This is a genomic window from Pseudomonas coronafaciens pv. oryzae str. 1_6 (assembly GCF_000156995.2).
In the GTDB taxonomy this organism is placed as follows: Bacteria; Pseudomonadota; Gammaproteobacteria; order Pseudomonadales; family Pseudomonadaceae; genus Aquipseudomonas; species Aquipseudomonas tremae.
Genome location: NZ_CP046035.1, coordinates 4,318,879 through 4,376,549, shown reverse-complemented (window position 1 = coordinate 4,376,549; position 57,671 = coordinate 4,318,879). Strand labels below are relative to the sequence as shown.

Genomic DNA, 57,671 nt, shown 5'->3' with positions numbered 1-57,671 from the left:
TATCCATGGTGATTTCGAATAGCTCGTAGCCGCGCACGGTCAGATGCTTGCCAAGAATGTCAAAGACGGGAACCGGAATATCGCGGTGATCCAGTGCACCGTACTGAAAGAAGATCCCGGCATTGGCCATGGACTTGATAAGCTTGGTTGCCTCGGGGCCGCCAACGGGGTCGAAAACGATACGCGCACCTTTGCCATCAGTGATCGCTGCCACCTCGGCAATCAGATCCTCTTCCTGGGTGGCGATGACATATTTTGCACCCGCATCCAGCAATGCCTGACGCTTGGCACTTGTGCGGGTAAGGGCCACCGGGATCGCTCCCTGCATATTGGCGATCTGGATCGCTGCCAGCCCGACACTGCTCGACGCAGCCGGGATGAGCACGGTTTCACCAGTCTGCAGATTTCCATACTCAATCAAGGCGCCGTACGCAGTAACAAACATCATCCAGCTGGCCGCTGCCTCTACGAAGCTGAGATTGGACGGATGCTTGACGACAGCATGCGCAGGCGCATTGACCACCTCACCATACATGCCGTAATCAGCGAAAGAGAACGCCGGCACGACACTGACTATGTCACCAGGCACAACGTCGCGGACCTCACTGCCAACCGCGCGGACAATCCCGGCCGCCTCATAGCCTAGCTTCGCCGGGAACTGGGGCTCAATCACGTATTGCCCAGTGCGGTACATGATTTCAGCACGGTTAAGGCCGATGGCTTTGACGTCGATCTGGACCTCACTGCTTTTCGGCGCCGGTACAGCGACTTCATCGAGAGTCAGAACATCAGCGTCACCAGTACGGTGAAAGTGGACAACCTTGGACATGGCACACCTCATTAATGGCTACTTCTGAAAAGTTATGCCCATGTTACTGACCTTCTTGCCTGCGAGAGAGCGCTGATCGGCTCACAGATTGGTACTCGAAAAGAACCAATCCCTGGCTGATAGGGAAATGAAAAGGCCACAGGGATACCGTGGCCTTTTCATTAAGCGGGGCGTTATTTAGCGCTCAGAGTTAACTGGGTTTCGGTACTCAACCGGCACCCAGCTTTAGCCCTTTTCTTCTTTGCGCAAATGTCCGATACCAGGAAAGGGCAGGTGAGCCGCTGCCACCTGCAGCGGCGGCACGGTGAGCTTGTCCGCTGGCCGACGCGGGTAACGATTGGGCGATAAAGCCTTCCAGCGTGCGGCGCAGGATGGCGGACCGCGCATGGCGTTTGTCGGGCTCACACAGCGCTGTGAGAAAGGCGGTGAGCGGTGTGCGGTAGTATTCGCTACTCGCGCTTTGAGTGCGTTCGACAGCGCCGCTGCGTCATCGAAGCCGTTCAATGCGTCGCACATGCCCAAGACTTTGCTGGCGTCGGCTGGAATAGCGGGTATACGCACTTCCATGCCCGCTTTCAGCTCCTTGTTTGCTTTGGCCATGTGCTGGGCCAGCATATGCCGCAGTGGGCTTGGAAAAAATGGAAGGGAGATAGGATGAACAGCCAGAAACAAGAAAGCCCGCACGAGGCGGGCTTCTTGTTTGGTCTGCAGACTTCGAAAAGTCATCAGACCGGTACTTGGTGGCTACACAGGGACTTGAACCCCGGACCCCAGCATTATGAATGCTATGCTCTAACCAACTGAGCTATGTAGCCAAGTGGCGCGCATTATTCTCGGAGAACGCATATGTGTCAAGCGTTGTTGTGAAAAATAATGGCGTGCGATCAACCGGTTAGGTGGCAGCCCTTGCGCATGGTGTGTTTTTCCGGGCTTTAACGGAACAAGGTATCCAGCAACTCCAGGTCATCGAATTCCTCTGCCCTTTCGAGCAGCTCTGCCATGTCCCGCTGAGCCCTGAGCCACGCCTTGAGGTTTTTCGGGTCGGCCAGTTCCTGCAGTTCATCCTGTGACTCATCGAGATGCTCACGAATAGCCTTGAGCTGCTTCGCACATTTGCCGTTGACGGTCTTCGGCCTGATGTCCTCGTAGGGGTCCATCAGGAATCGCTCGCGAATCATCATCTTGCGATCGTGGATTTCGTCCTCCAGCTCCCTCAGTTGCTCACTCAGGATCCGGTTGAAGTGCTTGAGGCGTTTTTCGGAGATGCTGTCGATGTGCGTCTGGTCGATCTGCTCGATCTCCATTTGCATCTGCAGCAACGCCAGCAGGTTTTCATTTTCATAGGCCTCATTGACCCGCTGCATCAGCGCAGTCTTGCGCTCGCGCTCTTCACTGTCCTGCTCCCGGTCCGGATGCAGCGCGCTGGCCAGCTTGCGGTAGATTTCGCGCAATGACTGGGTGCCTTCTGCTGCTTCCTGTTCGCGGCGTATTTCGTTGGCTGTGGGCTTTTTCGGCTTTTGGGCGCCTTGCTCCTGTTCGGCGTGCTCTTTCATCTTCTCGGCAACGTGCCGAGTGACATCCTCTACCGAGCTCAGGTCGACATCGTCGCCCAGTTCCACCCCCAACTCTGCTTCCAGTGAAGCTTTGAAACGTTGGTTTTCAAGACGCTCGTTCTCATCGAAATCGATGCCGGTGTATTTGAAATACAGACGCTTCAATTCGTCGTCGTGGTCCCCGCCCAGAAGCGACACTGTCATGACACAGATAATTTCCAGCAGGGTGGCGCGGTCTTTCTTGCTCAGACGGACTTGATCGAAGGCGTTGTCGAGCAGGCGCAGCTTGTTTATCTCATTCTCGGATTGTTCGTTGATCATCGGCAGCAATTCGTTGACCCACAGTTGGTCACACGTAGTTGAAACCGAGAGCCATTGCTCCAGAAGCTTGCGTCGGGTTTCGAGCTTCTCCATCAGCGTGTTGAATTTTTTCTGGCCCGCGCTGAGTTGAGGCCTGGAAGGTGGCGCAACGATGCGCGGGGACGTAGGCGGCGTGATCATGAGACCTCCTTTATAAAGGCGAGATCGCGGATGGCTAATCAGCAAATGTCTGCAAGTCTACTTTTTTAGGGATTCTTCGGCGGTGAATAATTTGCTGCTGTAAAAACGGTTTTCCGCTCTTTGGGCGGTCCGGTTCTTGCTTGGGTGTGTTTGAGGCGTCAATTACAACGCTATTTGCTGAGCAAGCGAATGAGCGGCATGTATTTCGCCTCAATCTGAGGCGACATGTATCGCCAATGAAACAAGAACATGGCATTTTGCTGTCATTGTATTTCGAAAATAAAAAGGCATCGCCTCTGTTCGTTCAGGTACGGCCGGTGTTCACGGGGAGTTGCAGGACATGAACAGTCTTTTGTCACCGGGCATGCGCCTGATGGGGCGATTTGGTTTTGCTCGCAAGTTTCAGGTCTTGTTTCTGCTGTTTATATTGCCGCTGGCGGGCAGCGCCTGGTTCATCACCAAGGACTACCGCAACAAGCTCGACGTGATTTCAGGCGAGCAGTCCGGTGTACGGCAATTGTTGGCACTTGATGACCTGAACGTCGAACTGTCTGCTCAGCGTGATCACGCGGCGCGCTGGAAAGCTGCCGATATTCTTCGTGAACCGACACCTGCCGCCAAAGAAGCGATGATCAGTGTCGATGCCGGCATTGCGCGCATCACCAAGGCGCTGGAGGGTGTGAGTGCGGCGCTGGCTCGTGAAAACGCGCCGGCCGATACGATGGCCCGTTACAAAGAATTGCAGGCCGCAGTCACTGGGCTGGATACCGCCTCGTTACGTACCGTGGGCTGGTGGCCGGATGGCTATGATCGGTTCTCGACCGTACTGAATCTGGTCCAGGCTCTGCGTGAACAGATCGCAATGGACAGCGGCTTGATCCTCGATCCGTGGCTTGAAACTTACATGCTCATGCAGCTCTCCACGCAGCAAGTGCCTGACTTGATCGAGCGCATCGGTCGCTTGTCCAGCGTTGGCCAGACCTCGGTCGCTGCAGGCCAGTTCAGCCTGCAAAGCCGTTTGCAGATGCGTGATCTGCGTGGCCGAATCGATGACTCGAAAGAACAGATGAACAAGGCAGCCGGCCTGTTGCTCTCCAAGCTGCCTGAGCAACTGAAGCCTTGGGCGGACAAATATGCTGGCGTCAAACAAGTGCTGGAAAGCGAACTGAAAGTGATCGATGACGGTGTCTTTGGCGGGAGCATAAAGCTCAAGCCGCAGGAGTTCGAGAAGAGCATCGACAACTTGACCGCCAGCACGTCCGATCTGCGCAAACACTCGCTCGAAGCCCTCAATAGCCGGCTCGATTATTACCACGAATCTTCCAATATGGAGTTCATCCCGCTGGCGGTGGTCTTCGGGATTCTCGTGGCCATGGCGGTGTATCTGTTCGCATGTCTGCAATCCTCCATCCGTAACAGCGCCAGCGGCATCACCACGCTGGCTGAGTCCCTGCGTGACGGCAACCTGTGCGTGGAAGTGCCGGTGCAGGGGCGTGACGAACTCGCATCCATCAGTAGGGCGCTGAACGTTGCAGTCGTGCAATTGCGTACCAGCCTGCTGGGTGTCAATCAGGAGACCGTGCGCGTCGGCGACGCTGTGTTGATCCTGACCGCCCAGTCCAGCGGAACGCTAAACGAGGTCGAAGACCAGCAACAGCAGATCAGCCAGATTGCAGCGGCCGCGACCGAACTGGCAGCCACCTCCCAAGGCGTGGCCAGAAGCTGCGAGCAGGCCTCGGAGAGCGCGCGACATACTCGCCGTATTGCCGAGCAAAGCAGCGAGGACAGCCAGCGCACCACTGACAGCATCCAGCAGCTCAACCAGCGTCTGACCGAAACCGCCGCCGCACTGGGGCGGGTCAGTGAGCAGGGCCAGCAGATCCAGTCAGTCGTGGACGCCATTCGTGGCATCGCCGAGCAGACCAACCTGCTGGCACTCAACGCAGCCATCGAGGCCGCGCGGGCAGGCGAGCAAGGCCGCGGGTTTGCCGTGGTCGCCGACGAAGTGCGCAGCCTTTCACAGCGTACTCAGGCGTCCACCGCACAGATTGCCGGAACGGTCGACAGCTTGCGCTCGACCGTGACCCAGGCCGTGAACTTGATGGAGGCTGCCTGCGGCCAGGCGGTCAACGATGCGCAATCGGTAACAGGGCTTGGCGTTCGTCTGGGAGAAATCGCCACGGCAGTGCAGAGCGTCGCTGATACGTTGGCGCAGATATCGACAGCCGTAGAAGAACAGGCCTCGACTGCCGATGAAGTCAGCAGCAATATCCAGCAGGTCGATCAGGCTGCCGGACGCTTGCTGGAGGGTGCACGAGCGGTCAATCATGCAGCGGATACGCTGAGCCAGGGCAGCCGGGCGTTGAATGATAATACGGCGCGGTTCCGGCTGAGTTGAGCAGGCAGTTTGACGCCCCAATCAAAAAAACGGCGGAGTCGAACCCCGCCGATTTGCTCGTGTTTGGGGTTGTGATACATGAAAAGTTGGATCAAAGGCCGCGTAATCAATCATTTGATGACTGACGGAATACGATACAAAGCGTAAAATGCGCGGTTTTTGCAGGCGAAAGGTTTCTTGAAAACGCAGCTTCCCGAAGAACAAAGGTCGGACAGTCTCAGCCCGCTGCAAGGTCGAGGCTCGTCCGAGGCTGGCGATCGCTTTTCGGGTCATCCACGCGTCGCCATTTTGATGTGTACCTACAACGGCGCTGCATACCTTCGCGAGCAACTCGAATCGTTCGCTTCTCAGACGCTGCGCGACTGGACTCTGTATGTGTCCGACGATGCATCGACCGATGACACGCTTCGGGTCTTGTCCGAATACCAGACTCGCTGGGGAAGCGAGCGATTGGTGGTGTTCAACGGGCCCTGCAAAGGCTTCGCAGAAAACTTTATCTCTCTGGTTAAACGCCCTGAAATAGACGCCGATTATTTCGCGTTCAGCGATCAGGATGACGTCTGGTTCAGCGACAAGCTGAAGAGAAGTGTCGATTGTCTTGAACTGATAAAACGCGGCACGCCAGCGCTTTACTGCTCTAGAACCCGACTGGTCGATGCAGGCCTGAAAGTAATAGGCGTTTCTCCGCAGTTCAAAAAAACCCCGTCCTTTAAGAACGCCCTGGTTCAGAGCCTGGCGGGCGCCAACACAATGCTGATCAACCAGCCTGCGCGTGATTTACTGGTCCAGTTACCCGAACACGCTCCGCTGATTGCCCATGACTGGCTCACCTACCTTCTGGTAACAGGGTGCGGCGGTCAGGTTTTCTATGATCCCGAGCCCTGCCTCTATTACCGTCAGCACTGCGGAAACCTGATCGGTGCCAACGCCAGTACTCGCGACAGACTGATACGTTTTCGCAAAATGCTTTCAGGACGATTCATCGAGTGGAACGATGCGAACGTGGCGACTCTGAAGGGGATGGAAGCCATGCTCACTGAAGAAAACCGAAACGTGCTGGCGCATTTCGACAATGGCCGTCGGCAGTCTTTTTTCAAGCGAGTGACCACACTCCGCAAGTCCGGGGTGTACCGGCAGACAGTCCAGGGCAACTTGAGCTTGATGTTGGCTGTGTGCCTGGGGCGTGTTTAGACTGCTATATACGTTTGCTGATCACAAAGGTGAGAAGCTATTTCTGTCGGTTTAAAAAGTCGTCTTGATTTATACGGCGACCACACTATTTGTAGCGTCAACCTTTCGAGAGAGTATCTGCGAGCTGGGCTCAATGTTAAGGGCCTGCAATACCTTCACTTGAGACAAGGTCTATGAGGCGCCAGCTTAAACATGTTCCGTCATAATAAAGCCTGGAGCCCATGAGCTGGCAGGGTGCCGTATGCTTATGGGCTCTAGGTTGTACTCAGTTTGCTGATAAATTAGCAAGTTGAGGAATGAGCGAGGTGTCGTAATGCGCCGCGTTGAGAAGGGTTTTAATATGTTGAAGAGTGTCAATGTTTGAGTTTTTTACCACCTCAAATTTTAGAAATGGGAAACCTTCGTTTAAGAGTTTTTCCCAATTAAATACAGTGGCATTATTTTCACTCGCTTTCTGGAAGATACAGTCTGTCTTTAGTCCAGAGGCCCGGAGTATGCTGGTAAAGGTTATCTCGTAATCGCGAATGACTTTGCTTTTGTCGTTATGGTTAACAACGCTCAACCAGAATTTCTTAAAGCTATCTGACTGAATTGCTTTCTCGCGAAAAACTAAAAAGAAGCTCTGCAGGTGACTGGCATGTTCAATATTCTCAACGAGGCCAATGACATCTGCGTCGCTAGACCGTACCTTGTTCATGAGCGCTGGTCCGCTAACGCCAACAGGACCAATGATGCTGTCATTCGTCAAGATCAGCTCTTCGCAGTCCTCTAACCAGCTGTGTGTTTTGATGATGTGTGCCCATGCCGCGAAATCGAATCCTGTGTTTTGTCGTACAACAATGTTCGAGCAGGTTTCGCGAAGGCCTTCAGGTATTGTTACATCGTTAACATCAGAGGCTACTATAAGAAATACAGACAGATCCCCACGAGCAAGCTCTGCCGCGTAATTGCCTACATGGGGTTTTATTTTTCCATCGGGGCTGTGAGTGATTAGCAGCACGACTCGTTTAAATGGGCCTGATTTTTTCAGAGTGATGACAAAGGCCGACTCCACTTCCTCATGCGCTTGGACAGGTTCTGCTCGCAGTAAAGGAATGCCGGCTTGCATGCCGGTCTGTAGGTAGTGTTTTAATGGGTTTTCAGAACACCCTGTGGTTTTTATATAGGCGGCTGAATCGAACCTTGGAGAAGGATTAAAGCCTTCTTTGCCATGTTTGATGAAGTGCGCCAAGGGTTCTTCAAGCCCTATGTGTTGTTTGTATTTCGCTGAGTAATATTCAGGTTCGAAGAAGGGGTTCGGCTCATAGCCTAGTCGGCTGCCTATTTCCGAATAGTGAAACAAGCAATTCTTGGGGTGTAATTTCGAATCTGGGTGACAATCCATGTACCAGTTAGATCGGAAGAAAAGACTTGCCCACCTGCCCTCAGCACAACCGCCTGTTAGAAAATGCTCCGCTGGATCCAGGCCTGCACTAGCTACGTCAGGATTCTCACTCATGTAGAATTCAGAATCAAAAATACCGAGGCTGCGCAGCTGCTGCTTATCGATAGATATATCCTGATATCTCCGACCTTCTGCACGGCCAAAATCCAGATAATGCTGCGCAGGGTGCATATCTGCGGAAGCGACATCAGGGTTCAGGCGTAGGTATTCGACAGCAGAAAAATCAAAAGGCAGGCGGCTCATAATAGTAAATTGGCTCTGAAATTCAAGGCTAGATGCTACACATGCCGTTCCGGCCTGCGCAAGGTATGAACGTTGCCGGCTGCATTGCGAACATCGTTTATAAAGAACTCAATTGTGAACGCTAAAGCACGGGTATACAACCTACCTTCTGTCGGTGCTCGTGTTTTTATCTTTTTAAATCATAAAGTTGCGTTGCTCATGTGATCCGGCACGCAGCGTAATCGTGGCGCTGTCACACTTGGCTGGTGGAATGGGATGCCGTGTTGCGCGTGAGTTTTTCACGAAGATGCGAAGCGATGAACCCTGCCGATGGGATCTCGCTGGCTTTAACTGCTGGCGCTTGACTGTTGTGGCTTATGGCGATGCCGCGCGACTGAACGGCCATGGCCAATCTGTGCGGTTGAATGAGGCCCACACGCGCTTACTGGTACATCCGTCCGGTGGTGAGATTGATCAGATCCCCAGAATAGGCGTTATGTATCAACAGGTAAGGTGTGATTTTCGTGCGCACGTGGTAATCGAAGGTCAGAACAAGACCCTCCAGAATGATTTGAGCGTTGAGCGTTGAGCGTTGAGTGTTCAGGCTCAGAAAATGAGCGTGTGGAAGAGGAAAATTACAGCATTCTTTTCGTCTTCGCATAAACGCAATATGTGGTAGTTACGCTTGGTTTTGGGAGTCAGTGGGGAAAACCAACTGTGGTTAAAGGAGTGCGCTGGAGGTTTGCAGCGTTCAGCCCGGTTCGAAGGTAGCACGCGGGTCCGCAGACCCAGGTGTCGCCCATGTTTAATGATGTTTATCTGGTGTCAGAAGCTGAACCGTCACTGTCAACTCGTGTAATATACGGAGCGTCGAAAGGAGTGCGAGTGACCGTCTTGCCTTAGGAGCAACGTGGTGTATTCGGAAGAAATCAAAAGAAATTACGAGGTCATCGAGTCATGCTTAAGCGTCTCCGCCAAGAGAACTCGCTTCAGAGAAAGCAATCTTCTGCTGTCATAGAACGGCTGCAGCGAGAGCTGGCCCTAGAGCAACAACAACTGGCCAGAAAAGAGGCGGTATTCGCGGCTGCTTTGATTGAGCGGGATACGCACATCCATAATCTGAACCTCACCATTATGGAGCTACAAGGCTCGACCAGCTGGAAGATAACCTCACCGCTTAGAAAACTAGTGGCTGCTATTCGACGCGCGAGCAGCGGAGAGCAAGCACCGGTGGCATTTCCTGCTCATGACGCGCTTTCGCATACGGTAGAGCCAGAGACGCCGGCAGTCGCCCACGCTGAAAACGCACCGGAGCAACTTGACACCTACGCTCGATGGGTCGAAGAGTTCGACACGATTGACGATATTGATCGTCTTTGCATGTATGAGGAAATAGGCGCCTGGAAAACCAAGCCGCTACTTTCCATCATCATGCCTGTTTACAACCCGCCTATCGAGATGCTGAGAGATGCCATCGAAAGCATAAAAACCCAGGTCTACTTCAACTGGGAGTTATGCATAGCCGATGATGCGTCGACCGATCATCGTGTGCGCTTATTCCTGGAGCAGAGTGCTAAATCCGACCACCGGATAAAAGTGGTTTATCGCGAGCAAAACGGTCACATCTCCAAGGCAAGCAACTCGGCGCTCGACATCGCATCAGGCGAGTTCATTGTCCTGATGGATAACGACGACACACTCCCTGAACATGCCCTGTTCTGGATGGCCAAAACGATCAATAATCATCCTGATGCGGCGGTTATCTATTCGGACGAAGACAAGATAGACGAGCAGGGCGTCAGGTCGGCTCCTTACTTCAAAACCGACTGGAACCCATACCTCTTCCGCTCACATAACATGATCTGCCATCTGGGTGCGTACCGCAAAGACCTCGTTGAGCGCATTGGGCGTTTCCGGGTCGGCATGGAAGGCGCTCAGGATTATGATCTCGCGCTTCGCTGCGTTGAACAAGTCGAGGCCGCTCAGATCATTCATATTCCACGTGTACTTTATCATTGGCGTATACATGCAGGCAGCACTGCAATGTCCACCGATGAAAAACCCTATGCACAAAATGCAGGGCAAAAGGCACTGGAAGAACACCTGAAAAGGTCTGGCATCGCCGGGCGCGTCGAGTTACTTGATTTTGGCATGTACCGCGTCCATTACGACCTGCCCGCTGTAAAGCCCTTGGTGAGTTTGATCATACCGACGCGTAATGCTTACGCCTTGGTGAAGCAATGCATTGAGAGCATTCGCCACAAGACGCTGTATCCCAACTACGAAATCATTCTGGTCGATAATGGTTCTGATGATCCGCAGTCGCTGCAGTATTTCGAAATGCTGTCACGTCTGACGGGCGTTACTGTTATTCGAGACGATGGCGAATTTAACTATTCCGCGCTCAACAATAACGCGGTAGAGCATGCCAAAGGTGAACTCATAGGGTTGGTCAACAACGATATCGAAGTCATCAATCCCGAGTGGCTGGATGAAATGGTATCCCTGGCGTTACAGCCTAACTCCGGAGCAATTGGTGCAAGATTGTGGTACCCCGACGAGCGGCTCCAGCATGGCGGCGTAATCATGGGCCCACTGACACTCGCTGGGCATGCTCACAAAATGCTCCCACGTGGTCATCACGGCTATTTTGGCAGGGCGTCGTTAATTCAGGGTATGTCTGCTGTTACCGCCGCATGTCTGATCGTCAAGAAGTCGATTTTCCAGGAAGTGGGTGGGCTTAACGCCAAAGACTTGAAGATTGCGTTCAATGATGTGGATCTGTGCCTGAAAATCATGCAAGCCGGCTACCAGAACATCTGGACCCCTAACGCAGATCTTTACCACCACGAATCCGCAACGCGTGGTTTCGAAGACACCCCAGAGAAAATAAAGAGATTCATCAGCGAAGTTGAGTACATGCAGAACAAGTGGCGGGCGATTATCAAACATGACCCTTACTACAATCCTAACCTGACGCTGGCAGCGGAAGACTTTTCGGTTGCATTTCCTCCGCGAGTCAACGATTTTGCAGGGGTGTAGTTTTTAATCGAATGCTGATATCAATGTAACTGTCGGCTTGGTCGACAGTTACATTGCAGGGCGTAAGCCAGAGTGCTAGGTTGAATGCTTGACGGTTACTGAGGGGGGGCTTTTGCAGTAAATGCAACTTTTGAAAGGAAGAACGTTACCGGCAGGGTCAGTGCTATAGCTGCTAACGGCGCCAGTCTTTCATCAAACGCGAGTTTTTCAACCCAGCACCACAGTATGACTAGGCTCAAACCGTATTGTATGGCATAGATCAGAGGTAGCAGGACAACAGAGCGAATTCCCTGATGGCTTTTGAATACAAAGAATCTATTCAGAACGTAGGCCAGCAGGATGCCTGTCACATACGATATTGTGTAGCTGATTTTATACGACAGGAACATCAACAAAATCAGATAGAGACCGTAAGTCAAGGCGGTATTGAAACCGCCTGACATCAGGAACCGTGCAAAGTCTTGTTTCAAGAATTTTGAAACTGCCTGATTCATCATCGAGCAGTTATTCTGCGTTTGCGATCAGGGATTTAAACTCTTCGTAGTTACGAATGTAGTCCCCTGCGTCATAGTAATGCGATGCAAATACCAACAGCACGGCATCCTGAGAATAGCGATACTGTATGCCCCAAGTCATTGGTGGCAGGTGTATGCCTTGGTTCGGCTTGTCGAGGATAAACTCTTCACGGTTAACGCCGTCGTCCGCTACGACATGCACAGAGCCTTTTACAGCAACCAGGAATTGGTGGCAGATACGGTGTGCGTGTTCGCCTCGAGTCTCGGCAGTTGGAACGTCATACACAAGAAAATAACGCTCGGACTTGAAAGGCACCGAGCGCTCGAATTCGCCCGCCGATAAACTGCCGCGAATGTCAGCGACTTCATTCATGGTGTGCAGCGTGACGTTTTTCACTGATGTAGCGGTTACGCCAGGTGCTGCTTTTTCTGGACGTGCTTCGCTGCTGGCATTAACAGGCTTGGCGTCCACATAACCAATGATCTTGGCCGGGTTGCCCACTACTATCGCGTTAGGCGGTACAGAACGGGTGACAACTGCACCTGCACCGACCATGGCGTTGATACCAATGGTGATACCCGGGAGGATCGTACAGTTTGCGCCAAGCGAGGCGCCTTTTCTGATGATAGTGCGAGAAAAACTCTGTGGGTAGACTTTGCTGCGCGGGAACAAGTCATTGGTAAACGTCGCATTAGGGCCGATGAACACATCGTCCTCAATGGTGATGCCATCCCATACCTGCACGCCGCACTTCAAGGTCACCCGATCGCCAATAACAACATCATTTTCGATGAATACATTGTCACAGACGTTGCATTCAGTCCCAAGGCGGGCACCCGGTAGAATATGAGCGAACGCCCATACCCGTGAATCTTTGCCGATATTTTCGGATTCACACAGGGCGTGGCTGTGAACGAAGAAATCCTTACCGCTGCTCATTAGTTTCTCCAAATCCCTCGATCCGCATTGGGATGGCCAAGGGTCTATTCTTTGTGTTTTCGTAAGTACGCCACGCGTAAGAACCCACGATCCCGAGTCCCAGCAGATTCAAGCAGCCAAGAAACGTGATCGCTAACATGATCATTGCGTAGCCGGGTACTTCGATTCTACCCTCAAGCTTGGCAATCAGTGTGAACACACCAAACAGCGCAGCAAAGGTCGAGCCGAATGCACCGACGCGGGTCAAGATCCGTATGGGCATGTCCGTAAAGGAAAACACGCTGTCCATCAGGTAATTGACTTTTTTACGCAGGGTCCATGCAGAGGTCCCGTGAACCCTTTCCTGCCGGGTGTAAGTGACTACTTCACGGCGATAACCCATCCAGAATATCTGCGCGATGAGCGAGCTGTGACGCTCTTCAAGGGTCAGCAACGTATCTCGAAAAGCCCTGTTGCAGGCAAACATGTCGACGCCGCCTGGTGGAATTTCAGGTATGACGTAGCGGCGATAGAAACCCCAGAAAATCTTTGAGGCGGTTCGTGTTGCCCATGGGTCCTGACGACCCTCACGCACGCCGACCACAACATCAATATCACCGCGCATCAGCACTGTGTTCATTTCCAGAACCAGTTCTGGCGGTTCCTGAAGATCAGCTGCCATTACCGCGAAACGATCGCCCGTACCGTGCTGCAGGCCCGTGCGGATAGCCATGAAGGAACCGAAGTTTCTGGATAGCAAGATCAGCTTGGACTTGAATGATTGCGACGGCAGTTGTTCCCTGAGTATTTCGTAACAGCGATCGGGACTGCCGTCCACAACGAACACGACTTCAAGCTCGTGTCCGAGTTGCTTATCCAGCGCCGTTACGGCAACGAGCAAATCCGGAAGATTGCTCTCGTTGCGATAAACGGGAATGACCAACGTCAGCAAAATCATATCTCCTTGGAAAAGTGCGCGGTCACTGCTTTGATGACGCGATCAACTTCTTCGTCAGTCAGGCCAGGGAAGCAGGGCAGAGAGATAACGGTATCGCATGTACGCTCAGTAACGTCCAGAGCGACAGATGTCGCGGCTGCATACGCTGGCTGCTTGTGGTCTGCAATCGGGTAGTGAATATCAGTGCTAACTGACTTCTCTTTGAGCGCAGCAGCCAGAGCTGCCCGATCTTTTGCGCGAATCACATACAGGTGGGCAACGTAATCTTCCGACACCGAGGATGGCAGCTCGATGTCCAGTCCGGCAAAGGCTTCATTGTAGCGCTTGGCGATCGAACGACGCTGCTCGTTCCAGGTGTCCAGGTGAGGCAACTTGATGCGCAGAATGGCAGCTTGCATCTCGTCGAGCCGGCTGTTGCGACCGCCTGGGATGGCAATACGGTATTTCTGGTCCCAGCCGTACTGGCGAAGCTGGCGGATGCGTGCCGCCAAAGCGTCATCATCGGTAACCACTGCACCGCCGTCACCGAGGGCACCCAGGTTTTTAGTAGGGTAGAAGCTGAAGCAGGCGATGGTGCCAAAGCTGCCCGCTTGTTTACCATTGCGTCGTGCGCCATGAGATTGCGCGCAGTCTTCAAGAACCGGAATACCAGCGGCTGAAGCTATCTGAACAATCTCTTCGACGTTCGCGAGCTGACCGTACAAGTGCGTAACGATGATGGCAGCGGGTTTTTCCTTGGCGATCACTGCCTCAAGAGACTTTTTGCAAAGGGTCAACGTCGCTGGGTCAACATCTGCATATACAGGCGTTGCCCCAACAGCGTGAATGGCTGTACTGCCGTAGAAGCCTGCGTTCGCCACTGCGACAACTCGATTACCGACGACAACGCCAAGCCCCTTGAGCGCGAGCTCCAGTGCATCCGAACCATTGGCCACGCTGATGCAATGCTGCACGCCTACGTAGGCAGCAAACTCTTCCTCGAACAGCTTGACCTCGTTACCCAAAACGTACCAGTGGCTGTCCAGCACGGCCTTTAACGGCGTGGCGAAGTCAAGTCCAGCGTTAGCTTTGATGGCCGAGAAAAGCGGAATATTTTCCATTGGGATTTCCATGATCAGTGAGACGAACGGCTGATGAACTCGCATACATCAGGCATTGCGAAAATTTGAAATGAAGAACTGACAGTGTATAGCTTCAGATTGCACTTGTCGGCGGGAGATACCGACAGGAAGGTGCCTTCATAGCCTGTGCGGAGTGCTGATTTATCCCCGATGGCCGCTGCAACGTCCTGCCTTTTTCCATCGATGTTCAAAGCCCCTACAATTTTACCTTCTTCGACAGCAATCACGTAAAGAGGTACTCCATCACCGGGTTCAATATAACTCCAGCCTCTTATGTACAAACCGTCTGAGGTTTGCCGCATCACGTCAATGTTGCCCCTTGGAAGATCCTGTGACACAGGGGCCTTTAGAGAGAACTCACCGCTCTCTATTGAGAGTCGCTTAGACAACTGAGCTGCGGTAGGGAATGCGCCAGCTGCGTTGATTGGACCGCTTGTCTCTTGCACCGCTTCAGACAAAGGTCTTCCGATGGCCGACTTTTGAAGATTAGGCTGACTTAAAGTGTTTGCGCTCCAAGCAACCATATTGGTCCAAGCCATCCATATAGTGACCATGAATAACCACTTCATGTGGAAATGACGAGATTTCGCGATACGTGCTAGCGACGCGGATGTCTGATGATTCGCATGTGTGGTAGTTGCAATTGAAATAATGAGAGCGAGGAATGGTATGGTGACAAAGAGGTATCGACCTTGCGGCTGAGGTAAACTATTCTGAGAGGCAACTAGGCTAAGAATTATAATTGATGGAAATAAACCAAGAATCATGATTAAAGGAAGTAGGTTTTCTAATATTAATTTTTTCTTGTCTGGCAGTGCGCAGGCTCGTGCCGTCTGGACTATAGCAGTCAGTGTAATTAATATAAGAAGTAATGCTGCTCCCATATAATAAGAGTCGGGGATGTATACATTCATCCAGCCTGTAACCGAAAAATAACTTTTCGTGGCTAAGCTCAGCCATGGCAGGACTGTAGTCATGTCGATTAAATGCCCAGGGCATTTAATATAGCAAGTGCCAAACCCCTGCGCCGGATTAGACTTGTGCATTGCTACAAAGTCCAGTTGTCCGGTAATTCCGGTAATTTCACCGTATTTAAGATAAGTAATTATAAGCATGGGGGCTGAGATAAGCAGGCCCACTACGAGCGCCAACGGGAAGAGTTGGGTAACTTTTCTTTCTCCTGCATATCGATAAGCAATCAGCATGCTGCCAGCAAAGACAAGTGCAGGAAGAAAATAAAGTTTTGCAAGAAACATCAAGCCAAGTGCAGCACCGAAACAGATTGCGGTGTACTTCGTGGGCGATTTTATATAGCCTAGGAGGCTACTTAAAAGCAGTGCGATACTAGCAAGTCCGTACGCATCGCTGTTGAAGTAGGAGAATACAAAAGATACTTGGGGGATAAGGGATATAATAAGCGCGCTAAAAGCAGCGCTCTTTTCTGTCATGCCTGCTCTGCAAGCTATTCTATAAAGTGCACAAATAAAAACAGCGCCGAGTATCCAGTTAAAGCTTCGGGCTGATAGGTATGCCAAATCATCCGGTAGTAACCAACTTAGACCGTATGAACTGATCATGGCACCTATTACATGGGGAAAGGGTAACCCATGATACCAAAACTCTCCGGGGTGCCATGTATAGCCGGAAAGGCTGCCGGTAAATGGCTGTAGTGGCTCCGCAGCATTAGGCAGTTCATGAAATGTTTTGAGGTATTCTAGCAAAAAAAAGTGTGTTGATTCATCAGGTCCTCCATGGAACGAGATGCCTACCGACCATAAGATTAGGACGATAATGTACACGGCAGCTAACAACAATTGGTAGCGGGGCTTTGAGGTTTTCGTAATGCTGTTATGAATAGTATTCTCAGGCACGCAAAGCTCCTAGGCTTTCAGTTTTCCTTGTTTGAGGATTTACTTTGCAAATAACGTTACTCAACTGCTAATCCTCGGAGGCCAGGCCATACTAAAATCCTCGTGGCTCAATGTCAGGTTCGGACTGTAGGCATAGTCAGCTTGAATATCAGGCCAGCGTGACTTGATGTATTCGATTTCCTTGGCGAAGCGCTCTTGCTTTTGCGGGGTATCTTCCAGGCCACGGGTCGCAGATTCATGGTGGTAGAGTTCCGCAAATGGCGTCCATACGTTCACGTAGCCTGCCTCTCTGACTTTGAGGCAGAAGTCCACATCGTTGAAGGCGATTTTCAAGTGCTCCTCCTCCAATCCTCCGACCTGGTCGAACGTGGATTTTTTGATAATCAAACAGGCGGCAGTTACTGCGGAAAACTCCTGGATCAACTCTGCTCTGCAAAAATAACCAGGTGCGCCTTTGGGCAGGTATTTATGGGAGTGCCCCGCAACGCCGCCCAAGCCAGTGATGACACCACCATGCTGCAGCCGATCATCCGGATACCACAGGCGTGCTCCTACGGCTCCGACGTTGGGCTGTAGGGCTATCGAGACCATTTCACTCAACCATTCAGGGGTGATGACCTCGATATCGTTATTGATAAGCCCGATCAGTTCGCCGTTCGCTATACGCACTGCCGCGTTATTGAGCGCTGAGTAATTGAATGGGCCTTCATCACGCATGACGCGAATGTTCTCTTCCTGATCGAGCTGAGCAAAATACTCGAGCGATTCCGGTTCGTCGGAGCCGTTGTCTATCAGGATGATTTCATAATGAGTATACGTCGTCAGTTGCTTGATGCTGTCGATGCACTGTTTGACAAGGGCATGGGCATTCCGGGTGGGAATTATCAGGCTCACCAGTGGCGGCGACGCTGGCAATGCGTAATGAACACGATACATACTCGAAGAAGACAGCTCGGCGATTCCGACGCCGCCTTTGCGCTCCAGGTGTTCATCCAGTGCCTTGACCCCAGCCAGCGCCGCGTAAGGTTTTTCATCACCTGCCATCGCAGTGCTGCCGGCGTGTATGCGCCAATGGTAGAGCACACGAGGGATATGAATAATCTGGTTCCGTTCAAGCTTTTCTACGCACCGCAGTGCCAGGTCATAGTCCTGAGCGCCCTCAAAACCCGTTCGGAATTGTCCGACTTCGTTGACAAGGTCTCTGCGATAGGCGCCGAGGTGGCAAACCATATTCTGCGAGCGGAACAGGAACTCGTTCCAGTCTGACTTGAAGTAGGGCGAACTGCGCTTGCCGTCCGTACTGATCTTGTCTTCATCGGAGTAGATAAGGCCGGCATCAGGGTTTTCACGAATCGTTTTAGCAATCCAGTAGAGCGCATGTCGGGGCAGCAAATCATCGTTATCCATCAGTGCGACAAATTCGCCCGTGGCGATTTCAAGCGCCGAGTTGCTGGCCGCTGAAATATGCCCATTGTCCTCACGAAAAACGACTTTGATCCTGTCATCCAGAGCGCTCAACGATTTCAGGTATTCAATAACCTCCGGATAAGTCGATGCGTCGTCCGCAAGGCAAAGCTCCCACTGTGGGTAGAGTTGGGCACGAACGCTCTCTACCGCTTCGCGCAGTAAATCCAGAGGAGGGTTGTAGACTGGCATGATGATGGAAATGACCGGACCCTCACCCCAATGAGCTATGTCATCGTTGATGCGGTTTATTTTTACATCGTCGAGAGTGTCGTATTGCTGCACCCATAAAGCATAGTCATTCCTGTTTCCGGGCATTGCCTGCACTGTGCTGGTTTTGGCCCACCGCGCTTGAGCAATGACGCCAGCAATACCTCTCGCTCGCCAAACTCGATATGCTTTCTTTGCTGTGCCTGACACACCACCGCCGCGTCGAATAATCATAGGCAGCGAAGTGAGGATGCTCTTTGCTCTAAAGAAAGACCTCGTCACTTTCCTGAGCGGCGCTGTTACCTTCCAGCTGTAAGAGGACTGCATCGAGATGATATTCAGGTTCAGATTATGAATATGAGTATCTCTGCCTTCCAGCTCAAGGCGATGATTTTCCAGCAGCATCAGGTTTTTGCTTTCAAGGCCATCCAGTACTCGACGCTGATGTTGCTTCAGATTCAGCGTTTCGGTCTCGATACTCGTCAATGCGAGGTGATGACTTTCTTTCAAGGCCAGATTTTTAGTTTCAAGATCCGCCAACGTGGTGTGGTGGTTCTCTTGTAAAGACAGGTGCTCGGCTTCGAACTCCTTCAGCCTGAGATGATGGCTCTCTTGCAAGGCAAGATTTTCGGTTTTAAGCCCCATCAGTGCTGCACGGTGGGTTTCCAGAGCCGCCAGATGCTCGCTTTCGGCTTCCATCAACTTGAGCCGATTGCTTTCCAGAATGGCGAGGTTTTGAGCTTCAAGCTCCTCCCGCTCTTGCCGGTGGATTTCTTGCATGGCCAGTTTTTGGGCTTCAAGGTCTGCCAGCACCTGACGATGGCTTTCCTGAAGCGTTGCATTCGCAGCTTCCAGCTCACTCAACGCCAGGCGGTGGCTTTCCTGAAGCGCTGCATTGGCAGCTTCCAGCTCATTCAACGCCAGGCGATGGCTTTCCTGAACGGACAGGTTTTCAATTTCTATATTGGCCAAGGCGAGGCGGTGGTTCTCTTGCTCCGCCAGATTTGCCGCTTCGACAGCCTCAAGTGCAGAGTGCTCTTTAAGGCTCAGGTCCGAGGTGGTTTCAAGTGCCTGTTTGAGCTCTTCTTCTTGTTGAAGCAGTCGTTCAGCGACCTGACCTTCAGTGAGCAGGGTGAACGAGATCTGGACTTTGAATGACTTACCCGTAATCAGCGAATTCAGATCGGCAGGCAACATCACGTGCGGATCATCGTTGAGTGCCATGAACAACGTGCCGTTGGCATCGCTGGAGAATGCTGTGACGCCTGCGGAAGCCAGTTGAGCATCCGTATTGTCGTACCACGCCCATAACTTCGCGTTCGAACTGTAAACCTTGATGGCGCTGATCGAAAATGACTGCCTCAAGTTGGTGGGGTCGAAACGTAAAGAGGCGCATCGGGCTGAAGCGGGAACTTCAAAAATAACCGTCTGAAAACCGTCGTGAACACGCTGGGTTTTTGTCCGGTCTTCAGCGAATCCTCCTTCAGCATCGCCCAGATAAAGCGTTGCCAGCTTAGGCGCCTCGTTTAACTGCGAACCCGTCTTCTGAATGGTGGCATCGGGTGCCCAGTTCAGAAAGCTGGCAGCCTCACGACCAGTGACTTTTTCCTGGAACATGGCTTCGAGTACAGCAAAGCGATTGAGCTCTTCATCCGTCACTGTCAGGCCGACGCTGGCCATCAACTGGATAATGAAGTCGCGCCTGCTGATCATAGTTGCAGTTGGATGGAAAGGTACTGCGCTGGCAATCAGCAGCAGCAAACCACGCATCAGCAAATGCCCCAGCTCCACACCTTCGACCATTTCCCATTCGATGTCGATCAGGTGCGGCTGGCCTTCGCTGTCAAGGATGATGTTCTGCGCAACGGCATCGATATAGTGACCTGGCAGACGCTCGTCTACATGATCAAGTGCAAGATCATGGCCCTCTGATGCAAGCAGCTGTTTGAGGCTGTTTACATACAGTGATAGAAACGGTGTGAAGGTGGCCACGTTCCAGTTGTGAGTTGATGCGGCCTCGTAGAATTTCAGGCTCAGCAGCGAACCTTTGGCGTAACCATGCGCGTCGGGAAGAATGAACTTGTGCGCATCACCAAGACTTTCCGGTACGGGGTTGTCACTAAGGCGGTGGTAGCGAACCTCGATGCCTTCAGGCGTTTCGACGAACACGGTCGCTTTGCAATATTCGGCATTACGGCCTGTGCTGTAGTGGTACGCCAGGATATCGGTCGGTACCACCTGTTCTGGCTGGCAGGAGGCAACTACCAGGAAAGAGTTGGCGAGGTCCATGCCCAAGTGGTTATCAATGACAACGGGCCACGCTCTTTCCAGGTTGAATGTGGTGTTTGCAGGCAGTTGTGGATCTTTTCGAGTGTTCTGGGAAGCGAGCGCAGCCGCGTCGAAGTCATGCGACTTAAAACCGCTTTCAGTGATGATCGAGTTCGGAATTTTGTAGTCGGGGTAGGGGGATAGAAAATCCGACGCCTTGAACCCTGCGCGAGCAATCAGCGCTTGCAGCTCTTTTCGACCAAATGTTTTCGGCTGCCGATCTATATATCGTCCCTCGATGCCATACATCGCAACGCCGACATGGTCTTCTGGTGCGCCTGCAAAATATTTGAGGCCCAGCTGATTTTCGATGGCGATGAACAGGTGGCCGTCAGGTTTCAACAGTTTGCGAACGCGATTCAGCATGCCGAAAGCCGGGTCAGCATCTGCGCTGAACATACTGGCGTATTCAAGAACTCCGATCAGTGTCACTACATCGAACTGTTGGTCGACTTTAAAATCGTCAAACCTTTCAGCGAGTACGGTGACGTTATCCAGGTCTCTCGTTCTGCTTGCGGCAATTGCTGCGCGTCGTGGGCTGCCTTCCAAGGACAGGACCGTAGCGTCTGCTTCACCCAGGTAACGGCTTATTGCGCCGCATCCTGCGCCTATCTCAAGGATTGATTTTCCTTTGATGAGACTCTCGAACGGCCGGAAGATATTTCCACGGCTGGAGGTCAGGTGATAAAGCTTGGGCCAGTCAGTGCAGTACTGTGGCAGTTCACTGGACAGTACTGATACATCCTTCGCGTCACGTACGATACTGGCCAGCTCGGTTTCAGAATTATCGCCGTCGCTGTACGCGATGCCTTGATAATCGGAACGCACCCAAACCCCAGTGCTTGCATCAAGGCTATAGCCGTATTTATCCAGTTCAAACATCAGCAATTACCGGTTCTATGTCCATGGAGGCACCCAGGTCTATCAAGCCCAGTAGCTTCGGAGTAGGTTCTACGACGAAATGTATCGAATCATAGCGTCGGTCGTGGGGCACTATGTCTTCGCTTTGCCGGGAGGCAATGCCTATGGAAATGAAGTAATCACCGGTTGCCAGTGCGTTTTTGAATTTCACGCGAGCCTTGGCCTGTTTGCCGGCATTGCCGATCAGCGCGGTGCCCTCGCAGTCCTGCATATAGGAGTTGGTGCCGTAAACGGTCACGCCTTCTTTGGTCTTGATCGTAAAACCGATAATCGGGTTGACCACCGTGCTGTTAAACCTCAGTGCCAGATCAAGAACGATGTCTTCACCCGACTCGACACTGTTGGGGAACTCCCGTCCCGAAGCGCTCATATGGAAGTCGAGCAGTGTTGCAGCACCGTCCCCCCAGCGGTATTCATGAGGGTTGTAGCCTGGCCTGCTGGCGTACACATCTTCGTCGAAGCGTAGCGCTATCTTGTCGGCTTCGACCGGCGCGGCTTCTACACGCTCGGCTTCGGCAAGGTCCAGGCTTTTGTCGGTAATCGGGCTCTTGTCACGCCCAAACAGAAGATCGGTATAACGATTGATAACAGGACGCGATTCGCCAATCATCTCGATCCTGCTCTTTTCAAGCAAAATCGCGCGATTACAGTGAGTAACGACCTGCTCGCTGGAGTGAGTAACCAAGAGAATACTGGTGCCGTTTTCTTTCAGCTGTCTCAGGCGCTCGAAGCATTTGGCCTGAAAACGGGCATCGCCCACGGAAAGAGCTTCATCCACGACGAGAATTTCCGGATCGACCTGAGCTTGAACCGCAAATGCCAGGCGTACGGCCATGCCGCTCGAGTACGACTTGACCGGCTGATCAAGGAACTCGCCGATGTCGGCAAACCCTGCGATCGCGTCAAAGCGTTCGTCCACTTCGTCACGCGTCAGGCCTAATACTGCGGCGTTCAGGTACACGTTCTCGCGGCCAGTGAACTCTGGATTGAACCCCGAGCCAAGCTCCAGCAACGCCGCTACTCGGCCACGGGTCTGTATTTCGCCGATGGTAGGGCTCAGAGTGCCGCAGATGATCTGCAGCAAGGTGGACTTGCCCGAGCCGTTTCGACCGACGATGCCAACCGTTTCGCCTTTACCAACATTGAAGCTGACGTCGCGTAGCGCCCAGAACTCCTTGCCGTAGGTCGTGGTTGCTGCCTGCCCTGACCAGCGCTGAAGTCTCGGTACAAGCGCTTGCTTCAGGCGGTCGTGGGGTTTGTCGTAGGTGTAAAAACACTTCGATACGTTTTGTACGCTGATAACCGGTTGATCAGATGACATCAGCGAATCCTTTACGTGTCTTTTGGAAGAACCAGAACCCGATGACAGCAATTACCGCACCGACGGCAATTGCGATGCCCAGGCTGTCCCAATGGGGGAGGTTGCCGAACAGCAGTACGCTCCGGCTTTCTTCAATAATGTAGGTCAGCGGGTTCATCTGCAGCCACGGGCGATACACTTCAGGGAGCGCAGCTACAGGATAAAGAACAGGCGACAGGAACAACAGAACGGTAGTCAGCACGGTGATCACGTGGCCGACATCGCGCAGGTATACACCCAGCGAGGCGAGAAACCAGCTGATGCCCAAAGTGCCAAGAATAAGTGGCACCAGAATCAACGGGAACAGCAGTGCGGTCCAGTAGAGCGTGTGCGATATCAACAATTGCGCGATCACAAGCACGATCAGGCTGATGCAACTGTGGAAGAGTGCCGAGCCCAAGGTAATGACTGGCAGGATCTCCAGCGGGAAAACCACTTTCTTGACGTAATTGCTGTTGCTCATGACCAGAGACGGAGCCCTGTTGGCACATTCTGCGAACAGGCCGTGCACGATCATGCCGACGAACAGAAGAATGGCAAAGCCGCCTTTGCCAGTGTCTACGCCGACCCAGCGTGCGCTGAAAATTTCGGAAAAAACGAAGGTATAAACCGCCAGCATCAAGACCGGATTGAAGAATGACCAGGCCAGGCCCATCACCGAACCACGATAGCGGCCAATGACTTCACGCTTGGTCATTTGCGAGATCAATGACCTGTTTGTCCACAGGCTGCTGACTAGGCGTAGAGGTCCCGCCGAGGGTGTTTGGTGAGGATTCATTACGCGAATACCTCAGCGTCTTCGAAGGCGACGGCTTTCTGGTCCTTTGCGGAGAGGGAGGGAGCTTCGCTGAATGGCCATTCGATGCCTACGCTTGCGTCGTTCCACACCAGGCTGCGCTCATGCTCAGGCGCCCAGTAGTCAGTGGTCTTGTACAAGAACTCGGCGCTTTCGGACAGCACGACAAAGCCGTGAGCAAAGCCTTCCGGGATCCACAACTGTTTTTTGTTTTCGGCGGTGAGATGCAGGCCCACCCATTTGCCGAAGGTCGGGGAGCTCTTGCGCAGGTCGACGGCGACGTCAAACACCTCGCCTACGGTTACGCGTACAAGCTTGCCCTGGGGCTGTTGAATTTGATAATGCAGGCCCCTCAGTACACCTTTTACTGAACGAGAGTGGTTGTCCTGAACGAACTTCACAGGCCGACCCACGACCTCTTCGAATGCCTTCTGGTTGAAGCTTTCAAAGAAAAAGCCGCGTTCGTCGCCGAATGTTTTGGGCTCGAACACGATGACGTCTGGAATGGCGAGGCGTGTTGCATTCATAGGTAACGTATCTCCGAAATGCTCATCAAGGTCTGCTCATGCAACCTTGGTTGGGGCGGGCGCGCGTAGAAAAGCGCCTGCGCCAGGGAATGTGATTGCGCCAGTAAAAGGCGGTTTACGGTATCGAAGCTCATTGGCATCGTGTGCGGCACAGACTGGCCGCCTGGGCGGGAAGTCTTCGCGCTGGATAAGGGGATGGTTCTGTCGTCGCTGAGGGGCGCGGAGCATGCATCGTCTATTTGTAATTTTCCGACGTAGGTTCCGACGATGAGTAACACGAGGTCTTCATTGCAGGACGGTTTTACTAAATAAAGCGTATCCGGTATGTGAACTCATTGCTGTAAGGGCAACTTGGGCCTGTCGTCCCTGGCTGGGCGGTACAAATGACCCTGCCTTTCGACTCTGGTTCCGTTCTGGCTACCGGTTTCATTGAGCTTCTGATACCGAAAACAAAGGTCTGCACATTAACATAAGCGGCCGCTTGAGAACATTCAGCGGCCGTGAAATTAAGCGTCTGCGGTGTGCTGTCCGATGCCCGGCCATAAGTGATGTCTGGCAACCTTTGCTCTCATGCAAAGATACTTAAATGCTGCTTTTTCAAAAGCTTGCGAAAGGCACTTCGCAGGTGGGCAGGGAAATATACAGCTGTGGATGAGCCGGATTTGCAATCTAGCGATTATCGGGCTGTTCAGGTTTGTTCAGCGTAGCTGCCAGGCAGGCAATTATGAAAAAAAGCTTGTCTCGGGGCCTTCTGCGGCACTCTCGTGCCTTGAACGCGAGGCGAAGAAATAGCCATCGTGTGCCAGCCGTCTTCCCCGTGGGCAGCGCTTCGTTGCCCCCGGTCAACTGGCTGATCAACAGCACCTGTCCGGCCCACCAGCCGTCAGCAATCTTTTTCAGGCGAGTGAGCAGTGAAGCCAGCCCGGTGTTGGCGCCAACCTGGTTATTGGCATGTTGACGGTAGTCCATGCCGGGAACCGGATCGATAAGCCAGTGGTAGCCTTGGCTGCGAGCAAATGCGTAGCAGTACCAGTCATGCAAACTGACAGCCTGTGCCGCGTCCCACTGCGCAATAAGCGACGCCTTGAAGGCATCCGCAAGAGGGCGGCTCAAAACATAGGTGCAGCCGGGGCCTGCCGCTTCAAAAAGATGGTCCCATCGAACTTGAGGCTGGGCCTTGTCCAATAATAGGCGTTGCCCATTCGGCCAGAAGGCGATGACATTGCTGGAGTAGGCGTGATGGTTGCCGGGCTTCAGGGCCGATACGGCGCGCTCAAGCTTGTCTGGGTACCAGATATCGTCCTGATCGGAAAACGCCACGTAATCGAACGAAGAGAAGTTCACATCCCGAATCAGGCGAAAGAAATTGCGCGACGCTCCGCCGAATCGTGCGGCAAGCGGCAGCAGGGTGATGTTTGCATGGCGCTGCGCATAGCCGGCACACCACGCTTCAGTGCCGTCCGTAGAGGTATCGACACTGATGAACACGCTGACGCAGACATGTGTCTGCATCAGAATGGATTCAAGTTGCGCCTCTATCCATGACCTGCCGTTGTAGGCTGCCAACAGCACGGCGACCTTTGGAGTAACAGACGACATACTGTTCGCAGCCCTGCGGTATGGAATAGAGGTCGGCAGTCTTAGAACGAGCCCAAGTCGAGCAACTTCTGCAGATACTGCCCGTAACCGGTTTTCTTCAGTTTCTGGGCTTGTTCACCCAATTGAGCGGCAGTGATCCAGCCATTGGTGTAAGCAATTTCTTCCAGGCAAGCGACTTTCCAGCCCTGACGTTGCTCGATGGTGTGCACAAAATGGCTCGCTTCCAGCAGCGACTCGTGCGTGCCGGTGTCGAGCCATGCAAAGCCGCGCCCCAGGATCTCTACGGTCAGGCTCTTCTGCTCAAGGTAGGCGCGGTTCACGTCGGTGATTTCCAGCTCGCCACGTTCGGAAGGCTTGATGCTCTTCGCGATTTCAACAACCTGATTGTCGTAGAAGTACAGGCCGGTGACTGCGTAGCTCGACTTCGGCTCTGAAGGCTTCTCTTCGATGCTCAAGGCGCGACCTGTGTCGTCGAACTCGACAACACCAAAGCGCTCCGGGTCGGAAACGTGGTAACCGAAAACGGTAGCACCACTGGTCTGCTGGCTGGCAGAGCGCAGGTTGTCGGAGAAGTGCTGACCGTAAAAGATGTTGTCGCCCAGGATCAGGCAGCAAGGGTCTTCGCCGATGAACTCTTCGCCGATGATGAAGGCTTGCGCCAGGCCGTCAGGCGTAGGTTGCTCTGCGTAAGTGAGCTGAATGCCATATTGGCTGCCATCGCCCAGCAGCTTGCGGAAACTTGGCAAGTCTTCTGGCGTGGAGATGATCAGCACTTCGCGCATGCCTGCCAGCATCAGCACTGACAGAGGGTAGAAAATCATCGGCTTGTCGTAGATCGGCAGCATCTGCTTGGATACGCCAAGGGTGAGCGGGTGCAGACGAGTGCCCGAGCCGCCGGCCAGGATGATGCCTTTACGATTGATGGTGGTCATTTATTCAGAGTTTCCATGAGCATTCGGGCTACACCACTTTGCCAGTCAGGCAGGTGCAGAGAAAAATTGTGGCGCAGCTTTTCTGTGTTCAAACGCGAATTCAGAGGACGTTGCGCAGGTGTCGGATACTCGGCTGTGCCGATCGGGTTGATCGTTTCTACCGCCAGAGGTTCCCCATTGGCGCGTGCATAATCAATCACGTACTGCGCGTAGGCATGCCATGACACTTCGCCGGCAGGCGCCAAGTGGTATATGCCACAGAGTTCCGGCCTTGCAAGCGCTTGCTGCAGCGCCGCCGTGGCTATATCGGCCAGCAACTCTGCGCCTGTAGGTGCGCCAATCTGATCGGCGATCACATTCAGCGTTGGGCGGTCTTTTGCAAGTCGCAGCATGGTCTTGGCGAAGTTGTTGCCGCGTGCCGCGTAAACCCAGCTGGTGCGGAAGATCAGGTGCTTGCAGCCTGAGGCAACAATGAGTCGTTCGCCCTCAAGCTTGGTCGCGCCGTAATAGTTGACCGCAGACACAGCGTCGCTTTCTTTCCACGCAGTGGTCCCGGTACCGTCGAACACGTAGTCCGTCGAGTAATGAACCAACAGGGCGTCTAGCGTGTGGGCCTCTTCTGCCAGAACCTGGCTTGCCAGAGCGTTGACTGTATGCGCGAGTTCCTGCTCGGTCTCTGCCTTGTCGACGGCAGTGTAGGCCGCGGCGTTGACGATGACTTGAGGTTGAACGCGGCGAATCGTGTCGCGCAAACCTTCGAGGTTGGAGAGGTCACCGGAAAGGTCGCCATAGTCTGTAGAGACGGTGTGGCGATCAAGCGCCACGACCTCGCCCAGTACCGCCAGAGAGCGTTGCAGCTCCCAACCGACCTGGCCGTTTTTTCCCAGCAGAAGAATTTTCATCATTTATCGGCGCGTGCTGTGTAGTTTTTGTCGATCCATTGCTGGTAGCTGCCGCTCTTGACGTGGGCAACCCACTCAGGATTGTCGAGGTACCACTGCACGGTCTTGCGAATTCCCGACTCGAAGCTCTCTTCCGGTACCCAGCCCAGTTCGCGCTGGATCTTGCTGGCGTCGATTGCGTAGCGCAGGTCGTGGCCAGGACGGTCCTGAACATAAGTGATCAGGCTGGCATGCGGACGATGAGCCGAATCCGGGCGCATCTGGTCGAGCAGGGCGCAGACAGTGTTGACCACTTCGATGTTCTGCTTCTCGTTGTGACCGCCGATGTTATAGGTTTCGCCGATCTCGCCTTCAGTCACGACCTTGTAAAGCGCGCGAGCGTGGTCTTCGACGTACAGCCAGTCACGAACCTGATCGCCTTTACCGTAAATAGGCAGCGGCTTGCCTTCCAGCGCGTTGAGGATGATCAGCGGGATCAACTTCTCGGGGAAGTGGCACGGGCCGTAATTGTTGGAGCAATTGGTGACCAGGGTCGGCAGGCCGTAGGTACGGCTCCAGGCACGTACCAGGTGGTCGGAACTGGCCTTGCTGGCGGAGTAGGGCGAGCTTGGCTGGTAAGGGGTGGTTTCAGTGAAGAGGTCTTCCGGGCCTTCCAGATCGCCATACACTTCGTCGGTCGAAATATGATGGAAACGGAAGTTGGCCTTGCGCGCTTCATCCAGCTGGCTCCAGTAGCCGCGTGCAGCTTCAAGCAACACATAGGTGCCGATGATGTTGGTCTGGATGAACTCCGACGGGCCGGTGATGGAGCGGTCTACGTGGGATTCGGCTGCCAGGTGCATGACGGCATCAGGCTGATGCTCTTTGAAGACCCGATCGAGGTCTTCGCGGTTGCAGATATCGACGTGCTCAAACGCATAGCGCTCGCTTTGATCCGCGGACTGGAGTGATTCAAGATTGCCCGCATAGGTAAGCTTGTCGACGTTGACGACGGAGTCCGTTGTATTGGCAATGATGTGCCGAATGACCGCCGAACCGATGAAGCCTGCACCGCCTGTTACTAAGATCTTCAAAAGAGTATCTACCTTGGGTTGTGACAAGGCTCTGCCCGGTCCGTGGAAACAATCGCTGATCAGTCGCCGTCTTTGACATCTGCTTGCGTCAAACACGAATGTTTAAAATGACGTGGATAAGCGACGATTAAAGGACGATATTTTACATAGAAAAATAGACATCCCCAGCAAATAATTCGAGGGGGTCTGAAATAGTACTGCGGGCTGCTGCGCACCGACCCATAGAAACGCAAAAGCCCCGCTTAACGGGGCCTTTGGGGCGATGGATGAGAGCCGCCTATGGTTTAGACGTTAAACCGGAAATGCATCACATCACCGTCCTTGACGATGTATTCCTTGCCTTCCAGGCGCCACTTGCCTGCTTCCTTGGCGCCAGCCTCGCCCTTGAACTGGATGAAGTCGTTGTAAGCCACGACTTCAGCGCGAATGAAGCCTTTTTCAAAGTCGGTGTGGATAACACCTGCGGCCTGTGGTGCGGTAGCACCAACGCGGACGGTCCAGGCGCGGACTTCTTCGACGCCTGCGGTGAAGTAGGTCTGCAGGTGAAGCATTTCGTAGCCGGCGCGAATTACGCGGTTCAGGCCGGGTTCTTCGAGGCCCAGGGCTTCGAGGAACATGTCTTTCTCTTCGCCGTCATCCAGCTCGGCGATTTCTGCTTCGATCTTGTTGCAGACCGGCACCAGCATTGCGCCTTCTTCTTCGGCAATGGCGCGGACCACGTCCAGCAGCGGGTTGTTCTCGAAGCCGTCTTCAGCAACGTTGGCGATGTACATGACCGGCTTGGTGGTCAGCAGATGGAAGCTGCGAATGACGGCTTTCTCGTCATTGTTCATGCTCTTCATCAGGCTGCGGGCGGGCTTGCCTTCGCTGAAGTGTGCGATCAGTTGCTCGAGCAGGCCTTTCTGGACCACTGCGTCCTTGTCGCCGCCCTTGGCGTTGCGCGTGACCTTTTGCAGCTGTTTTTCGCAGCTGTCGAGGTCGGCGAAGATCAGTTCCAGGTCGATGATCTCGATGTCACGCTTGGGGTCGACGCTGTTGGAGACGTGAATCACGTTCTCGTCTTCGAAGCAGCGCACTACGTGGGCGATGGCGTCGGTTTCGCGGATGTTGGCGAGAAACTTGTTGCCCAGGCCTTCACCCTTCGAGGCGCCTGCCACAAGGCCGGCGATGTCGACGAACTCCATGGTGGTCGGCAGGATGCGCTTCGGGTTGACGATGGCTGCCAGGGCCGCCAGGCGCGGGTCAGGCATTGGTACGATGCCGCTGTTTGGTTCGATGGTGCAGAAGGGGAAGTTCTCGGCTGCGATACCTGATTTGGTCAGCGCGTTGAACAGGGTGGACTTGCCGACGTTAGGCAGGCCGACGATGCCGCAATTGAATCCCATGGTGTTTCCCCTCGAGTGATGTCAGGCCTTCTGGCTGTGCAGGTTTTTCATCGCCCGGTTCCATTCACTGGCGAGGATATCCGGCAGCACGCCGAGGGCAAAATCGATACTGGCGTCCAGTTTTTCCTGTTCGGCGCGTGGCGCTCGACCCAGGACAAAGCCGGATACCTTGCTGGCATCGCCCGGGTGGCCGATGCCAAGCCGCAAGCGATGAAATGTGTTCTGGTTGCCGAGCTGCGCGATGATGTCGCGCAGGCCGTTGTGACCGCCATGGCCGCCGCCCGTCTTGAGTTTGGCAACGCCCGGAGGCAGGTCAAGTTCGTCATGCGCCACCAGAATCGATTCGACCGCAATGCGGTAGAAACCGGCAAGTGCCGCGACGGCCTGGCCGCTGCGGTTCATGTAGGTGGTGGGGATCAGCAGACGAACATCCTGACCCTGATGCGTGAAGCGCCCGGTCAGGCCAAAGAATTTGCGCTCGGGAACGAGATTGACTCGTTGCGCCGCAGCAATACGCTCAACAAAAAAAGCCCCTGCGTTATGCCGGGTCTGTTCGTACTCAGCGCCTGGATTTCCCAGGCCCACGATCAGTTGTATGGCGGTCACGACAGGGGCTCTTCCTTTGGAGTTGTGGTTTCAACCGCTGGCGACAGCGGCAATACTGGCGAAAACTGCTCATTTACCATGATGTAAACTCCGCGATCTCGCCCGCTTTGCCTGCTATCGCTCGCGGTGTTTCCTGAGCAACTCCGACGTTACCAAGTAATGAATTACTCGGCAGCGCCTTCTTCACCTTCGCCTTCTTCTTCGTCTTTGACGATGCGCGGTGCGTGGACGTTGGCGATTGCCAGGTCAGTACCGTGTGCCAAAGCAACGAATTCGACGCCTTTAGGGGCTTTCAGCTCGGACAGGTGAACGTTGTCACCCACTTCCAGTGCGCCCAGATCTACTTCGATGAACTCAGGCAGGTCTTTCGGCAGGCAGGTCACTTCCAGCTCGGTGGTAGTGTGCGAGATCTCGCCGCCTTTCTTGACCGGAGCTTCTTCGTTCAGGAAGTGGATCGGTACGATTGCGGTCAGTTTCTGACCAGCAATAACGCGCACGAAGTCAGCGTGCAGCACATGGCCTTTGGCCGGGTGACGTTGCAGTGCCTTGATGATCACGTTTTGCTTCTTGCCACCAACGTTCAGCTCGATGATGTGGCTGTAGGCCGCATCGTTTTCGAGCAGCTTGGCAACTTCCTTGGCCAGCATGCTGATGGACTCAGGGGCTTTGTCGCCACCGTAGACGACAGCTGGAACCAGGCTGGCGAGACGACGCAGGCGGCGGCTCGCACCTTTCCCCAGGTCGGAACGCTGTTCTGCATTCAGGGTAAATTCGTTCATGTTGTATCTCCAAATTAACCACATCCACCGTCGCGTTTGCGACCAGCGCTCGGGCGGTATGGGCAAAAAAGCCCCGCCCTGACCGGATGTCAGGGCGGGGCGCTTTTCGTCAGCAAAGTGCAGGCTAAGGGAAACCCCTTAGCGGAACATTGCGCTGATCGATTCTTCGTTGCTGATGCGGCGAACCGCTTCGGCGACTACCGGTGCAATATCCAGTTGGCGGATACGGCCACAGGCTTGAGCGGCGGCGGACAACGGGATGGTATTAGTCACCACCAGTTCGTCCAGCACAGAATTTTCAATGTTTTCGATGGCCCGGCCCGACAGCACAGGGTGTGTGCAGTAGGCGAAGACCTTGGCAGCACCATGCTCTTTCAGGGCCTTGGCCGCATGGCACAGTGTGCCGGCGGTATCGACCATGTCATCAACCAGAATGCAGGTACGCCCTTCGACATCACCGATGATATGCATCACTTCGGAGTGATTGGCTTTCTCACGGCGTTTGTCGATGATACCGAGATCTACACCCAGAGATTTGGCAACAGCACGTGCGCGCACGACGCCGCCGATATCCGGGGAAACGATCATCAGGTTTTCAAAGCGCTGGTCTTCGATGTCATCCACCAGAACGGGGGAGCCGTAGATGTTATCTACCGGAATATCGAAGAAGCCCTGGATCTGGTCAGCATGAAGATCAACCGTGAGCACACGGTCGATTCCCACTACGGTCAACATATCGGCAACGACTTTCGCGCTGATAGCAACACGTGCGGAACGCGGACGGCGGTCCTGGCGGGCATAACCAAAGTAGGGAATCACAGCAGTGATTCGGGACGCTGAGGAGCGGCGGAAGGCATCAGCCATCACGACGAGTTCCATCAGGTTATCGTTCGTTGGTGCGCAGGTCGGCTGAATGATGAAGACGTCTTTACCGCGGACGTTTTCATTAATCTCAGTGCTGATTTCACCGTCGGAAAACTTTCCAACAGAAACATCACCCAGTGGGATATGCAGCTGACGTACTACACGCCGAGCGAGATCGGGGTTGGCATTCCCCGTAAAGACCATCATCTTGGACACGCGCAGTACCTAGAGGCTGAGGGTAACCTGGATGAGTATAGAAAATGGCAGGGGCGGCTGGATTCGAACCAACGCATGGCAGGATCAAAACCTGCTGCCTTACCGCTTGGCGACGCCCCTGTATTGAATCAATCGAGTGCTTGACACCCAATTCCTGTTACAGAATCTGTAGCTTGCGATGCAACATCGAGATGTTACTTCCTTTCGCTACGAACCCTGTAAGGGTCTCTGTAAGAAGGGCCGAGACTTTATCAGCTTCAGCTTTGTTTGGGAAGGCCCCAAACACACAACTTCCAGTTCCGGTTAATTTTGCTTCGGTAAAATTACCTAACAAATTCAAAGCGTTACGTACTTCCGGGTAACGCCTCTCTACAACCGCCTTACAGTCATTTCGACTGTTTCCCTTGGGAACGGGGCGCACTTTAATGGGCGGCGTGTCGCGTGTCAACAACGGATCTGAAAAAATTTCTGCTGTACTTACAGCGACTTGCGGCACGAGCACCAAATACCACGGTTCTTCCGGGTTTTCCGGGGTCAGGATTTCACCGATACCCTCAGCAAATGCTGCGCGGCCACGCACAAAAACCGGCACGTCGGCACCCAGTGTCAGGCCCAGCGCGGCAAGACGATCTTCATCCCAGCCCAGTTGCCACAAATGATTCAGGCCGAGCAGGGTAGTGGCTGCATCGGAACTGCCGCCACCGATGCCGCCGCCCATGGGCAGGCGTTTTTCCAGCCAGATATCCATGCCCAGCGTACAGCCGGACTGTTGTTGCAATGCGCGGGCGGCTTTGACGATCAGATTGCTGTCATGCGGAACACCGGGGACCTCAGTCTGCAGGCGGATTTCACCGTCTTCACGGATTGCAAAACCCAGTTCGTCGCCGTAGTCGAGAAACTGAAACAGGGTTTGCAATTCATGGTAGCCGTCGGGGCGGCGGCCGAGGATGTGCAGCATCAGGTTCAGCTTTGCCGGAGCCGGCAAAACCAGTTGTGGCGCGCTCATGATCATTGCCCCAGCTTGCGGGGCTGCCAGTCCTTGATGACCAGCGTGACGTCGAGATCCTGGCCGTGCAGCTTGACCCGTTCCGGCAGCCAGTAGCCGTTCTGCTCGACGTAGCTCAGGTATTCCACCTGCCAGCCATCCTGATCGAGACTGGCCAAGCGGCTGTCGCCATCCAGCGTCACGCTGCTTTTGCTGTCGGGGGCGGGCAGGCCGCGTACCCACCATACAAGGTGCGATACCGGCAATTTCCAGCCCAGTTGATCTTGCAGGAGAGTTTCTGGCGTAGTGGCCTCATAGCGACCCTGATTGGCCACTTCGAGCACTACCGCGCCCGGCCTGCCGGTCAGGCGCGCAGCACCTCTACCCAGCGGGCCTGACAGGCGGATGTCGTAGTAGTCCTGGCGTTGCAGCCAGAACAGCGTGCCGCTGCCGGAATCCTTTGGTGCGCGGATGCCTACCTTGCCGTTGATCTGCCAGCCGTCAAGGCTGGTCAGTTGCTGTTTGTGTTCGCGCCATTGTGCAGGGTCGCCCTTGCCTTGAACGGATTCGCGAGAGGTTAGCCCGGCGCAACCGGTGAGCAGGGCAATGAGGCTGAATACGATTACGTGGCGCAAAAACATGACGTTAAAGGTTCTCTGATCCGGTCAGGCGCCGCAGAGTGCTGCGCAGGACGGTGCTGTCGGGTTGTTGTTCCAGGGCCTTGGCCCACACTTTTCGGGCTTCGCGCTGTTCGCCTTTGGCCCACAATACTTCGCCGAGGTGCGCAGCCACTTCATGATCCGGGAAGCGTTCAAGTGCCTGACGCAGGTAGCGCTCGGCGTCGTCCAGGTTGCCCATGCGGTAGTTCACCCAGCCAAGGCTGTCGAGAACCGCCGGGTCATCAGGGCTGATCTGATGGGCTTTCTCGATGAGCTGACGTGCTTCGGCGTAGCGCGTGGTGCGGTCGGACAAGGTATAGCCGAGCGCATTCAACGCCATGGCGTTTTCCGGCTCGCGCTTGATGATGGTTCGCAGGTCTTTTTCCATCTGCGCCAGATCGTTGCGCTTTTCAGCCAGCATGGCACGGGTATAAAGCAGATTGACGTCATCCGGATACTGCTTGAGCGCCTGCCCCAGAACCTGCCAGCCACGATCCAGCTGATCATTGCTGGTCAGCGTCTCGGCTTCGATCAGGTAAAGCTGTATCGCATAGTCGGGCTCTTCGGCCCGCGCTTCGGACAGGCGTTTGGCCGCTTCGGCACCGTTGCCGTTGCTGACCAGAATATCGGCCTGGCGCAATTGCGCGGCAAGGTAGTCGGGACCAGGTCCGACCTGAGCGTATTCGTTGAGTGCGCTTTGCGGGTCTTCGCGCTCTTCGTGAATACGACCCAGGTTCAGGTGCGCGGAGTCCACGTGGGCGCCGCGCTCGATCAACTCTTCAAGATAACCCGCAGCCTCATCCCAGGCCTTGGCTTCCAGGCAGACCAGTGCCAGCGAAAAGCGCAGTTCGTCGTCATCGGGGTACTGCTTGAGCAGGGAGGAGAACTGCACTTTGGCGTCTTCCATGCGGTTCTGCTCGACGAGCATGCGCGCATATGTCAGGCGCAGGCGCTTGTCGTCCGGGTATTTCTTGATGCTTTTTTCCAGCAGGGGCACTGCTTCCTTGCCGCGGTTCATGCTTTGCAGCAGGCGCGCGCGGAGCAGGATCGGCGCTACTTCACCTTCTTTGGGCGGGTTGTCTTCCAGCAGCTTGAGCGACTGTTCGGCGTCTCCGTTCTGCTGAAGCAGCAACGCCTTGCCGAAAATGAGCTGGCTGTTGTTCGGGTATTTGCCCAGCAGACGGTCGAAGCTCTTGAGCAGACCGTTGCGTGTGTCGGAGTCGGTTTCGGCAGCTGACAGCGCCAGAAAGTCGAAATGCGTGTCGCCCTGACCTTGCAGAACCCTCTCCATGTACGCCAGAGAGTCGTCGTAGCGACCGGCGCGCGCCAGCTGAATGGCTGCTGCCCGTTGCGCTTCAAGACTGGTCGGCGCGTTTTTCGCCCAGACCAGTGCGGTTTCGAGCGCCGACTGGTCGGCGCCCATGTACTCGGCGATCTGGTAGGCGCGCTCGGAAACACCCGGGTCCTGGGTCTTTATCGCCTGGGTGACGTAGTTATCCAGCGCGATGTCAAAACGATTGCGCTGGCCGGCCAGCTCCGCGCTCAACAGGCTGACCAGCGTGTCCTGAGTGAACGAGCCATAGACTTGCGGCTTGGGTTCAGGCGCTGGAGGCGCGTCTTTTTGAGCGGGCACGGGCTGCGACGAGGCGGGGCCTGTGGACTGGCAGCCGGCTAGAAAAGCAAGAGCAAGGAACAACGCGGAGGATCTATTCATATATAAGAAGGGCGGCTTACCTGCGGTGGGAGCATCATGACACAAGGCTGTCGGCAAAACCCACAGCCGTTGGAAAAACTGATGCAATGCGTGTGTTTGCTACGCTGCGGACCCGAAAGCGCGGCCTGCAACGAGCGATTGTAGTGGGACAATAATATCCGGTGGTTGTTCTGAGCTTATCGAAGTAGGACAATTACCGGCTTCACGTCACCACCTGCGACCCTGAATGGCCTTCCTTGCACTCGGTATCAACCATAAGACCGCCTCGGTCGACGTTCGCGAGCGCGTGGCATTTACCCCCGAACAACTGGTCGAGGCGCTGCAGCAGCTCTGCCGTCTGACCGAAAGTCGTGAGGCTGCGATCCTGTCGACGTGCAACCGCAGCGAGCTGTATATCGAGCATGATCACCTCGCGGCAGACAGTATTCTGGCCTGGCTTGCCGATTACCATCACCTCAGCCTGGAAGAGCTGCGTGCCAGTGCCTATGTTCACGAGGATGATGCTGCCGTGCGCCACATGATGCGCGTGGCCTCGGGGCTGGACTCTCTGGTGCTGGGCGAGCCGCAGATTCTCGGCCAGATGAAGTCCGCGTATGCCGTTGCCCGTGAAGCCGGCACCGTCGGTCCGCTGCTGGGGCGTCTGTTTCAGGCCACGTTCAGCGCTGCCAAGCAGGTGCGTACCGATACTGCTATCGGCGAAAACCCGGTCTCGGTGGCATTTGCGGCCGTCAGTCTGGCGAAACAGATTTTCAGTGACCTGCAACGCAGTCAGGCCTTGTTGATCGGTGCGGGCGAGACCATTACTCTGGTCGCCCGACACCTGCATGACCTTGGCGTCAAGCGTATCGTGGTTGCCAACCGTACGCTGGAGCGCGCCAGCATGCTGGCCGCAGAGTTCGGTGCTCATGCCGTGCTGTTGTCGGATATTCCGGCTGAACTGGTCAACAGCGACATCGTGATCAGTTCGACAGCCAGCCAGTTGCCGATTCTTGGCAAGGGCGCGGTGGAGAGTGCGCTGAAGCTGCGCAAGCACAAGCCTATCTTCATGGTCGACATCGCTGTACCCCGCGATATCGAGCCTGAAGTGGGCGAACTGGATGACGTTTACCTCTACAGCGTCGATGATCTGCACGAAGTGGTGGCAGAGAATCTCAAGAGTCGCCAGGGCGCTGCGCTGGCTGCCGAGCAATTGGTCAGCCTGGGTGCCGACGATTTCATGTCGCGTCTGCGCGAGCTGGCAGCAGTCGATGTGTTGCGCGCGTATCGTCAGCAAAGCGAACGTCTGCGTGACGAAGAATTGAGCAAGGCACAACGCATGCTGGCCAACGGCAGCAATGCCGAAGATGTACTGGTCCAGCTGGCGCGTGGCCTGACCAACAAATTGCTGCATGCGCCCAGCGTGCAGCTCAAGAAGCTGTCTGCCGAAGGCCGCGTCGATGCGCTGGCCATGGCCCAGGAACTATTTGCCCTCGGTGAGGGCTCGACGGATAAAACCCCGCAATGAAAGCTTCACTGCTCAATAAGCTGGATGTTCTCAGCGACCGTTTCGAGGAACTGACCGCGCTGCTCGGCGACGCCGAAGTCATCAGCGATCAGACACGCTTTCGCGCCTATTCCCGTGAATACGCCGAAGTGGAGCCGGTCGTTGCGCTCTATAAACAGCTGATCAAGGTGCAAGCCGATCTTGAGGGTGCGCAGGCGTTGCTGAAGGACAGCGACCCCGACATGCGTGACATGGCCGTCGAGGAAGTCCGCGAAACCAAGCAGCAGCTGGTCGATCTGGAAGCTCAGTTGCAGCGCATGCTGTTGCCCAAGGACCCGAACGACGGCCGCAACGTGTTTCTGGAAATTCGCGCCGGCACCGGTGGTGACGAGGCGGCGATTTTCTCCGGCGATCTGTTCCGCATGTATTCGCGCTATGCCGAACGACGAGGCTGGCGGGTGGAGATTCTGTCCGAAAACGAGGGCGAGCATGGCGGCTACAAGGAAGTCATCGCCCGGGTCGAAGGCGACAGTGTCTATGGCAAACTGAAGTTCGAATCAGGTGCGCACCGTGTACAGCGTGTGCCCGAGACCGAGTCCCAGGGCCGCATTCATACGTCGGCCTGTACCGTGGCGGTGCTGCCCGAGCCCGATGAGCAGCAGGCGATCGAGATCAACCCGGCCGACTTGCGCGTCGACACTTATCGCTCGTCGGGCGCCGGTGGTCAGCACGTCAACAAAACCGACTCGGCCATCCGCATTACCCACTTGCCATCGGGTATTGTCGTCGAGTGTCAGGAAGAGCGTTCGCAGCACAAGAACAGAGCCCGTGCCATGTCCTGGCTGTCTGCCAAGCTGAATGATCAGCAGACCAGCGCGGCAGCCAACGCCATTGCCAGCGAGCGCAAACTGCTCGTGGGGTCCGGTGACCGTTCCGAGCGCATACGTACTTACAATTTCCCTCAGGGGCGAGTGACTGACCACCGCGTGAATCTGACCCTGTACTCGCTGGATGAAGTGCTGGCAGGCGGAGTCGACGCAGTGATAGAGCCCCTACTCGCTGAATATCAGGCTGATCAACTTGCGGCACTGGGTGATTAAATGACCATCATCGCAAGTTTGTTGAGAAGCGCCGAGCTTCCCGAATCGCCGACTGCACGGCTCGATATCGAACTGTTACTGGCGGCAGCGCTGGGTAAACCGCGCAGTTTTTTGCACACGTGGCCCGAGCGCATTGTCAGCACCGAAGCCGCTTTGGCCTTTGCCGGTTATCTGGAGCGGCGACGCGCTGGCGAGCCGGTGGCCTACATTCTCGGTCAGCAAGGTTTCTGGAAGCTTGATCTGGAAGTCGCACCGCATACCCTGATCCCGCGTCCCGAAACCGAAATGCTGGTCGAGGCGGCACTTGAGCTGGTGCCTGCCTTTGCGTCTGCGCAGGTTCTTGATCTGGGCACCGGCACCGGCGCGATAGCACTTGCTCTGGCCAATGAGCGTCAGCAATGGAAAGTCACTGCGGTCGATCGGGTGCCCGAGGCCGTCGCGCTGGCCGAACGCAACCGCAAGCGGCTGCATCTGGACAACGCCGAGGTGCTCGACAGCAACTGGTTCAGCGCGCTGCAAGGGCGGCAGTTCGATCTGATCATCAGCAACCCTCCGTATATTGCCGATGCCGATCCGCATCTGGCTGCCGGAGATGTGCGTTTCGAGCCAAGCAGTGCATTGGTGGCCGGTTCCGACGGGCTGGATGACTTGCGTGAGATCATCCGGCAGGCGCCGACGCATCTCAATGCGGAAGGCTGGCTGCTGCTGGAGCACGGCTACGATCAAGGCCCTGCGGTGCGTGAGCTGCTGATTCGCCAGGGCTTCGAGCGCATCCAGACCCGCCGCGATCTGGGCGAGCACGAGCGCATCACCTTCGGATGCAAGCTGTGCTGAGTGATCAGGAGCTGCTGCGTTACAGTCGGCAGATTCTTTTGCAGCATGTCGATATCGACGGCCAATTGCGCCTCAAACACGGTAGTGCGCTGATTGTTGGCATCGGTGGCCTTGGCTCGCCGGTTGCCCTTTATCTGGCCGCTGCAGGGGTCGGCACGCTGCATCTGGCGGACTACGACCATGTCGACATGACCAACCTGCAGCGTCAGATCATTCATGACACGCAGAACATCGGGCTGGCCAAGGTTGACTCGGCGATGACGCGGCTCAAGGCTATCAACCCCGAAATTACCCTGGTTGCCCATCGCGAGGCTCTGGACGCCGACTCACTGAGCGCAGCAGTGGATGCTGTGGATGTGGTGCTCGACTGCTCGGATAACTTCGCCACACGCGAGGCCGTCAATGCTGCCTGCGTTGCAGCGGGCAAGCCACTGGTCAGCGGTGCTGCCATTCGGCTTGAAGGACAGTTGTCGGTGTTCGACCCGCGCCGCGCCGAAAGTCCCTGTTACCACTGTTTGTATGGCCACGGCAGCGAAGCGGAACTGACCTGCAGCGAAGCCGGCGTCATCGGTCCGCTGGTGGGGCTGGTTGGCAGCCTTCAGGCGCTTGAAGCCCTGAAGCTGTTGGCCGGGTTTGGCGAGCCGATGGTCGGGCGCCTTTTGCTGATCGATGCCCTGAGCACCCGTTTCCGTGAGCTGAAGGTCAAGCGTGATCCGGGCTGCAGTGTGTGCGGTCTGGCGAGCGGGCAGGGCGCGCATGCCTGACGTTCATATGAGCCATGGTTGCGACGCGCCGGTCGGCATTTTCGATTCCGGTGTTGGCGGTTTGTCAGTGCTCAATGAAATCCGTCAGTCATTGCCCAATGAGTCGCTGCTGTATGTGGCGGACTGCGGGCATATTCCCTACGGCGAGAAAACTCCTGAGTTCATCATCGAGCGTTGCCTGACCATCGCCGGGTTCTTCCGTGAGCAAGGTGCCAAGGCATTGGTTGTGGCCTGCAATACTGCGACGGCTGCAGGCGTGGCGCACTTGCGGCAGCGCTATCCGGATTGGCCGATCGTGGGGATGGAACCTGCCGTCAAACCGGCTGCCGAGGCCACTCGCAGCGGCGTGGTGGGTGTACTGGCAACCACGGGCACCTTGCAGAGCGCACGGTTCGCGGCGTTGCTGGATCGCTTTGCAAGTGATGTGCGGGTGGTGACCCAGCCGTGTCCTGGCCTGGTCGAATTGATTGAAACCGGTGATCTGATAAGCCCGCAGATTCGGCAGTTGTTGCAGCATTACGTCAAGCCTTTACTGGCGGCGCAGTGCGACACCATCATTCTGGGCTGTACCCATTACCCCTTTCTCAAGCCCTTGTTGCGGGAAATGCTGCCTGAATCGGTCACGCTGATCGACACCGGGGCCGCCGTAGCACGCCAGTTACAGAGGCTGTTGTCTCGCTCCGGTCTGCTGGCCAGCGGTCCTGCGCGTGACACTTTGTATTGGTCTAGTGGCATACCGGACAATTTCAGAAAAATCCTACCTTTTCTATCGCAAAGCTCCTGCAATGTGAGAAGCTTCCGTTTGTAAAAAAAATGTGAAAAAAGCGCTTTGGGGCTGAACTTACTTCTTATCGCTGGCTTCTATACGTGCGACTGACGAATTCCAATATTTTCTACAACTTCATACAATTTAGGACGTTTCTCATGAAGAGACTCTTTTGCCTGGCCGTGCTCTCGGCCCTTATGGCAGGCCAGGCTTCACTGGCGCAGGCCGACGGCGTTGAATTTTCTGTTGGGCAGACCGGCGAGTCCACAATGGCTTATCGCCTGGGCGTGCAATTCGACTGGGACAAGACCTGGCTGCAAAGCGACATCGGTCGTCTGACCGGTTACTGGGATGGCGCTTACACGTACTGGGATGGCAAGGACTATAAGGACAACCACAGCCTGTCGTTCTCCCCGGTTCTGGTCTATGAATTCGGCAACGGTAACGTCAAGCCTTACGTAGAAGCCGGTATCGGCGTCTCGGTGTTCTCGAACACTCAGGTTGAAGATCGCAAGTTCGGTTCAGCGTTTAACTTCGAAGACCGTATCGGTTTCGGTTTGCGCTTTGCAGGCGGTCACGAAGTCGGCATTCGCGCCACTCACTATTCCAACGCCGGCATCAAAGAGCCGAACGATGGTATAGAAAGCTACGCCCTGCACTACAAGATGCCGTTCTGATCGGTATATACAACTTTTGTGGGAGCGAGTCTGCTCGCGAAGAGGTCGGTGCAGCCCCGGTAAATGGGGTATTTAAATGTACGCCTTCGTGAGCAAGCTCACTCCCGCAGAAACTCATGTTCAGCCAGCAACACTGATCAAAGATAAGCCGTCGCAATCCCTTTGCGTTCATTCAGGCAGTCTTCCGCCCCGGCTTCGAATTCGCGGCAGATCAATGGTCGTTTCTCGTAGATCGTACACATCATGGTGTTGCGATCCAGTGCTGCACACCAGCCATCGTCCAGCCGTAACATGACCTCGCCACCCCATTCATCGTTATCGATGTAGCGTTCAGGCACGCCCGTGTCAGTGATCAGCATCACTTCCAGTTGGCAGCAACAGGCCGCGCAGGTCGAACAGGTGACTTCCGACTCGACGGGCACCTCTGCGAGCGGAATAAGCGTGGGGTTCAGAGCGTGTCTCCCGGGTGTCTGGCTGAAGGGCTGAGGGTTCGCGCGGCGAGCCATTGGAGCAGGGGGAATACACCTGCCCAGACCAGAGCCAGCACTATCATGCTCGGCCACAACCCGAGGGGAAGGTGGACCTGCGCCAGCTGCGAGCCGGCATAGTACGACATCGGGCCGCCAATAGCGCCCAGCACGAAGGCTCGCCATAAGGGTTTGGCAGTCCATGCCAGGCAATGATTGAGCGTGGTACCCATGACTGCCCACAACAACGCCAGCCACAGGGGAAGCAGATAGCCGTCGACGCCGAAGTCGAACACCCCGAGCGCCATCAGGGCACTGTCGATCACGATGCCGACCAGCGTGACCGTCAGAATCAGCCGGCCTTCCGCTGCCCAGGAGCTGATCCACAGGAAGTGAATGGCCAGCACGCCGACCGCAATCAGCGGCCAATAGCTGTTACCGCCCAATACACAGGCAAACCAGCCGATCTGGAAGAGCACGGCATTGGCGAGTGATTTAAGCATTGAAACGCCCAAGCAAGGGTTCGCGCAGTGCTTCCGGCTTGGCCAGCAGCAACTGAGCCGTACCGATCGTTCGCTCCAGAAAGCCACCTTCGCAGTAGCACAGGTAAAACTCCCAGAGGCGCAGGAAATAGTCGTCATAACCCAGTTCGGTGAGTCTGCCGTGCGCGCTCTTGAAGTTGTCGTGCCACAGGCGCAGCGTACGGGCGTAGTGCAGGCCGAAGTCTTCCATGTGCAGCAGATTCATGTCTGTGTCGCTGCCAACGATGTCGAGGATCTTCGCTACCGAAGGCAAGGCGCCACCCGGGAAGATATAGCGCTGGATGAAATCGACGTTGCGTTTGGCCTGTGCATAACGCTGCTCGCGAATAGTGATCGCCTGCAGCAGCATCATGCCGTTGCTCTTGAGCAGGTTCGCGCATTGCTTGAAATAGGTCGGCAGAAAGCGATGGCCCACCGCTTCGATCATTTCGATGGACACCAGCTTGTCGTATTCACCGGTCAGGTCGCGGTAGTCGGTCAGCAGCAGCGTGACGCGATCCTGCAAGCCCAGCTTGATCAATTGTTGCTCGGTATAGGCGAACTGCTCTTTCGACAGTGTGGTGGTGGTCACGCGACAGCCGTAATGTTGCGCGGCGTAAATGGCCATGCTGCCCCAGCCTGTGCCGATCTCCAGCAGGTGATCAGTAGGTTTGAGGGCCAGTTTCTGGCAGATGCGCTCCAGCTTGTTCAGCTGGGCCTGTTCCAGCGTGTCGCTGTCGCTGAGGAACTGCGCCGCTGAATACATCATGGTAGGGTCGAGGAACTGCTCGAACAGCGTATTGCCCAGATCGTAATGGGCCGCAATGTTTTTCTGCGAGCCTTCGCGGGTGTTGCGGTTGAGCCAGTGCAAACCATGAATCAGCGGCCGCGTCAGGCGCGCCATGCCGCCTTCCATTGCGTCCAGCACATCCAGATTGCTGACAAACACCCGGACGACTGCGGTCAGATCCGGCGTGGTCCAGTAGCCGTGGATAAATGCCTCGCCTGCACCGATGGAGCCAGTGCTGGCGATCATGCCCCAAGCGGCGGAGTCAACGACATGCACCTCGGCCTGAATCAGCGCGCCGGTCTTGCCGAACACATGTCGCTCGCCCCTTTCAACGACCACCAACTGACCGTTGCGCAGGCTTGCGAGTTGACGCAGCACTCCGCGACGCAGAATGTTTGCCGTCAGACCATTGGTACCCAGATTGGCAGAAAAACTACTGCTACTGCTTTTCATGGTGTTGATCCTTGGATTGCGCGGCGGCTGCACGGTATTCGCCGTCGGCGGCCTGATGAGAAAAAATGGGAATGCGTTTTACCAGCAGACGCATTGCCTGCCAGTAAATCGCCAGACAGGTTTTTGCGGTCATCCATGGATAAGTGATCAGGTAGCGATGCAACGTCTGGCGGCTGAGGTCCTGACGCGTGAGATTGAGCGTGGCGTCGAACATTTTCAGGTCGCCTTGCCAGTCAGCCATGTGGACACCGATCCTCTCGCCCGGCTGGCGGAAACTCATGCGGTATTCCAGATCGCGCGGCAGAAACGGGGAAACATGAAAGGCTTTGGCCACCGCAAAGTATTGATGGCCGGCCCCGGTCGCAGGCAGGACGTAGCTGTAACGCTCGCCCCACGGCGTATTGGTGACTTCGCACAGAATCGCAGCCAGTGTGCCGTCAGCCTCGTGGCAGTAGAAAAAGCTCACCGGGTTGAACGACAGGCCCCAGCTGCGTGCTTGCGTCAGCAGGCAGACACGACCCGACGGCGTGCGGCCCAGCGCCTTGCCGACGCGCTCGCGGACGGCGTCTACGAGCGACGTGCCGTGCCCAGTCAGCTCCGGCAGATAGTCGCGTTCGCGAAACGAGAACGGCGCGAAACGTTTGCGCCCTGCCAGCGGTGAAAGCCCCAGCACGGTGTCCTGTTCGTCCAGGTCCAGGTAGAGCAGACCTATGCGATAGGTGAACTCATGGGCACGGGGCGAAAACCGTCGATGGCTGATCCAGCCGCTGTAGAGCGCGCTGTTCACAGTGTTTCACCAAAGGCTTCGGCCACCCGCAACCCGCTGACCACGCCGTCTTCGTGAAAGCCGTTGGCCCAATAGGCGCCGCAATACCAGGTGTGGCTGACGCCGTTGATGTCCTGCCAGCGCGCCTGCGCGGCTATTGCCTCAAGGCTGTATTGCGGATGCGCGTACTGATAGCTACCGAGAATTTTCGCCGGATCAATGGCTGATGTCTGGTTAAGGCTGACGCAGAACGTGGTATCGCTTTCGATGCCTTGCAGGATGTTCATGTCATAGGTGACGGCGGCCTGCTGTTGCTTTGCACCGCCAAGACGGTAGTTCCAGCTTGCCCAGGCCAGGCGGCGGTCAGGCAGCAAGCGGGTATCGGTGTGCAACACCACGTCGTTCTCGGCATAGCGCAAAGCGCCGAGGATCGACTGTTCGGCGCTGGACGGATCGCCCAGCAGTGCCAGTGCCTGATCGCTGTGACAGGCGAACACCACTTTGTCGAAACGCTCACTGCCTGCAGCACTGTGTATGGTCACGCCTTCACTGTCGCGCTCTACGCGGGTGACCGGGCACGACAGACGAATGCGATCCCGGAATGAAGCGGTCAATGGTCCTACATAGCTTCGCGAGCCGCCCTCGATCACGCACCATTGCGGACGATGCGTCACCGACAAAAGGCCGTGGTTCTTGAAGAAGCGCACGAAGAATTGCAGGGGAAAGCCGAGCATGTCGGCCAGCGACATGGACCAGATCGCGGCGCCCATGGGCACGATGTAATGATCGATGAAACGTTGGCCGTAGCCGCCGCTTTTCAGGTAGTCGCCGAGTGTGGTGTCTGCGGCGATGCGCTGCTGTTCCAGGTCATCGACCGATTGGCGGTTGAAACGCAGGATATCGCGCAGCATGCCCCAGAACCTGGGCGAAAACAGATTGCTGCGCTGGGCGAACAGACTGTTGAGGTTGTTGCCGTTGTATTCCACACCGGTGCGCGGGTCGTGCACCGAAAAGCTCATTTCAGCGGGTTTGAAACCTACGCCCAACTGACCCAGCAGGCGAATGAAATTCGGGTAGGTCCAGTCGTTGAAGACGATGAAGCCGGTATCGACAGCATAAGGACGCCCTTCGACCACTACATCCACGGTGTGGGTGTGCCCGCCGATCCAGTCGGACGATTCGAAAACCGTCACTTCGTGAGAGCGATTGAGCAGGTAGGCGCTGGTCAACCCTGAGATACCGCTGCCAATGACTGCGATTTTCATGGAGTGTCCTTATGGCCTGTCTCGCTGCGCGCCATGCGTTTGCCGATGGCCAGGCGTGCGCGTACCGGGAGCAGGGCCAGCAGACGCATGGCGAGGATGAACACAGCAGGGAAGGAGACTTCCAGCGGACGACGAGTACGGCTCAGGTTATCGGCAATGTAGCGAGCTGCCTTTTCGACCGGCCAGCGCATAGGCATCGGGAAATCGTTTTTTTGCGTCAGCGGGGTGTCGACAAAACCGGGACTGACGATCGTGACGTCGATGTTTTCGCTGGCCAGATCAATGCGCAGAGCTTCGTAAAGGTAGCGCAGGCCCGCTTTTGATGCGCCATAGGCTTCTGCCCTGGGCAGCGCCAGGAATGTCACCGCGCTGGCAACGCCCACCAGGTGTGGCTGGTTGCCGTTGCGCAACAAAGGCAGGGCTTCTTCAATGCAGTAACTGCTGGCGAGCAGGTTGGTGCGCACCACGCGCTCTACCATCGCTGCCTCGAAGTGGCGGGCGTCTATGTATTCACACGTACCGGCATTGAAGATCGCGGTGTCCAGCGCTCCCCATTCCTGCGCGATACGCTCGGCCATGGCTTTGACTTGCGAGCTGTCGGTAATGTCACCCGTGACCAGCAATACCTGCAGCGGGTGGCTGTCTGCCAGTTTCTGCAGGGGGTCCAGCGTCCTGGCGGTCAAGGCCAGTCGATGCCCGGCGTCGAGCAGCTCTTTGGCCAGCGCCAGACCGATGCCGCTGCTTGCTCCGGTCAACCAGATGCGTCGTGCAACAGGAGTGTTCATCCCAACCTCTTCTTCAGCCAATGGATGACTCGACCCATCACGGGCAGATGTTCATAGAGCAACGCGCCGGCATCGAAGTAATCCCGATGGCGGTAAACCTTGTCGCGCCACTTCAGGTGCGAGCAGCCTTCTACCCGAATCGTCCGGCCACCGGCAAGACGTGGGTGCGAGTAGCTCATCGTCCAGACCAGATAGCCCTCGCCGGGACGTACTTCGTCGAAGGCATGGAAGTCGAAATGCAGATCGTGCACGTTGGCATATAGCTGGGCGAAATAGCGCTGCATGGCCGCAAGGCCATGAATGTCATGCATCGGGTCGCTGAAGGACACATCTTCGCTGTAAAGCTCGGCCACCCGCTCAAGGTTATCCTTGTTCAGTGCGGCAAAGCCTTCGGCAAAGCTATGCAGGAATTCAGCCATTGTCGGGTCCTGCAGCAGGCTGGCGGGCTGGAAGCGCCTTGAAGGCGGCCAGGGCGCGAGCGCGGCTTTTGCTCAAGTCGACGATGGGTTTCGGGTAGTCGGCAGCGCCGAACAAACCGCCGATAGATGAAGGGTCATGCAGCTGCTTTTTGTTCAGGTCGGCCAGCTCTGGCAGCCAGCGCTTGATGAACACGCCTTCGGGGTCGAACCTTTCTGATTGCGACAGCGGATTGAAGATACGGAAATACGGGGCCGAGTCGGTGCCAGTGGAGGAACTCCATTGCCAGCCGCCATTGTTCGACGCCAGGTCGCCATCAATCAGGTGGCGCATGAAAAAGCGCTCGCCTTCGCGCCAGTCGATCAGCAGGTTTTTAGTGAGAAACATTGCAACGACCATCCTTAGCCGATTGTGCATCCATCCGGTTTCCAGCAACTGGCGCATCGCGGCGTCGATGATCGGCAGGCCGGTGCGCGCTTCTTGCCAGGCCAGCAGTTCATCGGGCGCATCGCGCCATTTGAGAGCCTCGGTTTCTGGCCTGAAGGCGCGATGACGTGAAACCCGCGGAAAGCCCACTAACGTGTGTTTATAGAACTCCCGCCATAGTAGCTCGTTGATCCAGGTCACGGTGCCGACATCGCCAGTTTCGAACTCACCCTGATTGCTGGCCAGAGCGGCATGCAGGCACTGGCGTGGCGAAATCACTCCTGCTGCAAGATAAGCCGACAACTGGCTGGTGCCAGGTTTGGCCGGAAAATCGCGGTCGGTCTTGTAATAACTGATCTGCTCATCTGCGAAGGCAGCCATCCGGCGACTGGCTTCGGCTTCTCCTGCTGGCCACAGATCACGCAACGCTTTTGACGGCGTGGCAAAACCCTTTACCTGCTCCGGGATCGCATCGCTTTTAACCGACAGCGGCTGTTGCGCCGGCGGCGTGCGCACCAGGCGCGGCATGGCCTCGTGCAGACGGGTATAGCAGACTTTCTTGAACTGGGTGAAAACCTGAAAATAGTTACCGGTCTTGGTCAGAATGCTGCCCGGCTTGAACAGCAATTGATCCAGATAGTGGGTGACGTGAATGCCGTCTTTTTCCAGGGTCTGCTGTACCGCTTGATCACGACGGGTTTCGTTGACGCCATATTCCTGATTGAGGTGTACGCCTTCGACCTTGAGCTCTTTGCACAGCGTCGACAGCACTTCGGGCGCCTTATCCCAGGTGTCGGCTTCGCGGATCAGCAGCGGCACATTCAGTTTGCCCAGCGCTTTTTCAAGTTCCACCAGGTTGCGCAGCCAGAAATCCACTTTGCAATCGGCGTCGTCGTGGCTGTGCCACTGCGCCGGGCTGAGCAGGTACACCGCCAGCGTCGGGCCCCGCTGCAGGGCGGCCGTCAGGGCAGTGTTGTCGTGAACGCGCAGGTCGCTGCGCAGCCAGATCAGTTGCATGGGAAGTCCTTAGATAAGTCCGAGCCTGCCTAGCTCGATCTGCGCACTGAGCGCGTCGTGGGCGAGGGTCAGGCCAGTTATCTCGTTTGCATGTACGAGCAATTCGGCGTTATGGATCTGCACCGTTGGTCCGCCGAGCACTACAGGGCAGGTAATATTGGCCAGCAGCCGCGGCAGTTGGGCGACGTTCAGCGCTTTGCTGGAGTAGAGCAATATGCCGCGTGGCTTCAAGTACTCGGCGGCCAGTGCCAGCTCGCCGACCGGCAGCGGCCAGTCGAACACTTCTACCGGGCAATCAGCGCTGCTCACCAGCCAGGCCGCGAGCCACAGGTGCGGTTCGAGCGGCAGGTCGGACTGATTGACCAGCAACAAGGGGCTGCCGCTGAGCTGGCGATTGTTGTGGTAGATCCGTGCGCCAAACTTGCTGCGCAGCCACGAAAAGAAGAACGTACGCTCCAGACGGGCGCCGAATTTGCCTTGCCAGCGCTGTTCCAGTTCGGCCAGCAGGGGCAGCAGCAATTGTTCGCACAACGTTCTTGGCGGGTAGAGAGCCATGGCCTGATTAAACACGTCATCGACGCGCCGTTCGGCCAGTTCACCGATTGCGATCAGCAGCGTCTGACGCAGCGCGTCCCAATCGTTGGTGGGGGGCAGGGCATCCTGCGCATTGTCGTCAATCAGGCCTTTGACCTGACTGACCGACACGCCACGATTGAGCCAGGTGAGGATCTTCATGACGCGCTGGACATGTTCGTCCGAGTACAGCCGGTGGCCCTTGGCTGTGCGGTGCGGGACGATCAGGCCATAACGGCGTTCCCATGCACGCAGGGTGACCGCGTTGACGCCTGTCTGCCGGGCAACTTCCCGAATAGGCAGCCAGTCGCCCGGCAGCTCGGCGTCTTTTTCTGCTTCATTACTCATGAGTGTCAAATCGCATTTCGCAAGCTGAGGTTTTCCGGGTGGGGCTGCATGTAAACCTGCAGTGCCACATAAGGATCAGGGTGTTGGCGAAAATGATGCTTGAGCAGGGTCAGCGGTACGATCAGCGGCACGATGCCCTGATGGTACTGACTGATCACTTGCTGGATTTCCTGTTTATCTTCACTGGTGATGGTCTGCTTGAGATAACCGCAAAGGTGCTGCAACACATTGGTGTGGGTGCTGCGGGTGGCGCACTTCTTCAAGGCTGCCATCAGTTCGCTGAAATACAGAGGGGCTATTTCGTTAGGGTCACTGCGGCCCATGCTGCCCAGCATCTTGCCCAGCGCCTTGTACTGCACCGGGTCGTTGGCCATCAACTGATATTTGTAGCGTGAGTGGAATTCGGTCAGCGCGCGTCGGGTAACGCCATCTTTCAACAGTTGCTGCCAGGCCGCGTAGGCAAATACCCGCGTCACGAAGTTTTCCCGCAGTACGGCGTCGTTGAGACGCCCGTCTTCCTCGACCGGAAGGTTGGGGTGGCGCTCGCAAAAGGCTTGCGCATAGATACCGCGCCCGCCGCCGTCGACCGGCGCGCCGTTCTCACGGTACACCTTGACCCGCTCCAGACCGCAGGACGGGGATTTCTGCATGAAAATGTAACCACAGATATCGCCCAGCTCCTCGGCCATCTGTACGCCGTACTCCGCAAGGGCCTCTGTAACATCCAGCTCGCGATTGACCGAGCCCAGCGCTTTAGGGTTTTCTGCGTCGCCAACCAGCCTGATCGGCTCTCGCGGAATACCCATGCCGATCGCCACTTCAGGGCAGGCCTGGACGAAATCGAAATATTTGCTCAGTGCCTGCGTACACAGGTGAGACTCCTTGTGTCCGCCATTGAAACGAACCTCGGCGCCCATCAGGCAGGCACTGATGCCGAGTTTGGGTTTTTCGATTGCAGGCATGGGCATCAATCACCTCTACAGAAGACTTGTACAGATTAACTGTGCTGTACAACTTCTCCTCATCATAGGGGGATAGGTGTACAAGTCAAATTCTTTGTAGAGGGTTTTAAAGGCTGCTGCCGACTGCCTTTGATTCTCGTTCCGCACGTATTGGCACGAAAATCATTTCCAGCCCATCTGCCAGATGTCCGACTGCTGCAGCACCTGCCACGGCAGCCGCTCGCTGCGCTGGGTCAGTACGGCTTGCAGTTCGATCTCCAGCACGGTGCCTTCTTCATCCTTGAACAGTTCAGTCACCAGAAAGTGCTTTTCACGATTGAGCGGGGTGGCTGCGGTCCATTTCGACAGCAGCAGTTTGCGCGGGTTTATCTGGTTCATTGCATGTGTTCCAACAAACGGCGTGCGGCTTCCTGGCCACTGAGCCAGGCACCTTCCACGCGTCCGGACAAACACCAGTCGCCGCAGACATAAATGCCCAGGTCGGCATCCGACAAGGCGCCCCATTCATGTGAGCCGGCAGGTCGGGCGTACAGCCAGCGGTGCGCCAGACTGAACACCGGGGCGGGGATCACGCAGTCGATCAATTCGGCAAAGGCGCCATGCAGGTGCTCGATGACCTGTTCTCGTGAAGCGTCGAGGTTTTGCCTGCTCCATTGACTGGTGGCGTGCAGGACCCAGGTGTCGAGGGTGTCGTCACGTCCGGGTTTGCTGCGGTTGCGGGCCAGCCAGTCAAGCGGGCTGTCCTGAACGAAGCAACCTTGCATGGGAGTCTGCAACGGCGTCTCGAAAGCGAGCGCGACCGCCCAGGTCGGGTCCATCTTGACGCCTGCGACCACGCTGGCCAGTTTCGGGGCGGCAGCCAGCAATGCACTGGCCTGCGGGGCAGGGGTGGCGATGATGACATGGCTGAACGGGCCGTGATTCTTGCCTTCGGCATCCAGCAGGTTCCAGTGCTCTTCACCGCGAAACACTTCGGCGATGCGGCACGAGAATGACACCGGCAGGTCGCCACGCATGGCGCGGGTGATTGCGCTCATTCCGGGCTTGCCGACCCAACGCACCTGTTCATCCGGAGAAGGGCTGAGCCTGCCACCGTGGAAGTTATAGAGCAGCGGTGTCCATTCGGCAACATGCCCTTGGGCCTGCCACTGCTTGACTGCTGTGGCGAAGCGTCGGTCACGCGCGGTGAAATATTGTGCACCCATGTCCAGCGACCCCGCATCGCTGCGCTTGCTGGACATCCGACCACCGCTGCCGCGGCTTTTATCGAATAGGTGTACTTGATGCCCGGCAGATGTAAGCGCCTGGGCTGCTGAAAGTCCGGCGATACCGGTACCGATGATTGCGATAGGGACAGTCATAGGGGCCTCGTTACCTTGTCTGTACAGACTACGCCGTAGTGAAAACCTGTACAATCTTCTTGTTTGGTATAAGTTGCAGTGGTTTTTGAGTCTGCACAGTGAGTCACATTGCAACCTGCAAGGTCGAACCGTCAGCCACCGGGCAAGCGGTCAAAACAGCGACCTGTTCAGGTGTGGCCTATGGTTCAGCAAACAGTTTCCTTTTCCTGACAAGCGAAGCTGTTGAAGATAAGACTGTTCAATTGTCATGCACGCCACGCGAGGTTATCTGCCATGCATATATTGCTGACCGGTGGTACTGGTCTGATAGGACGGGCACTCTGTCGTTTCTGGTCTGCTCAAGGCCATGAGCTGACCGTGTGGAGCCGAAAGCCTGCTGATGTGCCCGAGCTGTGCGGCCCGTCCGTGCGTGGCATTGCCGGTCTCGATGAGCTGGGTACACTGTCGGTGGATGCCATTATCAATCTGGCTGGCGCACCGATTGCCGATCGCCCCTGGACCCGCAAGCGCCGTCTGCTGCTGTGGGAAAGCCGTATCGGCCTGACCGAACAGTTGTTGACCTGGCTGGGCACCCGCTCGCAAAAGCCTGCGCTGATGATCTCCGGCTCTGCCGTGGGTTGGTACGGCAACTGCGGCGAGCGGGAAATCGACGAAACGTCACCACCTGCCAAAGAAGATTTCGCCAGCCAGCTGTGCAACGCCTGGGAAGAAACCGCGCTGCGTGCCGAGTCATTGGGCGTGCGTGTGGTGCTGATACGTACCGGGCTGGTGCTGTCGGACCGGGCCGGTTTCCTGCAACGCCTGTTGCCGCCCTTCAGGTTCGGCATGGGCGGGCCTATCGGCAACGGCAGGCAGTGGATGCCGTGGGTTCACATCGATGATCAAATTGCGGCGATTGATTTTCTGTTGAATCTGAATGAAGCAAAGGGTCCTTATAATGTCTGTGCGCCGTCACCGGTGCGCAACCAGCAGTTTGCCAAGACACTGGCAGGCATTCTGCACAGGCCAGCGTTCATGCCCATGCCTGCACTGGCCTTGAAAGTGTTGCTGGGTGAGCTCTCGGTGTTGCTTCTCGGCGGCCAGCGCGCCAGGCCGGAGCGTTTGCAGGAAGCCGGTTTCACGTTTAGATACACCGAACTCGACACTGCCCTGCAGGAATTGCTGGGCCGCCACTGAAAGCCTTTGAAATAGGATGTTGCATGACTGATCACGCTTTGTTGCTGGTCAACCTGGGTTCGCCTGCCTCTACTCAAGTGGCCGACGTGCGCAGTTACCTAAACCAGTTCCTGATGGACCCGTATGTGATCGATCTGCCATGGCCGGTGCGCCGGCTGCTGGTGTCGCTGATTCTGATCAAACGCCCCGAACAGTCCGCTCACGCCTACGCCTCCATCTGGTGGGATGAAGGTTCGCCACTGGTGGTGCTGAGCAAGCGGCTGCAAGCGGCCGTGAAGAAAGAGTGGTCGCATGGCCCGGTCGAGCTGGCGATGCGTTACGGCGAGCCCTCTATCGAAACCGTGCTGACACGCTTGTCGGAGCAGGGCTTCAAGAAGGTGACGCTGGCCCCGCTTTATCCGCAGTTCGCTGATAGCACGGTGACCACAGTCATCGAAGAGGCCAAGCGCGTGGTGCGGGCCAAATCGCTGAAAATGCAGTTCTCGGTGCTGCAGCCGTTCTACGACCAGCCCGAGTACCTGAGTGCGCTGGTAGAAAGCGTGCGCCCGCACCTGGAGCAGTCTTACGACCACCTGCTGCTGAGCTTTCATGGTTTGCCCGAGAGGCACCTGCACAAGCTTGATCCGACCGGCAAGCACTGCCTGAAAGACGATTGCTGCATGACCGCGCCAGCCGAAGTGCTTGCCACCTGCTACCGCGCTCAGTGCATTCAATCGGCGGCAGCGTTCGCAAAGCGCATGGGCATTCCGGATGGCAAGTGGTCGGTGTCGTTCCAGTCGCGTCTTGGGCGCGCCAAGTGGATCGAACCCTACACCGAAGCACATCTCGATGAGCTGGCGGCGCAAGGCGTGAAGAAGCTGCTGGTCATGTGCCCGGCGTTCGTGGCGGACTGCATCGAGACGCTGGAAGAGATTGGCGATCGCGGGGCAGAGCAGTTCAAGGAGGCGGGAGGCGAGGAGCTGATACTGGTGCCGTGCCTGAACGACGATCCGAACTGGGCAAAAGAACTGAGCAGGCTATGCGAGCGTGCGCCGTTGATGTTGTGACGTGCTGAACATCAAAGGTGGACGCAGAGCGCCCAGAACTGCATGCCCACGCGGAGCATGGGCACGATAGTGTTCTTCAAGCGCCAGGCGTTACGGCAACTGATCATCCAGCTGCTTGTTCTTCCAGCTGTCATTCCCGGGCAATATCAGGTTCAGGACGATCGCGGTCACGGCGCACAGGGCGATGCCTTTCAGGCCGAAATCGTTCGGGCCGTTGCCAGTGCCGATCAGCACGCCGCCGATACCGAACACCAGGGTTACTGAAACGATCACCAGGTTGCGTGCTTCGGCCAGGTCGATCTTGTGGCGGATCAGCGTGTTCATCCCCACTGCGGCAATCGAACCGAACAGCAGGCACAGAATCCCGCCCATCACTGGTACCGGAATGCTTTGCAGCAGTGCGCCGAACTTGCCGATAAACGCCAGGGTAATCGCGAAAAACGATGCCCAGACCATAATCTGCGGGTTGTAGTTTTTAGTCAGCATCACCGCGCCGGTCACTTCGGCGTACGTGGTGTTGGGTGGTCCGCCAAACAGACCGGCAACAGTTGTCGCCACGCCGTCACCAAACAGGGTGCGATGCAGGCCCGGTTTCTTCAGGTAATCGCGACCGGTCACGCTGCCGACTGCTATAACGCCACCGATGTGTTCGATGGCCGGGGCCAGCGCGACCGGGACGATGAACAGAATCGCCTGCCAGTTGAATTCCGGCGCCGTAAAGTGCGGCAGGGCGAGCCAGGCTGCGTCAGCAATCTTTTTGGTATCTACCACGCCGAAATAGAACGACAGCGCAAACCCCACCAGCACGCCGGAAATGATCGGCACCAGACGGAAGATACCCTTGCCGAATACTGCCACGATCAAGGTCGTCAGCAGCGCAGGCATCGAAATCAGCATGGCGGTCTGATAAGGAATCAGCACTACGCCATCGCCGGTCTTGCCCATCGCCATGTTGGCTGCGATCGGCGCCATGGCTAGGCCGATCGAGATGATCACCGGCCCGATCACTACCGGCGGCAGCATGCGGTCGATGAAACCGGTGCCTTTGATTTTCACCGCCAGACCAAGAAAGGTGTAGACGAAGCCTGCCGCCATGACACCGCCCATGGTCGCGGCCAGACCGAATTGGCCTTTGGCGAGAATGATCGGCGTGATGAACGCAAAGCTCGATGCCAGAAAGACCGGCACCTGGCGCCCGGTGACGATCTGGAACAACAGCGTGCCGAGACCTGCAGTAAACAGCGCGACGTTGGGGTCTAGTCCGGTGATCAGCGGCATCAGCACCAGCGCGCCAAAGGCCACGAACAGCATTTGCGCACCTGACAGAATGGTGCGCCACAGTGGATCGTTGAACTCCTGCTGCGTCATCGGGTTACGCGTCCTTCTGTTTTGTGCCGAAAATCTTGTCACCGGCATCGCCCAGACCGGGAATGATGTAGCCGTGTTCGTTGAGGCGCTCGTCGATGGACGCGGTGTAGATCATCACATCCGGGTGAGCCTTCTCGACCGCAGCAATGCCTTCCGGCGCAGCCACCAGCACCATCGCACGGATTTCCTTGCAGCCGGCTTTTTTGAGCAGGTCGATGGTCGCGACCATCGAGCTGCCGGTTGCCAGCATCGGGTCGATGATCATGGCCAGACGCTCGTCGATTTCCGGTACCAGCTTTTCCAGGTACGTATGGGCCTGCAGGGTCTCTTCGTTGCGGGCGACGCCTACAGCGCTGACCTTGGCGCCCGGAATCAGGCTGAGCACACCGTCGAGCATGCCGATGCCGGCCCGCAGGATGGGCACAACAGTGATTTTCTTGCCAGCGATCTTCTCGACCGACACGGTACCCGCCCAGCCCTGAATATCGTAGTTTTCAAGGGTAAGATCGGCTGTCGCTTCGTAGGTAAGCAGAGCGCCGACTTCCTGAGCCAGCTCACGGAAATTCTTGGTGCTGATATCGGCGCGGCGCATCAGACCGAGCTTGTGGCGGATCAGCGGGTGACGGATTTCACGAATGGGCATGGGGGAAAGCTCCAGCGGGGCAAAAAATCGGCCTAGATTAATCTATTCAGCTGTTACTGTCTTAACGCACGTGCAGTATTGTCCTAAGGCGTCGACGTTCGCTACTTTTAGAAGACACTCGCAACGTTAGTCCAGAATCGCTTGCTCTGGCTTGAACGGATGCGTACCTTTGCCCGCTTTTCTTGAACCGCCATAACTGGAGAGCGTCATGTCCGCTGATCTCGAGCATATCCGTCAAATCATGCGCGAGGCTGACTGCCTGTACACAGAGGCCGAAGTCGACGCTGCCATTGCCCGTGTCGGTGCGCAGATCAACGCCGAACTGGCAGACCGCAACCCGGTCGTGTTCTGCGTCATGAACGGCGGCCTGATCTTTTCCGGCAAGCTGCTGACCCATCTGAATTTCCCGCTGGAAGCGTCCTACCTGCACGCAACGCGCTATCGCAACGAAACCACGGGTGGCGATCTGTTCTGGAAAGCCAAGCCCGAAGTCTCGTTCATTGACCGTGATGTGCTGATCATCGACGACATCCTCGATGAAGGCCACACGCTGAGCGCCATCATCGACTTCTGTAAACACGCCGGTGCCCGCGCTGTACACACCGCGGTGCTGATCGACAAGGACCACGACCGCAAGGCCCGGCCTGACCTGAAAGCCGATTACGTGGGGTTGCCATGCATCGACCGTTACATCTTCGGCTTCGGCATGGACTACAAAGGTTACTGGCGTAATGCTGCCGGCATCTATGCCGTCAAGGGGATGTAAGGCATTCTGACGACCGCTTCTGCGAGAAGGGGCGGTCGTCGATTCGCAATTATCTGGAACTCCCGAATGAAGCTACTGATTCCCGGCGCCGTGGCGCTGGTGCTGTTGTCTGGTGTGACAGTCGCAGCGCCCGCTGCGCCGGTTTCAGTCAGCCCCATGCACGAGCAATATCTGCCGCCTGATGACCTGAGCCTGCGTGACGGTGCGCCGGAGCAGCAGCAATTGATGCAGGTCACCGAGTACACCATTGTTGCCGGTAATCAGCGGCAATCCAGTCAGCAGCCGATCCCGGTGACCTCGCCGTTGTCGCTGCGCCTCAACGGCAAGTCGCTGAACAAGGGCGCGTCGATCTCACAGGTGCTGGTGCATTTCGATGGCGGCGAAAGCAAAAGCCTGAAAAAGCCCACCTATGACGAGCCATCCCGAACCCTGACCCTTTATTACCCGCTGTCTCAGTATCGGGTGCTGGTGGACCTGCTGCGCAACGAAAAGGTTTATTGCCAGTACCTGAGCTACGCCAACGGCCATATCTGGGCCGACCTGCACACCACATCAGCACGTACGCGTTGAGCCCTGCGCTCACCGGGGGGTAAACTGCGCGCCCGTGAAAGTGTCCGCGACAAGCTGGAGCCTGCAATGCGTAAAGACAAGAAGCAGTTGATTGGGGATGAGATCGGCGATGAGCAGATCAAGTTGTTCCTGAACTTCGAACCGTACGATGCCACCTCGCCGTCACTGCACAAACTGATCAAGGCCTACCGTGGCCTGCGCATCAATGACTTCGAGCGTTTCTTGGTGTTCTTCAAGGAAGCCGGCCACGACTTTGATGGCAAGGACGAACACGGCAACGACTTCATCGCCCTGATCAAGGATCAGCGCAATGCCGATGAGTACATCGAACTGATCGAAAAAGCCCGCGGCTGATAGTTAGTGAACGCCACAATCTCTAGGAATTGCAGGCGCGGACCGAGCGATGCTTCGCTCGTCTGGTCTGCCTGAATCGTAGGAGCGGA

51 protein-coding genes, 2 tRNA genes and 1 pseudogene (1 of these 54 running past the window's edge) are annotated in these 57,671 nt (G+C 56.0%); 14 read left to right on the top strand and 40 right to left on the bottom strand.

All coding sequences use genetic code 11. From position 1 onward, the window contains the following. The 4 genes and pseudogenes from POR16_RS19625 to POR16_RS19610 all read right to left on the bottom strand — a co-directional run. Positions 1 to 829, bottom strand: the 5' portion of a protein-coding gene (locus tag POR16_RS19625) for a zinc-dependent alcohol dehydrogenase family protein (protein ID WP_005891070.1). It extends 164 nt beyond the left edge of the window; the window shows 829 of its 993 coding nt (coding positions 1–829); the start codon lies at positions 827 to 829; its stop codon lies beyond the left edge, outside the window. Positions 830 to 1,097: 268 nt separating this feature from the next. Beyond that, positions 1,098 to 1,441, bottom strand: a pseudogene (locus POR16_RS19620) (hypothetical protein); the annotation flags it as partial. A 126-nt stretch (positions 1,442 to 1,567) separates the two neighbouring features. Then, positions 1,568 to 1,644: transfer RNA gene (locus POR16_RS19615), tRNA-Met, on the bottom strand. Positions 1,645 to 1,761: 117 nt separating this feature from the next. Next, entirely contained in the window at positions 1,762 to 2,883 is a 1,122-nt protein-coding gene (locus POR16_RS19610) for a J domain-containing protein (protein ID WP_005891077.1), read from the bottom strand. A gap of 340 nt (positions 2,884 to 3,223) precedes the next feature. Here POR16_RS19610 and POR16_RS19605 point away from each other — a divergent pair, with 340 nt between their 5' ends. Then, positions 3,224 to 5,281, top strand: a complete 2,058-nt coding sequence (locus POR16_RS19605) for a methyl-accepting chemotaxis protein (RefSeq protein WP_005891079.1) — start codon at positions 3,224 to 3,226, stop codon at positions 5,279 to 5,281. 177 nt (positions 5,282 to 5,458) lie between these two features. Then, positions 5,459 to 6,472 (top strand): glycosyltransferase family 2 protein, encoded by a 1,014-nt coding sequence (locus tag POR16_RS19600; RefSeq protein ID WP_080268186.1) that lies wholly within the window; start codon positions 5,459 to 5,461, stop codon positions 6,470 to 6,472. A gap of 265 nt (positions 6,473 to 6,737) precedes the next feature. Here the strand turns inward: POR16_RS19600 and POR16_RS19595 are convergent, their stop codons facing one another. Beyond that, positions 6,738 to 8,159 carry a rhamnan synthesis F family protein gene (locus tag POR16_RS19595; protein ID WP_005891085.1) on the bottom strand — a complete coding sequence of 474 codons (1,422 nt, stop codon included), beginning with the start codon at positions 8,157 to 8,159 and terminating at the stop codon, positions 6,738 to 6,740. Positions 8,160 to 9,095: 936 nt separating this feature from the next. Between POR16_RS19595 and POR16_RS19590 the strand changes: the two genes are divergently transcribed. Beyond that, positions 9,096 to 11,180, top strand: a complete 2,085-nt coding sequence (locus POR16_RS19590; protein WP_042932349.1) for a glycosyltransferase — start codon at positions 9,096 to 9,098, stop codon at positions 11,178 to 11,180. A 95-nt stretch (positions 11,181 to 11,275) separates the two neighbouring features. On the opposite strand, the gene POR16_RS19585 is transcribed toward POR16_RS19590, so the two are convergent. The 21 genes from POR16_RS19585 to POR16_RS19485 form a co-directional block, all read right to left on the bottom strand. Further along, positions 11,276 to 11,677 carry a GtrA family protein gene (locus POR16_RS19585; RefSeq protein ID WP_005891094.1) on the bottom strand — a complete coding sequence of 134 codons (402 nt, stop codon included), beginning with the start codon at positions 11,675 to 11,677 and terminating at the stop codon, positions 11,276 to 11,278. 7 nt (positions 11,678 to 11,684) lie between these two features. After that, positions 11,685 to 12,635 carry a WxcM-like domain-containing protein gene (locus POR16_RS26830; RefSeq protein ID WP_055002209.1) on the bottom strand — a complete coding sequence of 317 codons (951 nt, stop codon included), beginning with the start codon at positions 12,633 to 12,635 and terminating at the stop codon, positions 11,685 to 11,687. After that, positions 12,622 to 13,572, bottom strand: a complete 951-nt coding sequence (locus POR16_RS19575; RefSeq protein ID WP_005891101.1) for a glycosyltransferase family 2 protein — start codon at positions 13,570 to 13,572, stop codon at positions 12,622 to 12,624. The genes POR16_RS26830 and POR16_RS19575 overlap by 14 nt, the downstream gene beginning before the upstream one ends. Further along, positions 13,569 to 14,672: a DegT/DnrJ/EryC1/StrS family aminotransferase gene (locus tag POR16_RS19570; protein WP_005891103.1), complete on the bottom strand. Its 1,104-nt coding sequence runs from the start codon at positions 14,670 to 14,672 to the stop codon at positions 13,569 to 13,571. The genes POR16_RS19575 and POR16_RS19570 overlap by 4 nt, the downstream gene beginning before the upstream one ends. 14 nt (positions 14,673 to 14,686) lie before the next feature. Continuing rightward, complete coding sequence (locus POR16_RS19565) at positions 14,687 to 16,564, bottom strand: ArnT family glycosyltransferase (RefSeq protein ID WP_051126724.1); 1,878 nt, start codon at positions 16,562 to 16,564, stop codon at positions 14,687 to 14,689. Between the two features lie 60 nt (positions 16,565 to 16,624). After that, positions 16,625 to 21,448: a glycosyltransferase gene (locus tag POR16_RS19560; protein WP_042932415.1), complete on the bottom strand. Its 4,824-nt coding sequence runs from the start codon at positions 21,446 to 21,448 to the stop codon at positions 16,625 to 16,627. Continuing rightward, positions 21,441 to 22,808: an ABC transporter ATP-binding protein gene (locus POR16_RS19555; protein ID WP_005891109.1), complete on the bottom strand. Its 1,368-nt coding sequence runs from the start codon at positions 22,806 to 22,808 to the stop codon at positions 21,441 to 21,443. Before POR16_RS19555 ends, POR16_RS19560 begins: the two co-directional genes overlap by 8 nt. Next, on the bottom strand, positions 22,798 to 23,625 hold the full coding sequence (locus POR16_RS19550; protein WP_024670109.1) for an ABC transporter permease: 828 nt from the start codon (positions 23,623 to 23,625) through the stop codon (positions 22,798 to 22,800). Before POR16_RS19550 ends, POR16_RS19555 begins: the two co-directional genes overlap by 11 nt. Beyond that, the gene (gene rfbC / locus POR16_RS19545; protein WP_005891114.1) at positions 23,625 to 24,170 is read right to left on the bottom strand and encodes a dTDP-4-dehydrorhamnose 3,5-epimerase; all 546 of its coding nucleotides are present in this window, start codon (positions 24,168 to 24,170) and stop codon (positions 23,625 to 23,627) included. Before rfbC ends, POR16_RS19550 begins: the two co-directional genes overlap by 1 nt. 669 nt (positions 24,171 to 24,839) lie before the next feature. Further along, positions 24,840 to 25,769, bottom strand: coding sequence for a glycosyltransferase family 2 protein (locus POR16_RS19540; RefSeq protein WP_005891120.1), 930 nt, complete (start codon positions 25,767 to 25,769; stop codon positions 24,840 to 24,842). A gap of 41 nt (positions 25,770 to 25,810) precedes the next feature. Next, a complete protein-coding gene (gene rfbA, locus POR16_RS19535; RefSeq protein WP_005891123.1) occupies positions 25,811 to 26,701 on the bottom strand; it encodes a glucose-1-phosphate thymidylyltransferase RfbA in 891 nt (296 codons plus the stop codon). Continuing rightward, a complete protein-coding gene (gene rfbD / locus POR16_RS19530; protein ID WP_024690456.1) occupies positions 26,698 to 27,603 on the bottom strand; it encodes a dTDP-4-dehydrorhamnose reductase in 906 nt (301 codons plus the stop codon). The genes rfbA and rfbD overlap by 4 nt, the downstream gene beginning before the upstream one ends. Further along, complete coding sequence (gene rfbB, locus POR16_RS19525) at positions 27,603 to 28,676, bottom strand: dTDP-glucose 4,6-dehydratase (RefSeq protein ID WP_005891130.1); 1,074 nt, start codon at positions 28,674 to 28,676, stop codon at positions 27,603 to 27,605. Before rfbB ends, rfbD begins: the two co-directional genes overlap by 1 nt. A 284-nt stretch (positions 28,677 to 28,960) precedes the next feature. Beyond that, on the bottom strand, positions 28,961 to 30,061 hold the full coding sequence (ychF, locus tag POR16_RS19520; protein WP_024670112.1) for a redox-regulated ATPase YchF: 1,101 nt from the start codon (positions 30,059 to 30,061) through the stop codon (positions 28,961 to 28,963). Between the two features lie 21 nt (positions 30,062 to 30,082). Further along, a complete protein-coding gene (gene pth / locus POR16_RS19515) occupies positions 30,083 to 30,667 on the bottom strand; it encodes an aminoacyl-tRNA hydrolase (RefSeq protein WP_005891136.1) in 585 nt (194 codons plus the stop codon). A gap of 164 nt (positions 30,668 to 30,831) precedes the next feature. Continuing rightward, the gene (locus tag POR16_RS19510; protein WP_005891139.1) at positions 30,832 to 31,446 is read right to left on the bottom strand and encodes a 50S ribosomal protein L25/general stress protein Ctc; all 615 of its coding nucleotides are present in this window, start codon (positions 31,444 to 31,446) and stop codon (positions 30,832 to 30,834) included. 138 nt (positions 31,447 to 31,584) lie between these two features. After that, positions 31,585 to 32,526 carry a ribose-phosphate pyrophosphokinase gene (locus tag POR16_RS19505; RefSeq protein WP_003317125.1) on the bottom strand — a complete coding sequence of 314 codons (942 nt, stop codon included), beginning with the start codon at positions 32,524 to 32,526 and terminating at the stop codon, positions 31,585 to 31,587. Between the two features lie 45 nt (positions 32,527 to 32,571). After that, positions 32,572 to 32,646: transfer RNA gene (locus tag POR16_RS19500), tRNA-Gln, on the bottom strand. Between the two features lie 37 nt (positions 32,647 to 32,683). After that, positions 32,684 to 33,532 (bottom strand): 4-(cytidine 5'-diphospho)-2-C-methyl-D-erythritol kinase, encoded by an 849-nt coding sequence (gene ispE, locus POR16_RS19495; RefSeq protein ID WP_005891141.1) that lies wholly within the window; start codon positions 33,530 to 33,532, stop codon positions 32,684 to 32,686. 2 nt (positions 33,533 to 33,534) lie between these two features. Next, complete coding sequence (lolB, locus tag POR16_RS19490; protein ID WP_005891143.1) at positions 33,535 to 34,152, bottom strand: lipoprotein insertase outer membrane protein LolB; 618 nt, start codon at positions 34,150 to 34,152, stop codon at positions 33,535 to 33,537. A 4-nt stretch (positions 34,153 to 34,156) separates the two neighbouring features. After that, positions 34,157 to 35,884 (bottom strand): tetratricopeptide repeat protein, encoded by a 1,728-nt coding sequence (locus POR16_RS19485; protein ID WP_122381137.1) that lies wholly within the window; start codon positions 35,882 to 35,884, stop codon positions 34,157 to 34,159. A gap of 226 nt (positions 35,885 to 36,110) precedes the next feature. Here POR16_RS19485 and hemA point away from each other — a divergent pair, with 226 nt between their 5' ends. The 6 genes from hemA to POR16_RS19455 all read left to right on the top strand — a co-directional run bounded on the left by hemA (position 36,111) and on the right by POR16_RS19455 (position 41,508). Then, complete coding sequence (hemA, locus tag POR16_RS19480; RefSeq protein ID WP_005891147.1) at positions 36,111 to 37,388, top strand: glutamyl-tRNA reductase; 1,278 nt, start codon at positions 36,111 to 36,113, stop codon at positions 37,386 to 37,388. Further along, a complete protein-coding gene (gene prfA / locus POR16_RS19475) occupies positions 37,385 to 38,467 on the top strand; it encodes a peptide chain release factor 1 (protein WP_005891150.1) in 1,083 nt (360 codons plus the stop codon). The genes hemA and prfA overlap by 4 nt, the downstream gene beginning before the upstream one ends. Then, positions 38,468 to 39,301, top strand: coding sequence for a peptide chain release factor N(5)-glutamine methyltransferase (gene prmC / locus POR16_RS19470; RefSeq protein ID WP_005891153.1), 834 nt, complete (start codon positions 38,468 to 38,470; stop codon positions 39,299 to 39,301). Next, positions 39,295 to 40,065, top strand: a complete 771-nt coding sequence (locus POR16_RS19465; protein WP_162010106.1) for a molybdopterin-synthase adenylyltransferase MoeB — start codon at positions 39,295 to 39,297, stop codon at positions 40,063 to 40,065. Before prmC ends, POR16_RS19465 begins: the two co-directional genes overlap by 7 nt. Beyond that, positions 40,058 to 40,873 carry a glutamate racemase gene (gene murI, locus POR16_RS19460; protein WP_005891158.1) on the top strand — a complete coding sequence of 272 codons (816 nt, stop codon included), beginning with the start codon at positions 40,058 to 40,060 and terminating at the stop codon, positions 40,871 to 40,873. The genes POR16_RS19465 and murI overlap by 8 nt, the downstream gene beginning before the upstream one ends. A gap of 116 nt (positions 40,874 to 40,989) precedes the next feature. Then, a complete protein-coding gene (locus POR16_RS19455; protein WP_005891163.1) occupies positions 40,990 to 41,508 on the top strand; it encodes an acyloxyacyl hydrolase in 519 nt (172 codons plus the stop codon). Between the two features lie 137 nt (positions 41,509 to 41,645). Here POR16_RS19455 and POR16_RS19450 read toward each other — a convergent pair whose 3' ends face one another. The 12 genes from POR16_RS19450 to POR16_RS19395 form a co-directional block, all read right to left on the bottom strand. Beyond that, positions 41,646 to 41,960: a YkgJ family cysteine cluster protein gene (locus tag POR16_RS19450; RefSeq protein ID WP_032618548.1), complete on the bottom strand. Its 315-nt coding sequence runs from the start codon at positions 41,958 to 41,960 to the stop codon at positions 41,646 to 41,648. Then, positions 41,957 to 42,478, bottom strand: a complete 522-nt coding sequence (locus POR16_RS19445) for a DUF2878 domain-containing protein (protein WP_005891169.1) — start codon at positions 42,476 to 42,478, stop codon at positions 41,957 to 41,959. The genes POR16_RS19450 and POR16_RS19445 overlap by 4 nt, the downstream gene beginning before the upstream one ends. Next, a complete protein-coding gene (locus tag POR16_RS19440; RefSeq protein WP_005891172.1) occupies positions 42,471 to 43,739 on the bottom strand; it encodes an SAM-dependent methyltransferase in 1,269 nt (422 codons plus the stop codon). Before POR16_RS19440 ends, POR16_RS19445 begins: the two co-directional genes overlap by 8 nt. Next, positions 43,726 to 44,526 (bottom strand): DUF1365 domain-containing protein, encoded by an 801-nt coding sequence (locus POR16_RS19435; protein ID WP_005891175.1) that lies wholly within the window; start codon positions 44,524 to 44,526, stop codon positions 43,726 to 43,728. The genes POR16_RS19440 and POR16_RS19435 overlap by 14 nt, the downstream gene beginning before the upstream one ends. Further along, a complete protein-coding gene (locus POR16_RS19430) occupies positions 44,523 to 45,770 on the bottom strand; it encodes an NAD(P)/FAD-dependent oxidoreductase (protein WP_005891178.1) in 1,248 nt (415 codons plus the stop codon). The genes POR16_RS19435 and POR16_RS19430 overlap by 4 nt, the downstream gene beginning before the upstream one ends. Beyond that, a complete protein-coding gene (locus POR16_RS19425; protein WP_053931895.1) occupies positions 45,767 to 46,555 on the bottom strand; it encodes an SDR family NAD(P)-dependent oxidoreductase in 789 nt (262 codons plus the stop codon). The genes POR16_RS19430 and POR16_RS19425 overlap by 4 nt, the downstream gene beginning before the upstream one ends. Next, entirely contained in the window at positions 46,552 to 46,974 is a 423-nt protein-coding gene (locus POR16_RS19420; RefSeq protein ID WP_005891187.1) for a nuclear transport factor 2 family protein, read from the bottom strand. The genes POR16_RS19425 and POR16_RS19420 overlap by 4 nt, the downstream gene beginning before the upstream one ends. Next, positions 46,967 to 48,415, bottom strand: a complete 1,449-nt coding sequence (gene phrB, locus POR16_RS19415; RefSeq protein WP_005891190.1) for a deoxyribodipyrimidine photo-lyase — start codon at positions 48,413 to 48,415, stop codon at positions 46,967 to 46,969. Before phrB ends, POR16_RS19420 begins: the two co-directional genes overlap by 8 nt. A 9-nt stretch (positions 48,416 to 48,424) precedes the next feature. Next, positions 48,425 to 49,336 (bottom strand): MerR family transcriptional regulator, encoded by a 912-nt coding sequence (locus POR16_RS19410; RefSeq protein WP_024670460.1) that lies wholly within the window; start codon positions 49,334 to 49,336, stop codon positions 48,425 to 48,427. Positions 49,337 to 49,341: 5 nt separating this feature from the next. Next, a complete protein-coding gene (locus POR16_RS19405) occupies positions 49,342 to 50,298 on the bottom strand; it encodes a YbgA family protein (RefSeq protein WP_005891200.1) in 957 nt (318 codons plus the stop codon). 162 nt (positions 50,299 to 50,460) lie between these two features. Next, positions 50,461 to 50,676 carry a TIGR02450 family Trp-rich protein gene (locus POR16_RS19400; RefSeq protein ID WP_005891201.1) on the bottom strand — a complete coding sequence of 72 codons (216 nt, stop codon included), beginning with the start codon at positions 50,674 to 50,676 and terminating at the stop codon, positions 50,461 to 50,463. After that, positions 50,673 to 51,659: an NAD(P)/FAD-dependent oxidoreductase gene (locus POR16_RS19395; RefSeq protein WP_024690448.1), complete on the bottom strand. Its 987-nt coding sequence runs from the start codon at positions 51,657 to 51,659 to the stop codon at positions 50,673 to 50,675. The genes POR16_RS19400 and POR16_RS19395 overlap by 4 nt, the downstream gene beginning before the upstream one ends. A gap of 273 nt (positions 51,660 to 51,932) precedes the next feature. Here POR16_RS19395 and POR16_RS19390 point away from each other — a divergent pair, with 273 nt between their 5' ends. Beyond that, positions 51,933 to 52,835, top strand: a complete 903-nt coding sequence (locus tag POR16_RS19390) for a TIGR01777 family oxidoreductase (protein ID WP_122381136.1) — start codon at positions 51,933 to 51,935, stop codon at positions 52,833 to 52,835. Between the two features lie 23 nt (positions 52,836 to 52,858). Continuing rightward, positions 52,859 to 53,881, top strand: coding sequence for a ferrochelatase (hemH, locus tag POR16_RS19385; protein ID WP_005891208.1), 1,023 nt, complete (start codon positions 52,859 to 52,861; stop codon positions 53,879 to 53,881). Between the two features lie 90 nt (positions 53,882 to 53,971). On the opposite strand, the gene POR16_RS19380 is transcribed toward hemH, so the two are convergent. Both POR16_RS19380 and upp read right to left on the bottom strand, forming a co-directional pair. Further along, on the bottom strand, positions 53,972 to 55,249 hold the full coding sequence (locus tag POR16_RS19380) for a uracil-xanthine permease family protein (RefSeq protein WP_005891209.1): 1,278 nt from the start codon (positions 55,247 to 55,249) through the stop codon (positions 53,972 to 53,974). A gap of 4 nt (positions 55,250 to 55,253) precedes the next feature. Continuing rightward, positions 55,254 to 55,892: a uracil phosphoribosyltransferase gene (gene upp, locus POR16_RS19375; protein ID WP_002552170.1), complete on the bottom strand. Its 639-nt coding sequence runs from the start codon at positions 55,890 to 55,892 to the stop codon at positions 55,254 to 55,256. Between the two features lie 208 nt (positions 55,893 to 56,100). Between upp and POR16_RS19370 the strand changes: the two genes are divergently transcribed. From POR16_RS19370 to POR16_RS19360, 3 genes are all read left to right on the top strand, one after another. Further along, complete coding sequence (locus tag POR16_RS19370) at positions 56,101 to 56,658, top strand: hypoxanthine-guanine phosphoribosyltransferase (RefSeq protein ID WP_005891211.1); 558 nt, start codon at positions 56,101 to 56,103, stop codon at positions 56,656 to 56,658. Positions 56,659 to 56,724: 66 nt separating this feature from the next. Continuing rightward, positions 56,725 to 57,228, top strand: a complete 504-nt coding sequence (locus tag POR16_RS19365; protein ID WP_005891214.1) for a hypothetical protein — start codon at positions 56,725 to 56,727, stop codon at positions 57,226 to 57,228. 66 nt (positions 57,229 to 57,294) lie between these two features. Further along, positions 57,295 to 57,582 carry a PA4642 family protein gene (locus POR16_RS19360; protein WP_004419120.1) on the top strand — a complete coding sequence of 96 codons (288 nt, stop codon included), beginning with the start codon at positions 57,295 to 57,297 and terminating at the stop codon, positions 57,580 to 57,582. Positions 57,583 to 57,671: the final 89 nt, after the last annotated feature.

Excerpts from the sequence above, each read along its gene's own strand:
- POR16_RS19610 (WP_005891077.1), bottom strand. The coding sequence starts at position 2,883 with ATGATCACGCCGCCTACGTCCCCGCGCATCGTTGCGCCACCTTCCAGG.
- POR16_RS19605 (WP_005891079.1), top strand. The coding sequence starts at position 3,224 with ATGAACAGTCTTTTGTCACCGGGCATGCGCCTGATGGGGCGATTTGGT.
- POR16_RS19595 (WP_005891085.1), bottom strand. The coding sequence starts at position 8,159 with ATGAGCCGCCTGCCTTTTGATTTTTCTGCTGTCGAATACCTACGCCTG.
- POR16_RS19590 (WP_042932349.1), top strand. The coding sequence starts at position 9,096 with ATGCTTAAGCGTCTCCGCCAAGAGAACTCGCTTCAGAGAAAGCAATCT.
- POR16_RS19585 (WP_005891094.1), bottom strand. The coding sequence starts at position 11,677 with ATGATGAATCAGGCAGTTTCAAAATTCTTGAAACAAGACTTTGCACGG.
- POR16_RS26830 (WP_055002209.1), bottom strand. The coding sequence starts at position 12,635 with ATGAGCAGCGGTAAGGATTTCTTCGTTCACAGCCACGCCCTGTGTGAA.
- POR16_RS19575 (WP_005891101.1), bottom strand. The coding sequence starts at position 13,572 with ATGATTTTGCTGACGTTGGTCATTCCCGTTTATCGCAACGAGAGCAAT.
- POR16_RS19570 (WP_005891103.1), bottom strand. The coding sequence starts at position 14,672 with ATGGAAAATATTCCGCTTTTCTCGGCCATCAAAGCTAACGCTGGACTT.
- POR16_RS19560 (WP_042932415.1), bottom strand. The coding sequence starts at position 21,448 with ATGTTTGAACTGGATAAATACGGCTATAGCCTTGATGCAAGCACTGGG.
- POR16_RS19555 (WP_005891109.1), bottom strand. The coding sequence starts at position 22,808 with ATGTCATCTGATCAACCGGTTATCAGCGTACAAAACGTATCGAAGTGT.
- POR16_RS19550 (WP_024670109.1), bottom strand. The coding sequence starts at position 23,625 with ATGAATCCTCACCAAACACCCTCGGCGGGACCTCTACGCCTAGTCAGC.
- rfbC (WP_005891114.1), bottom strand. The coding sequence starts at position 24,170 with ATGAATGCAACACGCCTCGCCATTCCAGACGTCATCGTGTTCGAGCCC.
- POR16_RS19540 (WP_005891120.1), bottom strand. The coding sequence starts at position 25,769 with ATGTCGTCTGTTACTCCAAAGGTCGCCGTGCTGTTGGCAGCCTACAAC.
- rfbA (WP_005891123.1), bottom strand. The coding sequence starts at position 26,701 with ATGACCACCATCAATCGTAAAGGCATCATCCTGGCCGGCGGCTCGGGC.
- rfbD (WP_024690456.1), bottom strand. The coding sequence starts at position 27,603 with ATGAAAATTCTTCTGCTGGGAAAAAACGGCCAGGTCGGTTGGGAGCTG.
- ychF (WP_024670112.1), bottom strand. The coding sequence starts at position 30,061 with ATGGGATTCAATTGCGGCATCGTCGGCCTGCCTAACGTCGGCAAGTCC.
- POR16_RS19510 (WP_005891139.1), bottom strand. The coding sequence starts at position 31,446 with ATGAACGAATTTACCCTGAATGCAGAACAGCGTTCCGACCTGGGGAAA.
- ispE (WP_005891141.1), bottom strand. The coding sequence starts at position 33,532 with ATGAGCGCGCCACAACTGGTTTTGCCGGCTCCGGCAAAGCTGAACCTG.
- lolB (WP_005891143.1), bottom strand. The coding sequence starts at position 34,152 with ATGTTTTTGCGCCACGTAATCGTATTCAGCCTCATTGCCCTGCTCACC.
- POR16_RS19485 (WP_122381137.1), bottom strand. The coding sequence starts at position 35,884 with ATGAATAGATCCTCCGCGTTGTTCCTTGCTCTTGCTTTTCTAGCCGGC.
- hemA (WP_005891147.1), top strand. The coding sequence starts at position 36,111 with ATGGCCTTCCTTGCACTCGGTATCAACCATAAGACCGCCTCGGTCGAC.
- prfA (WP_005891150.1), top strand. The coding sequence starts at position 37,385 with ATGAAAGCTTCACTGCTCAATAAGCTGGATGTTCTCAGCGACCGTTTC.
- prmC (WP_005891153.1), top strand. The coding sequence starts at position 38,468 with ATGACCATCATCGCAAGTTTGTTGAGAAGCGCCGAGCTTCCCGAATCG.
- murI (WP_005891158.1), top strand. The coding sequence starts at position 40,058 with ATGCCTGACGTTCATATGAGCCATGGTTGCGACGCGCCGGTCGGCATT.
- POR16_RS19455 (WP_005891163.1), top strand. The coding sequence starts at position 40,990 with ATGAAGAGACTCTTTTGCCTGGCCGTGCTCTCGGCCCTTATGGCAGGC.
- POR16_RS19445 (WP_005891169.1), bottom strand. The coding sequence starts at position 42,478 with ATGCTTAAATCACTCGCCAATGCCGTGCTCTTCCAGATCGGCTGGTTT.
- POR16_RS19440 (WP_005891172.1), bottom strand. The coding sequence starts at position 43,739 with ATGAAAAGCAGTAGCAGTAGTTTTTCTGCCAATCTGGGTACCAATGGT.
- POR16_RS19430 (WP_005891178.1), bottom strand. The coding sequence starts at position 45,770 with ATGAAAATCGCAGTCATTGGCAGCGGTATCTCAGGGTTGACCAGCGCC.
- POR16_RS19425 (WP_053931895.1), bottom strand. The coding sequence starts at position 46,555 with ATGAACACTCCTGTTGCACGACGCATCTGGTTGACCGGAGCAAGCAGC.
- POR16_RS19420 (WP_005891187.1), bottom strand. The coding sequence starts at position 46,974 with ATGGCTGAATTCCTGCATAGCTTTGCCGAAGGCTTTGCCGCACTGAAC.
- phrB (WP_005891190.1), bottom strand. The coding sequence starts at position 48,415 with ATGCAACTGATCTGGCTGCGCAGCGACCTGCGCGTTCACGACAACACT.
- POR16_RS19410 (WP_024670460.1), bottom strand. The coding sequence starts at position 49,336 with ATGAGTAATGAAGCAGAAAAAGACGCCGAGCTGCCGGGCGACTGGCTG.
- POR16_RS19405 (WP_005891200.1), bottom strand. The coding sequence starts at position 50,298 with ATGCCTGCAATCGAAAAACCCAAACTCGGCATCAGTGCCTGCCTGATG.
- POR16_RS19400 (WP_005891201.1), bottom strand. The coding sequence starts at position 50,676 with ATGAACCAGATAAACCCGCGCAAACTGCTGCTGTCGAAATGGACCGCA.
- POR16_RS19395 (WP_024690448.1), bottom strand. The coding sequence starts at position 51,659 with ATGACTGTCCCTATCGCAATCATCGGTACCGGTATCGCCGGACTTTCA.
- POR16_RS19390 (WP_122381136.1), top strand. The coding sequence starts at position 51,933 with ATGCATATATTGCTGACCGGTGGTACTGGTCTGATAGGACGGGCACTC.
- hemH (WP_005891208.1), top strand. The coding sequence starts at position 52,859 with ATGACTGATCACGCTTTGTTGCTGGTCAACCTGGGTTCGCCTGCCTCT.
- POR16_RS19380 (WP_005891209.1), bottom strand. The coding sequence starts at position 55,249 with ATGACGCAGCAGGAGTTCAACGATCCACTGTGGCGCACCATTCTGTCA.
- upp (WP_002552170.1), bottom strand. The coding sequence starts at position 55,892 with ATGCCCATTCGTGAAATCCGTCACCCGCTGATCCGCCACAAGCTCGGT.
- POR16_RS19370 (WP_005891211.1), top strand. The coding sequence starts at position 56,101 with ATGTCCGCTGATCTCGAGCATATCCGTCAAATCATGCGCGAGGCTGAC.
- POR16_RS19365 (WP_005891214.1), top strand. The coding sequence starts at position 56,725 with ATGAAGCTACTGATTCCCGGCGCCGTGGCGCTGGTGCTGTTGTCTGGT.
- POR16_RS19360 (WP_004419120.1), top strand. The coding sequence starts at position 57,295 with ATGCGTAAAGACAAGAAGCAGTTGATTGGGGATGAGATCGGCGATGAG.